The sequence below is a fragment of the Sphingobacterium sp. UBA5789 genome, assembly GCF_002418355.1.
In the GTDB taxonomy this organism is placed as follows: domain Bacteria; phylum Bacteroidota; class Bacteroidia; order Sphingobacteriales; family Sphingobacteriaceae; genus Sphingobacterium.
The window spans coordinates 335,602-393,272 of the sequence record NZ_DIDX01000004.1 but is presented as its reverse complement, the minus strand read 5'-3'; the positions used below and the strand labels follow the sequence as shown (position 1 = coordinate 393,272).

At 39.2% G+C, this 57,671-nt stretch carries 58 protein-coding genes (2 of these 58 only partly in view); 27 read left to right on the top strand and 31 right to left on the bottom strand.

Annotated elements, in window-relative coordinates; all coding sequences use genetic code 11:
- The 3 genes from B4B65_RS10930 to B4B65_RS10920 form a co-directional block, all read left to right on the top strand.
- Positions 1–707: the 3' portion of a CofH family radical SAM protein gene (locus B4B65_RS10930; RefSeq protein WP_293915658.1), read on the top strand. 418 nt of this gene lie to the left of the window's left edge; only the last 707 of its 1,125 coding nucleotides appear in the window; its start codon lies beyond the left edge, outside the window; its stop codon occupies positions 705–707.
- Between the two features lie 15 nt (positions 708–722).
- Positions 723–1,283: an SMC-Scp complex subunit ScpB gene (gene scpB, locus B4B65_RS10925; RefSeq protein ID WP_201679073.1), complete on the top strand. Its 561-nt coding sequence runs from the start codon at positions 723–725 to the stop codon at positions 1,281–1,283.
- A gap of 196 nt (positions 1,284–1,479) precedes the next feature.
- Positions 1,480–1,623 (top strand): hypothetical protein, encoded by a 144-nt coding sequence (locus B4B65_RS10920; RefSeq protein ID WP_198137101.1) that lies wholly within the window; start codon positions 1,480–1,482, stop codon positions 1,621–1,623.
- Between the two features lie 120 nt (positions 1,624–1,743).
- On the opposite strand, the gene B4B65_RS10915 is transcribed toward B4B65_RS10920, so the two are convergent.
- The 6 genes from B4B65_RS10915 to B4B65_RS10890 all read right to left on the bottom strand — a co-directional run bounded on the left by B4B65_RS10915 (position 1,744) and on the right by B4B65_RS10890 (position 6,701).
- Complete coding sequence (locus B4B65_RS10915) at positions 1,744–2,076, bottom strand: helix-turn-helix domain-containing protein (RefSeq protein WP_003002937.1); 333 nt, start codon at positions 2,074–2,076, stop codon at positions 1,744–1,746.
- A gap of 80 nt (positions 2,077–2,156) precedes the next feature.
- A complete protein-coding gene (locus B4B65_RS10910; RefSeq protein WP_293915657.1) occupies positions 2,157–3,527 on the bottom strand; it encodes a UDP-N-acetylmuramate--L-alanine ligase in 1,371 nt (456 codons plus the stop codon).
- Positions 3,528–3,533: 6 nt separating this feature from the next.
- Positions 3,534–4,373, bottom strand: a complete 840-nt coding sequence (prmA, locus tag B4B65_RS10905) for a 50S ribosomal protein L11 methyltransferase (RefSeq protein ID WP_293915656.1) — start codon at positions 4,371–4,373, stop codon at positions 3,534–3,536.
- A gap of 6 nt (positions 4,374–4,379) precedes the next feature.
- Positions 4,380–5,147 carry a triose-phosphate isomerase gene (gene tpiA / locus B4B65_RS10900; protein WP_293915655.1) on the bottom strand — a complete coding sequence of 256 codons (768 nt, stop codon included), beginning with the start codon at positions 5,145–5,147 and terminating at the stop codon, positions 4,380–4,382.
- 16 nt (positions 5,148–5,163) lie between these two features.
- Positions 5,164–6,372, bottom strand: a complete 1,209-nt coding sequence (locus tag B4B65_RS10895; RefSeq protein WP_293915654.1) for a putative sugar nucleotidyl transferase — start codon at positions 6,370–6,372, stop codon at positions 5,164–5,166.
- Positions 6,373–6,452: 80 nt separating this feature from the next.
- A complete protein-coding gene (locus B4B65_RS10890; RefSeq protein ID WP_002995694.1) occupies positions 6,453–6,701 on the bottom strand; it encodes a type B 50S ribosomal protein L31 in 249 nt (82 codons plus the stop codon).
- Between the two features lie 225 nt (positions 6,702–6,926).
- Here B4B65_RS10890 and B4B65_RS10885 point away from each other — a divergent pair, with 225 nt between their 5' ends.
- Positions 6,927–7,265 carry a DUF2853 family protein gene (locus B4B65_RS10885; protein ID WP_002995698.1) on the top strand — a complete coding sequence of 113 codons (339 nt, stop codon included), beginning with the start codon at positions 6,927–6,929 and terminating at the stop codon, positions 7,263–7,265.
- 17 nt (positions 7,266–7,282) lie between these two features.
- Here the strand turns inward: B4B65_RS10885 and B4B65_RS10880 are convergent, their stop codons facing one another.
- Together B4B65_RS10880 and B4B65_RS10875 are read right to left on the bottom strand one after the other, a co-directional pair.
- Positions 7,283–7,933: a carbohydrate-binding family 9-like protein gene (locus tag B4B65_RS10880; RefSeq protein ID WP_293915653.1), complete on the bottom strand. Its 651-nt coding sequence runs from the start codon at positions 7,931–7,933 to the stop codon at positions 7,283–7,285.
- Positions 7,934–7,998: 65 nt separating this feature from the next.
- Complete coding sequence (locus tag B4B65_RS10875; RefSeq protein ID WP_201679067.1) at positions 7,999–9,120, bottom strand: phosphotransferase enzyme family protein; 1,122 nt, start codon at positions 9,118–9,120, stop codon at positions 7,999–8,001.
- Positions 9,121–9,378: 258 nt separating this feature from the next.
- On the opposite strand from B4B65_RS10875, the gene B4B65_RS10870 reads away from it, so the two are divergent.
- The 7 genes from B4B65_RS10870 to B4B65_RS10840 all read left to right on the top strand — a co-directional run bounded on the left by B4B65_RS10870 (position 9,379) and on the right by B4B65_RS10840 (position 16,861).
- A complete protein-coding gene (locus B4B65_RS10870) occupies positions 9,379–10,722 on the top strand; it encodes a Gfo/Idh/MocA family protein (RefSeq protein ID WP_201679066.1) in 1,344 nt (447 codons plus the stop codon).
- Between the two features lie 195 nt (positions 10,723–10,917).
- The gene (locus B4B65_RS10865; protein WP_293915652.1) at positions 10,918–11,793 is read left to right on the top strand and encodes a carbon-nitrogen hydrolase; all 876 of its coding nucleotides are present in this window, start codon (positions 10,918–10,920) and stop codon (positions 11,791–11,793) included.
- A gap of 71 nt (positions 11,794–11,864) precedes the next feature.
- Complete coding sequence (gene blaSPI, locus B4B65_RS10860; protein WP_293915651.1) at positions 11,865–12,584, top strand: SPI family subclass B1 metallo-beta-lactamase; 720 nt, start codon at positions 11,865–11,867, stop codon at positions 12,582–12,584.
- Between the two features lie 6 nt (positions 12,585–12,590).
- Complete coding sequence (locus B4B65_RS10855; RefSeq protein WP_293915650.1) at positions 12,591–13,649, top strand: agmatine deiminase family protein; 1,059 nt, start codon at positions 12,591–12,593, stop codon at positions 13,647–13,649.
- Positions 13,650–13,682: 33 nt separating this feature from the next.
- Positions 13,683–14,879, top strand: coding sequence for a porin (locus B4B65_RS10850; RefSeq protein ID WP_293915649.1), 1,197 nt, complete (start codon positions 13,683–13,685; stop codon positions 14,877–14,879).
- Positions 14,880–15,034: 155 nt separating this feature from the next.
- On the top strand, positions 15,035–16,147 hold the full coding sequence (lpxB, locus tag B4B65_RS10845; RefSeq protein ID WP_293915648.1) for a lipid-A-disaccharide synthase: 1,113 nt from the start codon (positions 15,035–15,037) through the stop codon (positions 16,145–16,147).
- 69 nt (positions 16,148–16,216) lie between these two features.
- A complete protein-coding gene (locus B4B65_RS10840; RefSeq protein WP_293915647.1) occupies positions 16,217–16,861 on the top strand; it encodes a hypothetical protein in 645 nt (214 codons plus the stop codon).
- 32 nt (positions 16,862–16,893) lie between these two features.
- On the opposite strand, the gene B4B65_RS10835 is transcribed toward B4B65_RS10840, so the two are convergent.
- The 7 genes from B4B65_RS10835 to B4B65_RS10805 all read right to left on the bottom strand — a co-directional run bounded on the left by B4B65_RS10835 (position 16,894) and on the right by B4B65_RS10805 (position 22,225).
- Entirely contained in the window at positions 16,894–17,358 is a 465-nt protein-coding gene (locus tag B4B65_RS10835) for an Hsp20/alpha crystallin family protein (RefSeq protein WP_293915646.1), read from the bottom strand.
- A gap of 18 nt (positions 17,359–17,376) precedes the next feature.
- Positions 17,377–17,667, bottom strand: a complete 291-nt coding sequence (locus B4B65_RS10830; protein ID WP_293915645.1) for a hypothetical protein — start codon at positions 17,665–17,667, stop codon at positions 17,377–17,379.
- A 159-nt stretch (positions 17,668–17,826) separates the two neighbouring features.
- Positions 17,827–18,162, bottom strand: coding sequence for a hypothetical protein (locus B4B65_RS10825; RefSeq protein ID WP_201679057.1), 336 nt, complete (start codon positions 18,160–18,162; stop codon positions 17,827–17,829).
- A gap of 6 nt (positions 18,163–18,168) precedes the next feature.
- Positions 18,169–18,720 carry an RNA polymerase sigma factor gene (locus B4B65_RS10820; RefSeq protein ID WP_236582111.1) on the bottom strand — a complete coding sequence of 184 codons (552 nt, stop codon included), beginning with the start codon at positions 18,718–18,720 and terminating at the stop codon, positions 18,169–18,171.
- Positions 18,721–19,062: 342 nt separating this feature from the next.
- Positions 19,063–20,142 carry a DUF3810 domain-containing protein gene (locus B4B65_RS10815; RefSeq protein ID WP_293915644.1) on the bottom strand — a complete coding sequence of 360 codons (1,080 nt, stop codon included), beginning with the start codon at positions 20,140–20,142 and terminating at the stop codon, positions 19,063–19,065.
- A 2-nt stretch (positions 20,143–20,144) separates the two neighbouring features.
- Complete coding sequence (locus B4B65_RS10810; protein WP_293915643.1) at positions 20,145–21,203, bottom strand: nucleoid-associated protein; 1,059 nt, start codon at positions 21,201–21,203, stop codon at positions 20,145–20,147.
- A gap of 17 nt (positions 21,204–21,220) precedes the next feature.
- The gene (locus B4B65_RS10805) at positions 21,221–22,225 is read right to left on the bottom strand and encodes a histone deacetylase family protein (protein ID WP_293915642.1); all 1,005 of its coding nucleotides are present in this window, start codon (positions 22,223–22,225) and stop codon (positions 21,221–21,223) included.
- 39 nt (positions 22,226–22,264) lie between these two features.
- Between B4B65_RS10805 and B4B65_RS10800 the strand changes: the two genes are divergently transcribed.
- Both B4B65_RS10800 and B4B65_RS10795 read left to right on the top strand, forming a co-directional pair.
- Complete coding sequence (locus B4B65_RS10800) at positions 22,265–22,915, top strand: YceH family protein (RefSeq protein WP_293915641.1); 651 nt, start codon at positions 22,265–22,267, stop codon at positions 22,913–22,915.
- 11 nt (positions 22,916–22,926) lie between these two features.
- Positions 22,927–23,961, top strand: coding sequence for a WD40/YVTN/BNR-like repeat-containing protein (locus B4B65_RS10795; protein WP_293915640.1), 1,035 nt, complete (start codon positions 22,927–22,929; stop codon positions 23,959–23,961).
- 464 nt (positions 23,962–24,425) lie between these two features.
- Here the strand turns inward: B4B65_RS10795 and B4B65_RS10790 are convergent, their stop codons facing one another.
- The 3 genes from B4B65_RS10790 to B4B65_RS10780 all read right to left on the bottom strand — a co-directional run bounded on the left by B4B65_RS10790 (position 24,426) and on the right by B4B65_RS10780 (position 30,040).
- Positions 24,426–27,827, bottom strand: a complete 3,402-nt coding sequence (locus B4B65_RS10790) for a DUF1080 domain-containing protein (RefSeq protein WP_293915639.1) — start codon at positions 27,825–27,827, stop codon at positions 24,426–24,428.
- Positions 27,828–27,851: 24 nt separating this feature from the next.
- Positions 27,852–29,120 carry a Gfo/Idh/MocA family oxidoreductase gene (locus tag B4B65_RS10785; RefSeq protein WP_201679050.1) on the bottom strand — a complete coding sequence of 423 codons (1,269 nt, stop codon included), beginning with the start codon at positions 29,118–29,120 and terminating at the stop codon, positions 27,852–27,854.
- A 158-nt stretch (positions 29,121–29,278) separates the two neighbouring features.
- Positions 29,279–30,040, bottom strand: coding sequence for a DeoR/GlpR family DNA-binding transcription regulator (locus tag B4B65_RS10780; protein WP_293915638.1), 762 nt, complete (start codon positions 30,038–30,040; stop codon positions 29,279–29,281).
- A gap of 179 nt (positions 30,041–30,219) precedes the next feature.
- Here B4B65_RS10780 and B4B65_RS10775 point away from each other — a divergent pair, with 179 nt between their 5' ends.
- Genes B4B65_RS10775 through B4B65_RS10760 form a run of 4 tightly spaced genes read left to right on the top strand, consistent with a single transcriptional unit; the run spans position 30,220 to position 35,021 of the window.
- Complete coding sequence (locus B4B65_RS10775) at positions 30,220–31,788, top strand: glycerol-3-phosphate dehydrogenase/oxidase (RefSeq protein WP_293915637.1); 1,569 nt, start codon at positions 30,220–30,222, stop codon at positions 31,786–31,788.
- 25 nt (positions 31,789–31,813) lie between these two features.
- Positions 31,814–33,313 (top strand): glycerol kinase GlpK, encoded by a 1,500-nt coding sequence (glpK, locus tag B4B65_RS10770; RefSeq protein WP_293915636.1) that lies wholly within the window; start codon positions 31,814–31,816, stop codon positions 33,311–33,313.
- Between the two features lie 33 nt (positions 33,314–33,346).
- Complete coding sequence (locus B4B65_RS10765) at positions 33,347–34,072, top strand: MIP/aquaporin family protein (protein WP_201679046.1); 726 nt, start codon at positions 33,347–33,349, stop codon at positions 34,070–34,072.
- Positions 34,073–34,103: 31 nt separating this feature from the next.
- Positions 34,104–35,021 (top strand): glycerophosphodiester phosphodiesterase family protein, encoded by a 918-nt coding sequence (locus B4B65_RS10760; protein ID WP_293915635.1) that lies wholly within the window; start codon positions 34,104–34,106, stop codon positions 35,019–35,021.
- 38 nt (positions 35,022–35,059) lie between these two features.
- On the opposite strand, the gene B4B65_RS10755 is transcribed toward B4B65_RS10760, so the two are convergent.
- The gene (locus B4B65_RS10755) at positions 35,060–36,274 is read right to left on the bottom strand and encodes an NAD(P)/FAD-dependent oxidoreductase (protein WP_293915634.1); all 1,215 of its coding nucleotides are present in this window, start codon (positions 36,272–36,274) and stop codon (positions 35,060–35,062) included.
- A 110-nt stretch (positions 36,275–36,384) separates the two neighbouring features.
- Here B4B65_RS10755 and B4B65_RS10750 point away from each other — a divergent pair, with 110 nt between their 5' ends.
- On the top strand, positions 36,385–36,531 hold the full coding sequence (locus B4B65_RS10750) for a hypothetical protein (protein ID WP_002995760.1): 147 nt from the start codon (positions 36,385–36,387) through the stop codon (positions 36,529–36,531).
- Here the strand turns inward: B4B65_RS10750 and B4B65_RS10745 are convergent.
- On the bottom strand, positions 36,509–37,378 hold the full coding sequence (locus B4B65_RS10745) for a mechanosensitive ion channel family protein (protein ID WP_236582097.1): 870 nt from the start codon (positions 37,376–37,378) through the stop codon (positions 36,509–36,511). The two genes, B4B65_RS10750 and B4B65_RS10745, sit on opposite strands and share 23 nt — an antisense overlap.
- A 109-nt stretch (positions 37,379–37,487) precedes the next feature.
- Here B4B65_RS10745 and B4B65_RS10740 point away from each other — a divergent pair, with 109 nt between their 5' ends.
- Both B4B65_RS10740 and B4B65_RS10735 read left to right on the top strand, forming a co-directional pair.
- On the top strand, positions 37,488–38,666 hold the full coding sequence (locus B4B65_RS10740; RefSeq protein ID WP_293915633.1) for a cysteine desulfurase family protein: 1,179 nt from the start codon (positions 37,488–37,490) through the stop codon (positions 38,664–38,666).
- Between the two features lie 86 nt (positions 38,667–38,752).
- Positions 38,753–39,079, top strand: a complete 327-nt coding sequence (locus B4B65_RS10735; protein WP_037460037.1) for a HesB/IscA family protein — start codon at positions 38,753–38,755, stop codon at positions 39,077–39,079.
- Positions 39,080–39,134: 55 nt separating this feature from the next.
- Here the strand turns inward: B4B65_RS10735 and B4B65_RS10730 are convergent, their stop codons facing one another.
- The 4 genes from B4B65_RS10730 to B4B65_RS10715 form a co-directional block, all read right to left on the bottom strand.
- Positions 39,135–39,578 (bottom strand): SRPBCC domain-containing protein, encoded by a 444-nt coding sequence (locus tag B4B65_RS10730; RefSeq protein WP_293915632.1) that lies wholly within the window; start codon positions 39,576–39,578, stop codon positions 39,135–39,137.
- Between the two features lie 80 nt (positions 39,579–39,658).
- Positions 39,659–40,222: a Crp/Fnr family transcriptional regulator gene (locus B4B65_RS10725; RefSeq protein WP_201679040.1), complete on the bottom strand. Its 564-nt coding sequence runs from the start codon at positions 40,220–40,222 to the stop codon at positions 39,659–39,661.
- 77 nt (positions 40,223–40,299) lie between these two features.
- Positions 40,300–41,637, bottom strand: coding sequence for a sensor histidine kinase (locus B4B65_RS10720; RefSeq protein WP_293915631.1), 1,338 nt, complete (start codon positions 41,635–41,637; stop codon positions 40,300–40,302).
- Positions 41,634–42,983 (bottom strand): sigma-54-dependent transcriptional regulator, encoded by a 1,350-nt coding sequence (locus B4B65_RS10715; protein WP_293915630.1) that lies wholly within the window; start codon positions 42,981–42,983, stop codon positions 41,634–41,636. Before B4B65_RS10715 ends, B4B65_RS10720 begins: the two co-directional genes overlap by 4 nt.
- Before the next feature lie 162 nt (positions 42,984–43,145).
- Between B4B65_RS10715 and B4B65_RS10710 the strand changes: the two genes are divergently transcribed.
- The 5 genes from B4B65_RS10710 (at position 43,146) to B4B65_RS10690 (ending at position 50,366) form a co-directional block, all read left to right on the top strand.
- On the top strand, positions 43,146–44,384 hold the full coding sequence (locus tag B4B65_RS10710) for an efflux RND transporter periplasmic adaptor subunit (RefSeq protein ID WP_293915629.1): 1,239 nt from the start codon (positions 43,146–43,148) through the stop codon (positions 44,382–44,384).
- 11 nt (positions 44,385–44,395) lie between these two features.
- Complete coding sequence (locus tag B4B65_RS10705; protein ID WP_293915628.1) at positions 44,396–45,097, top strand: ABC transporter ATP-binding protein; 702 nt, start codon at positions 44,396–44,398, stop codon at positions 45,095–45,097.
- Positions 45,098–45,139: 42 nt separating this feature from the next.
- Entirely contained in the window at positions 45,140–47,554 is a 2,415-nt protein-coding gene (locus B4B65_RS10700) for an ABC transporter permease (RefSeq protein WP_293915627.1), read from the top strand.
- On the top strand, positions 47,547–48,863 hold the full coding sequence (locus tag B4B65_RS10695; protein WP_293915626.1) for a TolC family protein: 1,317 nt from the start codon (positions 47,547–47,549) through the stop codon (positions 48,861–48,863). Before B4B65_RS10700 ends, B4B65_RS10695 begins: the two co-directional genes overlap by 8 nt.
- A 198-nt stretch (positions 48,864–49,061) precedes the next feature.
- Positions 49,062–50,366 (top strand): DEAD/DEAH box helicase, encoded by a 1,305-nt coding sequence (locus B4B65_RS10690; protein ID WP_409590272.1) that lies wholly within the window; start codon positions 49,062–49,064, stop codon positions 50,364–50,366.
- Positions 50,367–50,388: 22 nt separating this feature from the next.
- Here B4B65_RS10690 and coaD read toward each other — a convergent pair whose 3' ends face one another.
- From coaD to B4B65_RS10675, 3 genes are read right to left on the bottom strand one after another with little or no spacing between them, the layout of a single operon-like run.
- Positions 50,389–50,868, bottom strand: coding sequence for a pantetheine-phosphate adenylyltransferase (gene coaD / locus B4B65_RS10685; RefSeq protein ID WP_293915624.1), 480 nt, complete (start codon positions 50,866–50,868; stop codon positions 50,389–50,391).
- Between the two features lie 2 nt (positions 50,869–50,870).
- Complete coding sequence (gene rsmD / locus B4B65_RS10680; protein ID WP_293915623.1) at positions 50,871–51,416, bottom strand: 16S rRNA (guanine(966)-N(2))-methyltransferase RsmD; 546 nt, start codon at positions 51,414–51,416, stop codon at positions 50,871–50,873.
- A 1-nt stretch (position 51,417) separates the two neighbouring features.
- Positions 51,418–52,200, bottom strand: coding sequence for a DUF3822 family protein (locus B4B65_RS10675; protein WP_293915622.1), 783 nt, complete (start codon positions 52,198–52,200; stop codon positions 51,418–51,420).
- Positions 52,201–52,294: 94 nt separating this feature from the next.
- Here B4B65_RS10675 and B4B65_RS10670 point away from each other — a divergent pair, with 94 nt between their 5' ends.
- Positions 52,295–53,716: an ATP-dependent DNA helicase gene (locus tag B4B65_RS10670; protein WP_293915621.1), complete on the top strand. Its 1,422-nt coding sequence runs from the start codon at positions 52,295–52,297 to the stop codon at positions 53,714–53,716.
- A 3-nt stretch (positions 53,717–53,719) separates the two neighbouring features.
- A complete protein-coding gene (locus tag B4B65_RS10665; RefSeq protein ID WP_293915620.1) occupies positions 53,720–54,286 on the top strand; it encodes a hypothetical protein in 567 nt (188 codons plus the stop codon).
- Here B4B65_RS10665 and B4B65_RS10660 read toward each other — a convergent pair.
- The 4 genes from B4B65_RS10660 to B4B65_RS10645 form a co-directional block, all read right to left on the bottom strand.
- A complete protein-coding gene (locus tag B4B65_RS10660; RefSeq protein WP_201679027.1) occupies positions 54,270–54,986 on the bottom strand; it encodes a hypothetical protein in 717 nt (238 codons plus the stop codon). The genes B4B65_RS10665 and B4B65_RS10660 overlap by 17 nt on opposite strands.
- A 26-nt stretch (positions 54,987–55,012) precedes the next feature.
- A complete protein-coding gene (gene ruvB / locus B4B65_RS10655; RefSeq protein ID WP_002995807.1) occupies positions 55,013–56,035 on the bottom strand; it encodes a Holliday junction branch migration DNA helicase RuvB in 1,023 nt (340 codons plus the stop codon).
- Positions 56,036–56,065: 30 nt separating this feature from the next.
- Positions 56,066–56,797 carry a polyprenol monophosphomannose synthase gene (locus B4B65_RS10650; protein ID WP_201679026.1) on the bottom strand — a complete coding sequence of 244 codons (732 nt, stop codon included), beginning with the start codon at positions 56,795–56,797 and terminating at the stop codon, positions 56,066–56,068.
- Between the two features lie 235 nt (positions 56,798–57,032).
- On the bottom strand, positions 57,033–57,671 hold the final stretch of the coding sequence (locus B4B65_RS10645) for a peptide MFS transporter (protein ID WP_293915619.1). It continues 852 nt past the right edge of the window; 639 of the gene's 1,491 nt are visible here — the last part of the coding sequence; its start codon lies beyond the right edge, outside the window; the stop codon is at positions 57,033–57,035.

The window sequence follows — 57,671 nt, the reverse complement described above, 5'->3', positions numbered from 1 at the left end:
GTCCTCCCGAAATTGCACATATTGCAAAACTGGAAGGAATGACTCACATTGATGTACTGAGACATCTCAAAGAATCCGGACTGGATTCTCTACCAGGTGCCGGAGCTGAAATATTAAATGACCGTGTCAGAAGGCTGATTTCTAAAGGTAAGTGCGGAGGTAAAGAATGGCTGGATGTCATGAGAGCCGCGCATCAGCTTAATCTGCCAACATCTGCCACTATGATGTTTGGACATATTGAAACCATAGAAGAGCGTTTTGAACATTTGGTTTGGATACGTGAAGTTCAATCTGAAAAGCCTCAGGATGCATATGGCTTTATTGCCTTTATTCCATGGCCTTTTCAGGATGATGGTACTCTTCTGAAACGACTGAGGGGAATCACAAATGATGTGACAGGTGAAGAATACATCCGTATGATTGCACTTAGCCGGATCATGCTTCCCAATATCAAAAATATACAGGCTTCCTGGCTGACTGTCGGTAAACGTACTGCAGAATTGTGTCTTCACGCCGGAGCGAATGATTTCGGTTCTATTATGATTGAAGAAAATGTAGTTTCTGCAGCTGGTGCTCCTCACCGCTTTACTTCCAAATCCATTCAGGATGCTATTCGTGAAGCAGGTTTTGAACCTCAATTGAGAACGCAGACCTACCAATTCAGAGATTTACCTGAGCATATGGAAGAACAGGTAATCAATTATTAAAAAATAAAAAGTATAGTGAAGGACGTATTACTCCATATAGAAGCTATTGTATTTGCTTCTGAAGAAGGCATCACACTTAATGAGTTAAAACAAGTGGTGGAAGATGCTTTAGCTATCAGCATATCGAAGGATGAAATATCTGATCTGGTTGATCGTATCAAAACAAAATATCAACAAGAAGATTATATTCTCGAATTAAAACTTATTAATAACGCTTATCAGTTTCTGACCAAACCCATTTATCATGAATCGGTTAATCAGTTGCAATCTCATAAAGAGAAGAAAAAATTAAGTCAGTCGGCTCTGGAAACTTTAGCTATTATAGCCTATCGTCAACCCATCACAAAATTAGAAGTCGAACAAATCAGAGGAGTCAATTGCGATTACTCTATTCAGCGTTTGCTGGAAAAAAATCTCATCCAGATTACCGGAAAATCCGAAACCATCGGAAAACCATTATTGTATGGTACCAGTACCCAATTCATGAATCATTTTGGCATCAACAGTACAAAGGATCTCCCTCAACTGAAAGACATTGTCAATGAAGAAAACACCATTGGAGAAATTGCGGAATAGCACTTTCTCCAATGCTAATCTTTTGAATCCTACACAGCTCTTCAGACAAATCACAACAGCTTCTTTTTCAGTAAATTAATTTTAAAATTATTTTAAAAAAAAGTTTTTAGTTATGAATTTGTTAGCTAATTTTACTGTGTAAAAACAACAATAAACAAAGCAAAAAAGGGACATGACTATGATGCAAGAGACAGCAATGGAAGTTCTAGAAGATGACGTAATTCTTTCGTTCAACGGACCTGAGGATGATTCAGATGACGACTTTGATGAAGATTTTAATCTTGATGAAATCGATTCAATTGGCGAGTTTGATGATTTTGATGAGGATGAAGATTTCTAATTAAGTAGATTACTCTTTACCTATTAAGCATCAAATTTCCAGAAAGAATCGGATAGCTTCAGAAAGAAAAAGAAAAAGGTCGATATACATCGACCTTCTTTTTTTCATGGTAAGAGAAGCTTACAGTTTTTTATGTAATTGCTCATAAAGGTCAATCACTTTCTTTTGCAGTTCAATGACCTCCGTTTCTCTTACTTGTAGTTTTTTACTCATATCGGCTAACTCATTCGCATATTGCTTATCTTCTTCAGAATCTGAGGTAGACAAAAGTTGAACTACACTTAAACTAAAAAGCTTAGAGATTTGGTTCAACCTTGACAGATTTACATCTGTAATACCAGTTTCGATTTTAGAAAAAGCAGGGATTGAGATGTCCAATCTTTTCGCTACATCTTCTTGACTCCAACCTTTTTGGTGTCTAAGTAATCTGATTTTTTTTCCTAATGCATTCATGGGTGTGTTGTGATGTTTTTTTATATAGTATAACCAAAGTTAGTTAAAAAATATTAACATTTGATAAAAAAATACACAAATTAATCATTTTTAAAAAATTTATCAGCAAAACTAACCATATTAACCCCGCTGTAATTGCCAGAACTCATAAATAAAAGATTATAGCCCTTCGACTTAAAATCTTCCAAAAAGTAGTTCAAATTCGACAAATCCAAAACAACTTTGATGGAGTTATTTCCAAAATAATCACGGATATCTTGCTCTAAATGATCAATATTTTTATTTTTCTCTTTAAAGGAATCTTTATTGATAAACACCACAGGGATATCAGCTTCATCCATTGCACCCCTGTAATTTGCTAAAAATTCCTTATTCAAACTATCATAAGCGCTCAATTCAATGACGGCAACAAGTTCTTTTTGAGGAAACTGTTCTTTAACCGCATGAATGCTCCATCTCAATTTAGCCGGAGTATGTGCAAAATCCTGATAAACTACACTGCCATCCTGCCCAGCCACAAATTCCAGGTAACGGATAGAACTTTTAAAGCTCTTAATAGCTTCAAAAAATTCCTGTTTCTTGACCCCTAGCCATTCACATACTGTATAAGCTCCGGCGATATTGGATAAATTATGCTTCCCGAACACCTGAAGTGGGATTTGTTCATCACCATAATGGAGATAAGTTATACCCTTATTGATGGTGTACTCAGGAGATTTATATCCGTGTCTGTTTATTTTACAAACCATTGTCTCCCCTACCAGAGACTGTAAGACCTTATCCTCTTTGTTGTACACCAAAGTTCCTTTTAATACGATCGTATCGATAAATATGCGAAACTGATCATAATAGTCTTCCTGTGAAATAACAGATTTAAAGTTATCCCATTCTACATTACTTATTAAAGCAATATTCGGATGATAAAGGTGAAATTTAGATCTGTGATCTAATGTTGACGCATAATATTCATCGCCTTCGATAATAATGACAGGATTATCCGTAGTGAGATTCACCAGTCTGTCGAAGCCTTCCAACTGAGCACCTACAAGGTAATCAAAAGAGCGTCCTAAGGTTTTCAATACATGCATAATCATACTGGTAATAGTTGTTTTACCATATGATCCGGCGATCACCACACGCGTCTTCTGTTTACTTTGTTCATAAACAAATTCCGGGAAAGAATAAATCTTAAGATCCAGTTCCTGTGCTTTGAGCAACTCAGGATTGTCAGCTTCGGCATGCATCCCTAATATCACAGCATCAATATCCGAGGTGATCTTCTCCGGAAACCAGCCTATCTCTAGGGGAAGTAAATGCGCTTCCAAAAGACGCGTCCTGGAAGGCTCTACTATCTGATCGTCCGAACCACTGATCTGATGCCCCTGATTGGCTAATGAAATAGCCAGATTATGCATGATACTCCCGCCTATTGCAATAAAATGAATACGCATTATGAATTATGCTTTAGTGAATTTTGCTGAACACCAACCATCCAGCACTTTCTTCATAACAAATGAAAATCCCAGTTGTTTAGCCTTATCAGACAAAATAGCCAAATCCTCACCATCATAAAAGCCGCTAATATACAATTCTCCTTTATCTTTTAAAGAAGCTGCATATTGTTCAAATTGCTCTAAAAGTATATTTCTATTGATATTAGCCAGTATAGTATCAAATAAACGGTCTTTCAGCACTTCATAAGAACCCACTTGAGATTCAATATTACTGACGTTATTCAATATTTTATTTTCTTCAACGCTATCTATACAAATGGGATCATAATCGACAGCAAAAACATGCGTCGCCCCTCGAAATGAAGCAAGTATAGCTAAAATTCCGGTGCCACATCCCATATCCAGAACCTGTTTTCCCTGAAAATCATTCTCCAGAATAAAGGAAAGCATCATGGAAGTTGTCTGATGATGACCTGTTCCAAAAGACATTTTAGGATCTATAATGATTTCATACGGATATTGTTCCTTATGTTCGTGGAATGTCGCACGTACATAGCATTGATCATCTACAACTATGGGATTGAAGTTGCTTTCCCATAGTTTATTCCAGTTTTGTTCTTCCAGATCATTTATGACATACTGAACATCTAATCCTTCAGGCGCATGCAGCAGAACAGTCTCCAGTTGCTGGAGATCAAGATTTGCAGAAGGAATATATCCTGCAAATCCTGATTCAGTATCTTCGAATGTATCGAAGCCTATTTCAGCCAGTTCAGCAATAAGAAGATCCTGTTGCCATTCCTCTGCGGAATTACAGGTGAAGATTACTTCGCTGTACTTCATCTTGTATTACGAATTGAATACTTTAACGATATCTGTAAAATCTCTCGATTTTAAAGAAGCTCCACCGATCAATCCACCGTCAATATCTTTCTGACTGAATAAGTCCGGTGCATTTGAAGGGTTGCAGCTTCCTCCGTAAAGGATTGTCGTGTTATCTGCAAGCTGCTGATCATAGTGATTAGCCAGCGTTTCACGGATAAAAGCATGTACCTCTTGTGCTTGTTCTGGAGAGGCAGTCAATCCTGTTCCGATTGCCCATACAGGCTCATAGGCCAATACAACCTGTGCGAATTGTTCTGCTGACAAATGGAAAAGTCCTTTTTCTAACTGCGTCTTTATAATATCAAAGAATTTACCCGATTCACGTTCATCTTTAGTTTCACCGATACAGAAGATAGGTTTCAACCCGTGTTTTAAAGCAATATTAACTTTCTCTGCCAATAACTCATCCGTTTCGCCAAAATAAGCTCTTCTTTCAGAATGTCCCAAAATAACGTATTCTGCACCTACAGATTTCACCTGAGCAGCAGAAATCTCTCCTGTATATGCGCCAGATTCTGCCTGATGAATATTTTGAGCACCGACAGACACATTTACAGCTGTATGAGCCAGTTGACCCAGACTGTAAAGGTGGATCGCAGGGCTGCAAACCACTACTTCCTGCTGTCCGATCACTTCATCTTTAACCATATTTACAATCTCAGAAAATAAACTTACTCCACTTTGGTAGTCCAGATTCATTTTCCAATTTCCTGCTACGATTTTTTTACGCATGTTAATTTATTTTTATTTAGAATTGATATTTTAATCTATTATTTTGTGTCAACGTATATACATGTTTTAGCAGATCCACCTCATCATCATGATAGGGTTCTGCTTTCATCACTTTCATATCACGGAGCATTTCCTCAAATTTATCCCAGCGATATTCTTCGGTTAGGCTATCTGTACACCAGCTAAAATCAGGTATAAATTTAGGAGAATATCCCGGTCTTGCATATTGAACGCCCACTCCTACTACTGTACCCGTATTGAAGGAGGTGTTAATCCCACTCATTGCATAATCTCCCATAATCAACCCACACTTTCTGAGGCCAGTCTGACGGCTATTATCCAGCGCATAATCATATATGCTTACAGGCTTCCAGTTATTCTTCAGATTTGAATTACTGGTACCAGCTCCGAGGTTACATCCATTCCCTATTACAGCACAGCCCAGATATCCGTCATGACCTTTGGCGGAATACGCCCCCATTACCAGTGTACCAAGCTCGCCTCCTACTGTACTGTGAATACCTATCGATACATTTCCATAAATCCGGGTACCCATCTTAACCCTTGCCTGTTGTCCGATCGCTACATTCCCTCTCAAATGACTTCCCTCGCTGATTTCAGCACCTTTAGCCAGATAAATAGGCCCTTCAGTTGTATTGAAAGAGCAACATTCTGCAAATACTCCTTCTTCAATAAATATACGGTCTCCTATCAGTTGATTTGTACCGGACAAAGACTCTGAGCTTCTTCCTTGCGTCAATAATGCATAATCAAATTGAAGTTGTGCACTATTGTGTCTGAATATATCTTCCGGATACCGGATATAAGATATATCATAAAGGAAGTCTACAGCACGCAAATTATCGAAGTGATCCCTGGCCCATATGCTGTCAATATCTGTTGATTTAATCCGAAATGCAACCCATTCTTCTTTATGACAGAGGATTTCTCCCTCCCTTAACTGATGTATAGCAGCTATGAGTGCTTCTGAAGGGCAGACATTCGCTTTCAAAACAACAACTTCTTCTGTTGTAATCAAAGTCGGAAATCGTACAGCAAGATACGGCTCAGTATAATAACTGCTCTTACAGTTGAAAATCTTACTCCATTTATCTGCTAATGATAATATTCCGATATGCAAGTCCCCAACCGGCCTGGTGTATACCAAAGGCAGGAGATGATCTCTCCAGGAAGCTCTATCAAATAGAATAATATCAACAGCCATAGAAAATATAAAAGTACACAAAAAAATCCCGATAAAGATTACCGGGATTAATATAATACTCTTTTAAGTAAAAGCAACAATTACTTTTTGTTGTAACGGCTACGGAATTTGTCAATACGTCCTGCTGTATCAACCAATTTCATTTTACCTGTATAAAACGGGTGTGAAGTGTGAGAAATCTCTAACTTAATCAAAGGATACTCATTTCCGTCTTCCCATTGGATTGTTTCTTTTGTATCTACACAAGATTTAGTTATAAAAGCGTAGTCATTTGACATGTCTTTAAAAACAACTAATCTGTAGTTTGATGGATGCAAATCTTTTTTCATTTTTTATCTATGATTACGTATATTCAACAATTGAGGTGCAAAGATAATTATAGTATTTTTTAAATGCAACAATTTTCGCATCAAATATCAAAGATTTTAAACTTCTTTCCTACTCTAACGGCAAAAATAAATTTCTTAAAACATTTATCTCTTCTCCAATGTTTGATATTCAGTTTGCTATAGCAAATTAAGTATCGGATTATCACAACTAAATTTTTAATCGTTATGAGTAAATTAGATGAAAAAGTAGCTGCATATGTTGCAGAAGCAAAAAAACTAAATCTTGGACTGGACGAATCGCTGATTCATGCTGTTGCAAAAGGCCTTGGTCCATCCATTTACAAAGCTGATGCAGAAACAGTAGCGGCATCAGACAAAGAAGAATTAGCCAGACTTAAGAACAATTTTCTAATCAAAAAATTAGGCTTGAAAGACAGTCCGGAATTAGATGCAGCCATTTCAGAAGTCATCGAAAAACTCGGAAAATCTAACAAAAACAAGTACAGAGTCCATGTCTATGCACTTCTTGCTAAAAAATTCAAAAAAGAATCTCTTTACAAATAAGCTGCTTCAGTCCGTATTTATTCAAAGCTAATCTCTCCGAAAAATTCCGGTAAATGAAAATTCGGAGTTGGAAAATCAATACGGTTCCAGGAAACAAAATGTGGGGCTGGGAGACCATCTCCACATTTATAAAAATTTGCATGTACAGATTTTCCTTTCAGTGAATCTGCTGACGCCAAAGTTCCGGCTGAAGTAAACAATGTAAATGGAATTTCCAGAATAGTATTCCATAGCTTTTGCCCTTTTATACTACTTACCTCTGTATAGGTATTAATCTGCTGTATCTGCTCTGCCGTCAATCTGTTTCGGGAATCTTTATCAGCTGTACCATAACCGACAAGTCCCGTACCGAGCGGATTCATTTCTATATTATAATAGTGAACCTTTTGGTCAAATGAGATAAAAAACTCTACACAACTGTCTTCCCAAACAGCTTCATTGGGACGAATATACTGGGCCTTGATATAATCTTCTCTAACCTTATAATGAATAAATATAGATTCGGAAGTATAGACGATCTGAAAGTGTACTTGGGGTTGATTAGGATAGTCCTTATTCCACGTTGCCTCAGCAATCGGGTGAACAGTAGCGTCTTTAAATATTTCCTGCAGGCCTGAGTAAGTATTGGTCTGCTTTTGCTCTACATATTTTACTGTAAGTTTTTTCATTGGGTCATAAAATTAAAAAAGCATAACAGTAGTTGTTATGCTTAGGGTTCTAATTTACTATTTTTTTAGGCATTAACAGCACTTGATAAGATTTCTTTTAATTTATCCTCGTGCAGTTCCAGTTCTTTAACCAGTTTAAGTTGTGATTTCGTGCGAACCAGATTATGCTCTGTGTAATGAATCTTGTAATAATGATCTCCTTCCAGATAATCAGTCAGGAAACGAACGGCCTGCATATAAGGCAATAAAAATACTCCCGGTAATAAGGAATTCTTTTCATAGTCTGTTAAAAAGACCTTTGCTTCACTCATATATCCATTTGCATAAGCTTCAAAAAGCGGAATATTAAGGGTTACTCTACTCAGATCTTCTTCATCTTCTGCTCCCGAATTGATAATTGTGCGGATGGCATCACCAAAATCATAGGCTACAAAGCCGGGCATTACGGTATCCAGATCAATAACACATTGTGCCTGATCATCCTGATCTAACAATACGTTATTGAATTTTGTGTCATTATGAGTAATCCGCAGAGGCAATTTATTTGCTTTTCCCCAGTCCAGAATAGTTTTCATTCTATCTTCCAGTGAAAAGATATAATCTAATAAATCCTGTACTTCTCCAACTCGGGAGACCTGATCTGAAGAAATCGCATTCCGGAGATTGGTAAGTCTGAATTCTACATTATGGAAATTGGGAAGTATTTCCACTAACTTGTTGGCATCCAGATCAGAGAGTTGTTTTTGAAAATGACCGAATGCCTTTCCTCCTTCATAAGCCTGCACTGTTGTTTCGACCACGTCATAACTCTTCGTATGATCTAACAGAATAAACATACGCCAGTAATCTCCTTCCTCATCGTTATAATAAGCCAGGCCATTTCGTGTAGGGATCAACGTAAGTACTCTTTTATCAATTTCAGACTTCTCCAGTCCTTTACTTCTATAATCTTCTTTTAACCGTTCTATGACCAGCCGGATATTCTCCATCAATCCATCTACATCCTGAAAAATATGATGATTTATGCGCTGTAACAAATACTTCGTTGTAGATGTAGTCACAACTTTAAAGGTATCATTGATATGCCCGGACCCAAATGGCGCTACATCTAATACTTCTCCGTCTATTGCGAATTGATTGGCTATATATAAGTTTCTATCTATGTTAACAGAATTCAAATCTGACATAATGTTTATTAAAAATGAGCAGTTTATTATTGATTAGTTTGGCTAATATCAATATAAATTATCTAAATAATAAAAAAATTTAAACTCAATCGTTTGCATAAAATTTAAGAAATTGAACAAACGATTGCACAAAAGTTTTTAGAAATCAATATATATATTTGTTGAGTGAAGTGGTTATAAACCTTTTAAATACGCCCTTGACACATTATAAATTCGATTAAATTAAGATATCAAACTTTAATCGGTTAACAAACAGTTATGGATAGAAGAAATTTTATTAGAACTACAGCTGCTGCCTCAGCTGGTTTAGGGATCATGTCAAGCACAGATTTATTTGCTCAGGATGGTAAAGTAAGACTAGCTTTTATTGGTGTAGGTCTGAGAGGACGTAACCATGTAGCGATTGCTTTAAATAGAGATGATGTAGAGATAGTCGCTATTTGTGATACACAAGAAGAGTCGTTGACACAATGTCGCAAGCAATTTGACAAGAAAGGTGCAAAACTTCCTAAAGAATACACAGGAACAATTGATGCCTACAAAAAAATGCTGGATAACGAAAAGCTGGATGCTGTTATTATTGCGACTCCATGGGAATTCCACAAAAACCAGGCTATAGATGCGATGAAAGCAGGTCTGTATGTAGGTTGTGAGGTAATAGCCGGTCTGACTGTAAAAGATCACTGGGATGTTGTAAAAGCGTCTGAGCAGACTGGAAAGCCTTATATGACATTAGAAAATGTGGCTTATCGTCGTGATGTATTAGCAGTATTAAATATGCACCGTCAAGGTCTTTTCGGTGAGATTCTGCACTTAGAAGGTGGTTATCAGCACGATTTAAGAGAAGTACTCTTCAATGATGGCAAAAGCTATTATGGAAAAGGAGTTGAATTTGGCCCTAAAGCTATTTCAGAAGCTCAATGGAGAACCAAATATAATGTAGAACAAGACGGTGACCTGTACCCTACTCACGGATTAGGCCCTATTATGCATTTTGCTGATATCAATGCCGGAAACAGATTTACACATATCACTTCTTATTCCAGTAAAGCAAGAGGATTGGCTGCTTACGTAGAGAAAATGTCTCCGGGTCATCCAAATGCTAAATTGAATTATAAAAATGGTGACATCACACAAACGATGTTACAGTGTGCAAATGGAGAAACAATGTTGTTGACACATGACACACACTTGCCTAGACCTTATTCTATAGGATTCCGTGTACAAGGTACAAAAGGAATCTGGATGGATGTAGCTAATGGTATCCACATCGAAGGTCAATCTAAGCCTCATGCATGGGATCCTGCAGCAGACTGGGTAAAAAAATACGACCATCCAATCTGGAAAAAATACGAAGAAGTAGCAAACGGATCCGGTCACGGAGGTATGGACTGGTTTGTATTTAACGGATTTATACAGGCTGTAAAACAAAAACGCCAGACTCCTATTGATGTATACGATTCTGTAACAATGAGTGCAGTATTCCCGTTATCAACAGAATCTATCAAAGCAGGAAATAAGACATTGGAATTTCCGGATTTCACAAGTGGAAAATGGAAAACCAAAAAGAATACCTTTATGTTGGATGATAGCGGTTTCTAAACCGTTATCTCCTTATCTTAAACAAGAAAGGGTTCCTGANNGGAACCCTTTCTTGTTTAAGGCGATTTACACTCTAAAAGTGTACACAAACACAATAAAGTTAAGAGACTGTAAACAAGTTAATTAAAATTTCAAACACCTATATTCCGATCGATATTGCTATCTTTGTATGTTTAACAATTTTGATAAATAGAAATGAGCAAAGTTAAAGTAGGAATTGTACAGATGTCCTGTGAAAAAGACAAACAGGCCAACCTGGACAAAGCTATTGTTAAAGTAAGAGAAGCTGCAGCTAAAGGCGCACAAATCGTTTGTTTACAAGAACTTTTCACATCCCTTTATTTCTGTGATGTTGAAGATTATGATAATTTTGATTTAGCAGAATCTATTCCGGGACCTTCTACGGATGCATTATCTGTTGTGGCTAAAGAATTAGGTGTGGTTATTATTGCGTCCCTTTTTGAAAAACGTACACAAGGGCTTTACCACAATACAACAGCCATCCTGGATGCCGATGGAAGTTATTTAGGTAAATACCGCAAAATGCATATTCCGGATGATCCGGCATTCTACGAAAAGTTTTATTTTACTCCCGGAGATCTGGGATATAAAGTTTTTTCTACCAAATTTGGAAAAATCGGTATTCTTATCTGTTGGGATCAGTGGTATCCTGAAGCATCCCGCATTACAGCATTGATGGGTGCAGAGATCTTATTTTACCCTACTGCTATCGGATGGGCTACAGATCAGGATGAAGAGACAAACACCGACCAATACAATGCATGGCAAACAATCCAGCGTTCACATGCGGTAGCGAATGGCGTACCTGTAGTTAGCGTAAACCGGGTTGGTTTTGAGCAGGATGGTGCTATGAAATTCTGGGGAGGCAGCTTTGCGGCCAATGCTCAGGGTAAATTGCTTTATCTGGCATCCCATGATCAGGAAGAAGTAGAAGTTGTCGAACTGGATCTCAATCAGTCGGACTACTTCCGTAAACACTGGCCTTTTCTTCGTGACAGACGAATTGACTCCTATCAACCGATTACAAAGCGCTTCATTGACGAAGACTAACATTACTTTTACAGACTTCTGTTCTGAATCAGAAGTCTGTAAAATTCATATTTATTAAATCACACAGAACAATGAGGTTCAGCAAATCCATACTTCTGATTCTATTACTGCTTACAATGGCTCATTCCGGATTTAGTCAGGAACCAGGCCTTAAGATTGAAAAGTTGACGAAAGACTTCTATATATATACCACATATGTAGAGTACAGTGGCGTAAAAACATCGGCTAACGCTCTGTATATGCTTTCTAAAGACGGTGTTATACTCTTTGATACACCCTGGGATCCGGATCAGTACCAACCGTTACTGGATTCTATACGCAACAGGCATCAGCAGGAAGTTATTGCAGTATATGCAACACATTCACATGAAGACAGAGCAGGAGGATTTGGTTTTTTTAATAAAAAAGGAATACCGACATATGCTACTGCAGCTACTAATACTATTCTGAAAGCCGATCATAAACCGGAAGCGACACATCTTGCAGAGCTGGACAAGACTATTCATATCGGAGGAAAGGAATTCATAATCAAATATTTTGGTGAGGGACATACTTCAGATAACGTAGTAGTATGGTTTCCAAAAGAAAAAATATTGGACGGCGGATGTCTCATAAAAAGCAGTGAAGCCAAAAATTTAGGATTTGTAGGTGAGGCAAATGTCCATGAATGGCCAAAAACCATCCGTAAAATTCAACAGACTTATAAAAAGATTAACTGGGTTATACCGGGACACGACGGTTGGAAACAACAGGGTCATCTCGAAAATACACTTAAATTATTAACACAATAGAACATCGTGAATTCAACTATAGATTTATCATCTACACCCAAAGCATTGGGTTTTTCATTTCCTGCAGAATGGGCACCGCAAGAAGCTATGTGGCTCAGCTGGCCTCATAAAGAAGAATCATGGCCGGGTAAACTGGAAACGGTATATGCTCCCTATTCACAATTTATCAAAGCTGTTGCCGAATCTCAAAAAGTACGGATTAATGTGGCTGATGAGGAAATGAAACAGTTTGCCTGGAATCATCTGAACGATGCAGAAGCAAATCTGGATAATATTGAATTTTATTTTAACCCAACCAACGATGCCTGGTGCCGCGATCACGGACCTGCATTCGTATTGAACCAGGATTCCGGAGAAAAAGCAGTAGTAGATTGGGGATATAATGCCTGGGGAGGTAAATACCCTCCTTTTGATCTGGATGACGTCGTGCCGACAAAAATTGCTCAACACTTCGGGCACCGTCTTTTTACCCCTCCTATTGTAATGGAAGGTGGTTCTGTAGAATTTAATGGTGCCGGTACGGTACTGACAACTACAGCATGTCTGTTGAATGAGAATCGCAATCCACACCTGACAAAAGAACAGATCGAGCAATATCTGCTTGAGTTTTATGGTCAGGATCAGGTATTATGGCTTGGGGACGGTATTGTAGGTGACGATACAGACGGACATATTGACGATATCACACGTTTCATAAATGAAAACACCGTAGTCACTGTAGTGGAATCAAATCCATTAGACGAAAACTACCTGTTACTACAGGAGAATCTGGAGACATTACGTACTTTCAGATTGAAAAACGGTGAACCACTGAATATTATCGCCTTACCTATGCCCTCTCCTGTTATTCATGAAGACACCAGGCTTCCGGCTTCATATGCAAATTTTTACATTGCCAATGAAGTTGTCGTAGTTCCTGTTTTTAATGATGTCAATGATGAGAAAGCATTAGCTATTTTGCAGGAATGTTTTCCTACCCGAAAAGTCATTGGTATCAATTCAGTAGACATTATCTGGGGGTTAGGTAGTTTCCATTGTCTGAGCCAGCAAGAACCTCTGTTATAGATTTACGTTTTTACTAACCTCCGCTTAAATAATATGAGAAAAACAGGATTCAGAGCTTTGTTGACCATTGGGATAGCATTATTATGCACCCATGTAAATGCTCAGGAACGAGACGATAGAGCTACTATTCTAAATTTTAAAGGAATACAGTTCACGAGTAAAGATTCACTTTTTTATACCAATTTCAGGTTTCGGATGCAGAATCGAGTCAAGTATACGAATACACTTGATGGTGAAAAAAATGATGAGTGGGAAGCACGTGTTAGACGGCTCCGCATGCGTGTAGACGGCTATATCTACACACCTAAGATCAGTTACTCTGTTCAATTGGCGTTCACGCGTGGAGATCAGGATTTTGATGATTCCGGAATTCCGAATATTGTTCGTGATGCGGTGATTTTCTATAATTTCAGTGACGATTTCTATATCGGATTTGGTCAGAATAAACTTCCGGGTAACCGTCAGCGGGTGAATTCTTCCGGTCAGTTACAATTTGCAGAACGTTCCATTGTCAATGCAAACTTTTCAATAGACCGGGATTTTGGTATTTCTGCAAATCTTTCCAAGAAAATCGGCAATATGCCTTTCAATCTGAAAGCAGAAATCTCCACCGGAGAAGGTCGAGCTGTAAATACGACAGACAATGGTCTTGCCTATACGGGACGTGTAGAATTCCTCCCGTTTGGTCAGTTTACAAATTCAGGTGATTACTCTGAAGGTGATCTGGAAAGAGAAGAAACACCTAAATTATCTATAGGAGGCGGCTATAGTTTTAATAATAAAACTACCAGACTGAGCGGACAGACCGGCGCATTTGTAAAGGATGCAAAGGATCTGACTACATTGTTTGCTGATGCAATATTTAAGTATAATGGATTTGCTTATCAGGTAGAATATATGAAACGGAATGTAGATAATCCTTTCAATCAGGATCTGGAAGGAAAAGAAGTATATGTTTACAAAGGATATGGTATAAATCAGCAGATCAGCTATTTATTCAGCAAGGGATATGAGATCGCAGGAAGATATACGTTTGTAGACCCACACAAAGATATTCGCCCAAAAGAGGAACGTACAGAAATTCTGGAAGCCGGACTTACAAAATATATGAAGGCACACCGCCTGAAGTTTCAACTGAATGGTAACTATCTGGTCAAAGATGGTTATTACAATAATCTGATGGATGATAATAAATGGGGATTTACGTTTCAGGTCGAATTGGGGATCTGATCAAATGTGATATAGCATTAATTCGTAAGGGCTGCTTCTGGCAGCCTTTACTATTTGCAGTAAAATACAAAAAAACATATGTAAATCTCATCAGTTTTGCATCATAAGAGTATTAATACTTATCTTTAAAATCAAATCAGGAAAGCGAGTTTTACATGAGATACTACCTTATTGCCGGAGAAACTTCAGGAGATTTACACGGTGCAAATTTGATTGAAGCACTGAAAAAAGAAGACAGTCAGGCTGAATTCCGGATAGTCGGCGGAAATCAGATGCAGACTGCTACAGGTCAATCGGCTCTGATTCACACTTCTGAAATGGCATTCATGGGATTTGTAGAAGTTATCAAAAATCTAAGCACTATTTCCAGAAACCTGAAAACAGTAAAAAAAGATCTTTTGGCTTATCGTCCGGATACTGTTATTCTTATTGATTTCCCTGGTTTTAATCTCAAAATAGCCGAGTTTGCAAAAAAACATGGCATCAAAGTATGCTATTACATTTCTCCCAAGATATGGGCCTGGAATCAGAAAAGAGTGTATAAGATTCGTCGTGTAGTAGACCACATGTTTTGTATTCTTCCTTTCGAAGTAGACTTTTATAAAAAATTCAACATGAAAGTGGATTACGTTGGAAATCCTCTTTTAGATGCAATAGACAAGTATCGTTTTAATCCGAATTTCAAAAAAGACAACGATCTCAATGAACGTAATATCATCGCTTTGCTTCCCGGAAGCCGTAAAATGGAGATAGAACGCATATTACCGGAAATGGTAAGGTTGTATTTTCTGTTTCCGGCACATCAGTTTGTAATAGCTGGTGCGCCAAATTTCGACAAAGCCTATTACGAACAATACACTCAGGACCTTCCTATAAAAGTTGTTTTTGATCAGACTTATGATCTTCTGCGCAATTCGGAAGCTGCTGTAGTAACAAGCGGAACGGCAACATTGGAAACCGGAATTCTTAAAGTACCTCAGGTTGTCGTATACAAAGCCAATGCTTTAAGTGTGAAAATTGCCCGGTTGGTAATTAAAGTGAAATTCATTTCCCTTGTAAATCTTATCAATGATTATCTGTCGGTAATAGAGCTGATTCAGGAAGACTGTACAGATTTTGAAATTGCCAATGAACTGGCTTTACTGATCAATGATAAAGAACACAGAGCCAGTGTAATGGAGAATTATGAGGTATTAGCCTCTAAGTTAGGAACTCCGGGTGCCTCTGAAAAAACAGCAAAGTTGATTGTTAAGTATCTAACTGAATGATACTTTTAAACTTTTTCATATATCGATTGTCTTACTTATAGTTTTTAAGTTTTTTAATCACTGATCAATATGAAAAAATATATTATTGCACTATTTGCTTCTTTAGCCGTAATGTTTACGGTTCAGGCGCAATCGCAACCGTCAACTGAGCACATCTCGAAACTTGAGATTGGTAAAAAGGGCAAGAAGACTTTTAACAACCGTGATTCCAGTATGGTTATCCATATCGACACATTAATTATGGGAGATCGTGCTTCCCTCATGTTTTATGGCAAGAAAGATGTGACTTTGGTTGTAAAATATGCTGAAATCGGCAATCAGGCTTCTATATCGGGTACTGATGGAAAAAATAACGGAACCAACTTTGATATACAGGCTAATATTCAAAAATTAGGTTCTTTATATATCATCGCAAAAGGTGATGATGCCTTTAACGGAACCAAAACTTTTCCTAACGGAAATGGCGGAAATGTAAAGATCAGTCTGGATAAAGGTAGTATAAAGCCACAACAGACAGATAAAAAAGCAAAAGCGTATCTTTTTGTAGATGTAGAACCGGGAGGACGTTCGGTTAATCCAAATTCAGATCTGAGAAATATATACAGTCGAATAAAAATGGCTCCAAGCGGATTAAGAGGTCTTCCTCAGGGACAGATTTATTCAGGAAGTCCGGGTACTACCGGAAAAATAGAAATTATTAGTATAGAACAATAAAGAGGCGGAAAATTCCGCCTCTTTATTGTTTACTAACCTACTCGTATCTCCTGAGGAGGTGTAATATTTTCCAGATCCTTGGGAAGGATAACAGTCAGAATACCGTCCTCATAACTTGCAGATATTCTGGAAGTAGCAACCTGATTATTTAACTGAAAGGAACGTTCGAAAGCACCTGCAGAAAATTCCTGATACATATAAGTGACAGGCGTCTCTTCTTCAGAAGGATCGTAGCTTACCGTAAGCACACTATCCTTTACCGCTACTTTGAACCGATCTTTTTGATAACCTGCTGCATAGAGTTGAAGGGTAAAGAATTCTTCGTTTTCTGAGATATTAGCAGGAATATTATTTTTTCTATCCGAACATGCACTGGCAAAAGGATGTTCACCATTCATAAACTCGTCTCTTAATCTGCCGAATTTTTGCTCAAATTTATTCTTGAAATGTCCGTACTTTGCGGAATGATCTGATGTATTATTAGTTTTATAGAACATTGTAATATTTATTTAAAATTAACGAATGGGGATAATAGCATAGTTTGGGCGCTCAGTGGCCGAATACTGCGGACGGATTGCAGAAGCACTCATTTCGTAGTAAGCCGGAGCGATACCTTTTCTTCGTTCATTGCGGATCATAGCTGCCTGACGTTTTTTAAAGCGTGAGGCAATAAACATTCCTGCACCTGCCAGCAATGTACCTACCAGCAATAATTTAAAGATCAATCCCACAACCAGCGCAAGTAAACCGGCTAAAAGTGTCAAACCAATCAATCTTGGTAATATAAACCGAATTTTATTTTTCATGATTTTTTTATTTTAATTATTTAATTCAAAGGCCTTTTGATAGAAGACGGGTAACATGTTATTATACTTTAATCTTTTTTAGATTTTTTTCGTAAAGGCAAAAAAAATCCCAAACAGCTGGTGTTTGGGATTCATAGTTATCGTATAGAATTCATAAGATTAGCAATCATGCCATCTTCTGGAAAAGCGTTGCTTCCATTCTTCCTTAAATTTTTCCTTATCCTCGGGTGAAAGTTGTTCCAGTTTTGATCGCAGATGCGAACGGTCACAGGCCTTCCCTTTTCCTTTAAACCTGAATCCTCCAAAAAGAATTTTGGATAAGACCAATATTCCGAAGGCCTGCCAGTAACTGATTGCTTTTACCCCTATTATTTCAGGTAAAAGGGTATTCCAAAGTAACTGAACCACCCAGACCAGCAGAAAAACCATCCCGATAATAAAAGGAATCATAAAAAGAATTTTTCCTTTTTTTTCGTTTCTAAATCTGTTATTCATATCTTCTTAATATTTAAGTTCTTCGTAAAGCATATTTAAGCGCAGACGAAGATGTTTTACCGCATACCCTTTGCGACTAATAATCGTTTTAATATTTTCTCCCTGCTGATCCGCAATTTGTTGTAATGTCATATCCTCTATTTCATTAAGCACAAATACATCTCTTTGTTTCTCGGGCAGTTCATCCAGCGCTTTCATCAGCTCCTCCCAAAACACTTCCTTGAACATCTTCAGCTCTGCATTATTGGAGTCGTCAGCTAATAATATCTCTTTGATCTTCAGCTCTCCTTCATCATCCATATAGGTATGATCTTCTATGGCATCTGTCTTTTTCTTGCGGTACAGATCTGTAATCTTATTACGCGTAATAGAATATAACCATGCACTCACATTTTCCAGCTGATCGATATTAGACAAGCGACTGGTCTGATACCAGACTTCCTGCAGAATATCTTCGGCATCTTCCACTTTCTTCACTTTTCCCTTTATAAAACGAAGCAATTGGGCGCCATAGTTACGAACGACCTCCGGAAGTGAAGAAGATTGTTTATCAGACATTTGTAAGGTATGAGTGTAGTCCATAGATCAAATGACGATCGACACACCCTTTTACTTTATACATATTGAAAATAAATGTAAAAATATTTTTGATTTATCATGCTCTCTTAGTCTGATTTATTAGTTACTTCTTCTTCAGCATGCAGTTGTGATACTATAAGCACGCCAGGAAACTGTTAAAAAACCTTAAAATAACGCATGAATTATACTATCCTTCCAGCGCCTGGCGTTATATCTGTACTTTTCATAAGTTTAGGTTAATAATTGGTTAGTAACGAAACGCTTCAGGCTCCCCGCTTGAAGCGTTTTTATGATTAAACGGTTCACAGCACTGGTTATTTGTTATCTGCATCCTTTCTTTTGGAGTTCATAGGCGAGTACAAGACGCGTCATCCGGTTGTATCTCGCTATCCCTTCAGCCTGATTGTTGTGTTGCAGATACTGATTGTAAAACAAGGCCATGAGATCGTTGGTCCAGCCCATATATGTTTTCCAGAAGACACGCTCTTCCTCTAGGTCACTTTCGATCTTGTCTGATAATCTTTTACGGTATGATTCAAATAACCCTCTGTCTATACCACGAAGCTCACGGAGCATATATGTCACGCATTGTAAATAGGCGGAGTATCTGTAAAATTCATTTGGATGATGCTGCAAGCGCACAAAAGCAATAAAATTAGCTTCATCTTCAAAACCTATCCCCTGCTGATGAGCCAGTTCGTGAACATAAGTAAATGGTTTGGCAACTTCTGGCATAGCTGTATTAACATGCGCTTCATGCGTAAAAGGATTAAAGTATCCCGATACACCTACGTACGAAACCAGTTGGCTGTTTAACGGAGATTTCGCGCGTACATTGGACACGGATAAGAAGGACCGGAATGTGGTATCATTCTGTACTGTTGCAACCATATCTTCCTCTATTTGCTGCCCTTTTCCTTTCCATACTTTCGGATTGACGTTTTCCCGAAGCGTGTTGGTTGTATCGATAAAGCGATCCAGTACTTCCAGGTAATCCGCCAGTTTCAGACTGTCGACACGTATATCTGCATTGCGGGAGACGGACTGTCTGTAATAGTTCATTCCCCAGCTTAGATAAAAAAAGACATATAAAACCAATCCCAGATTGATGAGCTTTGAAAAACGGAGCAAAGCAGGATAAAATTTCCTTTTGAATAATAAACAGACTGTCTGTACAGACATAAACGCTAGGAAACCGATCGCTGTACAATAAAAAACATCTCCGATGCTAAAAGGTATATATCCGAAAAAAGTGCCCGGAATAAAGGAAAATACCGGATACCATCCTCTTGAAAAGATCATTTCTACAGCACATGTATTACTCTGCCATAGCGTAAACACTATAATCAGAACAATCAATATCAGCGATATAATCCCGGATCTTTTCAGTTGGCTTTTCATTATTAGCTTTCGTTTTCGAAATAAACTTTATAGTAGTTCATTCCTTTCTCTTCATCAAAACCTTTTTCCAGATATTCTCTCTTTCCATGAACGTAAATATGAAAATTCTTATCGAGTTTCAATACACTTTTGTAAGAAGCTTCCATTTTCTTAACGGCCTTGTCCGCAATATCAAAATTACTCTGAAAAGGAGTCTCAAATTCGTCTTCAAATTCTCCACGATATTCTTTAAACAGAGAAATCGCCTGAGGATTTCCTAATACCTGTTCTTCAAATTCTTCCTGTACAAACTCTTCCTTTTCCTTAAAATAATTCATCGAACGGTTCAGCAGATCTATTTTATCTGCCTTCTCCATTTCAAATACATCTTCCAGTTTTTCATTTACAAAGTTTTTATACACTTTCAGGTAGTTTCCAGTTTGATTAAAGTTATCGTTACGGATTCGAAGTTTCAGAAATTCATCTTTCCAATAAACCGCTTCCTGCTGTTTGTTTGTCTGATCCACAACCAATACCTTGTAACCTTCGCCTTCCTCCACATCGATAATCAGCACACCTTTGTCCAACTTGTTGATATTGATGGCCTCTGCTTCATAATCCAGCTTAAATGCTCCCTGTTCAGGGTATACTTTAAGGTATGTTTCCTTATTTTCGGATTTAAAGATACCTATTGCCTGATGGTCTTCTCCTTCCATCTGTACATTTTTCAGGTGAACAACATACAATTCACCCGCTTTAATCTTGGGATGACCTGACACCTCATACAAATGCTTGCTGACTTGCTGAGAAAGTTCGTGAAAAGGTAGTTTATCCTCAAAAAACTGCTTTGTAAAATGATATACCTCATTGAGTTCCAGATCCTCATTAGGATGAAAAAAACGATGAACCTCATTCAGCTTAGCGAACGGAGACAGAAAATACTGCATCAGCAACTGTGGCATCACTTCATCTTCGCCCAGATTAACGGGTTCATCAGAAAGAATATAAAATTCATCCTGCGCTTTATTTCCTACGCGGTGAATGGATAATTTTTCGAAAGTGGCATCTTGGTGAAAAAACATATATTGCGATTCTATTTTTAAAAATTATACAGCTCTATTGCTGTTCTGTATGTCTGTATGTGGGCATTTACTATATCCCGGATATGTTCGGAATATCCGCCTCCCATACTGATCTGAACGGGTACATTAAATTGCTTGCATAAAGAAAGGACGATATAGTCCCTTTCTTTACATCCTTCCGGTGAAAGCTTCAGTTTACCTAGCTTATCTGTAGCCAAAACATCAACTCCTGCCTGATAAAATACAAAATCAGGTTCAACTTTCTGAAACAGATCCGGTAATACTGTTCCTAGCTGCGACAAATAATCTTCATCTGTAATCCCGTCTTCCAAACTAATATCGAGATGAGATTGTTCTTTTATAAATGGAAAATTCTTTGCTCCATGCATGGAAAATGTAAATACATCTTTATTACCTCTAAATATATTGGCTGTTCCGTTTCCCTGATGTACATCAAGATCAATGATCAATATTTTACGTGATTTCTTTTCTGCGAGTAAATATGCTGCTGCTACAGCCTGATCATTCAACAAACAAAACCCTTCACCATATGCATAACCAGCGTGATGTGTACCTCCGGCGACATTAAAGGCAACCCCATGCTGCATGGCCAAAAGTGCAGTACGGATAGTACCATCAACAATAAGCCGTTCGCGCTGAATAAGACTATCTGTCAATGGAAACCCGATTCTCCTGATCATACGTGCATCCAGTGTAAGCTCGAAAAGATCCTGTACATAAGATTTGTCATGTGCGAGACAGGCAATTTCTTTTGAAACCAATTCAGGTTCAAAAAAACTATCCCCAGATACAAGCCCTTCATGTATCAACTGCATGGGGATCAATTCATACTTCAGCATAGGAAACCGGTGGCCTTCCCTCAGCGGATGAATATAAGCGTTATGAAAAGCTATTTTGAGCAAAACAAAGTTTTCTATTTGATGACGAAGATACAAAAATGTTGCGGCACGCCTGCCTCGAAATCCTATCGAAATATTGGATTTACTAATAAAATTTAACATATTTACAGACTGACCTGCGTCAGTTTTTAACTTAACTTCATGGAAAATAAATCTTTACCTCAATTATCTGCAGAAGAACTAAGGGTCTTGGGTTCTTTACTGGAAAAATCCAAAACCACACCTGAATATTATCCTATGACACTCAATGGATTACAGACTGCATGTAATCAAAAAACGTCCCGCAAACCAGTGGTTAGTTATGATGAAGCGACTATTATTGCAGCATTAGATGCTCTGAAAAAGAGAGGATTAGTTTCCACAGTTGTTGGTGGTGGTAGCAGAGTAACCAAATATAAGCACAATCTCGCGATTCAGTTTCCTTTGATTCCTTCCGATCTGGCTGTACTGTGCTTATTAATTTTGAGAGGACCACTCACTGCCGGAGAGATCAATAGTAATTCGGGCCGGTTGCATGAATTTGAGGGACTGGAGGATGTACAGGAACATCTGAATAAGCTCAGTGAAGGCGAAATAGAATATGTGAAGCAATTACCTAAACGCCCCGGGCAGAAAGAAGTTCGCTATGTGCATCTGTTAGGTGAAGTAAATGAGGAAGATTATGATGAGCCTGTAAGCAACGGAGGGCAGCAGAGTCAGGTAAAGGAACTTGAAAACAGGGTTCTTGTATTAGAAGAACAACTGCAGCAACTTCGGGCAGAATTTGACAGTTTGATGCAGGAACTGCGTTAATTCGGATGTGTATGAAAAAGCTCCTCTTCTTATTATTCGTATTTCCTACTCTCTTGTTTGCTCAAAACAAGCAATACAGTATTATTCCTTTAGTTCAGGATGTAAAAAGCAGTTTTAGAGGATTAGCTGTAGTATCGGACCAGATTCTCTGGATTAGTGGCAGTAATGGAACTGTTGGAAGATCTTTAGATGGCGGAAAATCCTGGGATTGGGTCAATCCGGCAGGATTCGAATCATACGATTTCAGAGATATTCAGGCTTTTAATGCGAAAGAGGCGGTTATTGTTAATGCTGGTTCTCCTGCAGTGATATTGCGAACCCGTGATGGTGGAAAAAACTGGTTACGTACATATGAGAATACTCATCCGGACATCTTTTTGGATGGAATGGATTTTTGGGATACGAAAAGAGGAATCGCATTTGGAGATCCTATTGATGGCAAACTTCAATTATTGTATTCCTCCGATCAAGGAAAGAGCTGGAATGATATATCTGCTCATCTCAAGTATTTGATAAGACCCGGAGAAGCCAGCTTTGCTGCCAGCGGAAGCACGATCTGTACCCAGCCGAATGGTAAAGTATGGATCGCAACAGGCGGATCAGTATCCCATATTTATTTTTCCGGAGATTATGGTCAACATTGGGAACAGTATGCTTGTCCCATTATACAGGGTAAAAATACGACTGGTGTTTTTTCTATAGCTTTTATTGATCATATGACAGGTGTCGTTGCAGGTGGTGATTACGCTCAGGATAAAGAAAACCAAAATAACATATTGCTGACCTCTGACGGTGGAAAAAACTGGAAAGCACCAGCAAAACCTGTTTCCGGGTTCAGATCTTCGGTTGTATATGTGAATAAACAGACGTTATTTGCAACAGGAACTTCAGGAACAGACGTATCTCATGATGGAGGAAATACCTGGACTAAAATTGCTGATTCAAGTTTTAATGTAATCGGAAAATCAAAATCCGGGAATAAAATCTACCTTACAGGAAGTAAGGGAAATGTTGCAGTACTGCAAATACAATCCTCTCTGAAATAGAGGTTAACGTGTTACTACAAAACCATTCCATACAATTGATGTGGACAGCAACTGACGCTGTAGCATGTTTCAATTCCACACAGAAACCCATCTCTAGCGCAAGCATTAGTGTAATGTTGCTTGTGCTTTAGCAGAGATACAAACATTTTCCCTACAGTTGGTTTGGACAGCAACTGACGCTGTAGCATGTTTCAATTCCACACAGAAACCCATCACTAGCGCAAGCATTAGTGTAACGGTGCTTGTGCTTTAGCAGAGATACAAACATTCCATACAGTTAGTAAAAAACCAACTGATCCCCATCTCTAGCGCAAGCATTAGTGTAGCGGTGCTTGTGCTTTAGCAGAGATACAAACATCTCATACAGTTAGTAAAATACAACTGATACACAAAATTTTATAAATAAAAAAAGTCCGAGTTTCTTACGAAAGACGGACTTTTATGTGTCACTGAAAAAGTAACCGTTACAATTTTTTCACTCTGATATTACGGAAAAACACTTCTGATCCGTGTCCTAAGAAAGCAATATGTCCGGATTTACGTTGCAATCCCGGGTGGTTCTTACCATCAAGCGTACCATTTTTAGACGCTTCAGCAATATCACCTTCAAGAATGACCGTTCCGTTGACCGTTACCTTGATTTTATTTCCCTGTAAGCGGATTTCTTCCGTATTCCATTCTCCTACCGGTTTCAATGCACCTCTTTTAGCCGTAATGACACCGTATACGGATCCATGATACTGGTAAGGTTTTAAACTTTTGTAGACGTCAGCATCATTATCCAGAATCTGAATTTCCATACCTGCATAAGCTGCATCTCCTTCTACCGGCGCACGTAGACCTACTCCATTATTCGCTCCGGGAGTCAGTTTAAATTCAAATCGATAGACAACATCGCTGTATTCATCTTTGGTATACAGGTTACCTCCAAATTTGGCATTTGGGTAAACAACCAGATAGCCTTCTTCATTGATACCGTATCCATCGGAAGGAATCCAGTTGTCCAGATTTGTACCATCGAACAACATATCAAATCCTTCACTCTTCTCCTGTGTGCTAAGTTCAGAAACCTGCTTTCTAGGCAATTCTTTAATAAAGATATCACGGTAATATACTTTAGTACCATGTGCCTGCAATTCGATCTGCTCTGTAGGGAATAAAGATTGATTACGATCCCAATAGTTTTCCAAAGGTACATTGTCAGTCACCAGTACCCCATTCAGGTATACAGTCACTTTATCATCTACCATTTTTATTTTAAAAGTGTTCCATTCTCCAAGTGGGTTATCCGCTACGACTAATGGATCTTTTGCATTTTTTTGGTTGTTATACAGACCGCCGGAACCGACCTGTGCTCCCACATTGGTACGTGATATATCCCAGATTTGTACTTGCGGAGTGCCTCTCAGGTAAACACCGGCATCTCCTTCTTTACCATCCTTATCTAACTTCCAGTCCACCAACATCTCTATATCTCCATATTGTTTGATCGTAGCGATGTTATCTCCTTTTCCGTTGAAGATCAGTTCTCCATTATTAGCCTGCCATCCTGCACGCATTTTTTCGTCCGCTTTCTTTTGCTCAGCCGCCAATGTTTTAGCGTCCATTTTACTGCGTTTGATCGGATCTGCGACAAGACCTTTCCAGCCACTCAGATCATTTCCGTTGAATACAGATACAAACCCTTCTTTATTCGGCATTTCAGCCAACTGACGAAGTACTGCTTCTTTCAGATAGGAGCTTTCACTTCCGGACAGATTACCGATAACTTTATTCAATATATTCCGAACATCTTCTCCTACATATTCTTTATGATCAAATGCGATATTCATAGCAGTATTGGATGCAGCTCCGGCTAAAGCCGGATTGACCATCTGCTTGCTTGCAAAGATCATAGCCTGATAAGTACCCGCTCCCTGAAGCGAACTTAGCACCTGATTACGTTGTGCATCTGTACGTGCAATAGCAAAGGCATCTTTCAGATGCAACGTTTTCTGATCCGGAGTCAGAGAAGAACTGTTCACCAGACGAATCAGTCCTTTGAATATAGTATCAAAGTTGCCTTCTGCTTTTTCCGTTCTGGAAAGCGCAACAAGAGCCGGAAGTGCTTCCGCAGATTTCCATGATGCTAATGCAGAGATGGCCTGTGTTTTTACTTCAGGAATACCTGCGTCTGTGAAATTCTTAACAGCATTTAAAGATTCTGTCCCTCCCAATCCTGCAAATACAGGAAAATACATACCCGCTGAAGGTGATGCTGAAACGGTCACATTAGATGCTAATTTTGCTGTTATAGCATCTTTATCTTTGCTGGACTGAATCGCATTGATTGTTGCCTTTTGCAAGTATGTAACTTCATTTTTATTTGCCGTTGAGTATAAAGCATACAAATCATTCAGATCATCTTCCGACGCAACTATAGGTAATGCCTGATAGGCCGCCATGCGAACCTTCTCATCCGTGCTCTTTGCTAACGGCAGGACTGCTTTTGATGATTTAGCATTCGGTCTTTTTGCCAGAATGCCTAATAATGCTATCTGTGTCTTGGCATCCGCTGTTGCTAACGATTCATTTACAATATCAATAGCTTTTGCTTCTTTAGAAGCCAGAATCAGTTTTTGGATAGCGCTTGTCAGTGCCTCATCTGCATCTTTAAGCTGACTGATCAGCAGTGGGGTTACATTATTTCTGGATAGTGCATCAAGTGCCTCCAGTCCGGAAATACGGGCGTCACCTGTAGTATTGTTAAGAACAATTTTCTGAAGAGCAGACACGTCTGAAGCAGATCCCTTTTGTGCCAGAAAATCCAGGATACTTTCCTGAACACCTGGTGTAGCACTTTTTAAGGCTGCGATCAGTTTTTTGGTATCTCCGCTGTTTCCATATTCCCCTAGCAGTTGCAGGGCTACATTACGGTATGCGGCATCTTCACTGGTCGCTGCAGATAATAAAGCTTTTTTCTGTTTGGAAGCATTGATATTTGTAAGGATGCTTAACGCTGCAATTTTTGTTTCAGGTGCATTATTCACTCCTGCTCCTGCAAATAATGCTGCTGCAAACTTTTCAGCCTGTGCAGATTTCTTATTCTTCAAGAGTGTTTCCGCATAATCAACCGCCAGTCCAGTGATATCATTTGGCTCGTATTGATATTTTACGATTGCCAGCTGAGTTGCAAATACAGATGCTGATTTCTCGCCGCCAATTTTGCTAAGTGCTGTGAAAGCTGCTTTTTGAAATTTAGGAGCCGAAGTTGACTGAATAAGTTCAATAATTTTTGCTTCTGCATCAGCCGATCTGAGATCTCCCAGAGCAGTGACAATAGCGATCTTCTTAGTTTCAGAATCCGCATCTGTCAACGATGTTAATAAAGCTTTACGTGCATCATCTGTATTAATAGCGACCAGTGCACGGGAAGCTTTCCCTACCAGATAATCATCTTTAAGATAAGCTGTTAACGGAGCTACGGCTTCATTTTTACCTGACTGTTGCAATAATTTGATTACATATCCTTTATTGTCTTTGTCCGTTAATTTATCCAGAGCTGCAATTAATCCTTTTGCAAATGTTTCGCGTTTAGCTTCCATTCCGGATTGCATCACGTAAAAAGAATAAGAGTTACTTGCAAATTCAATTGTAGCGTTATTTCCACCCTGAGGCTGGAGCTTAGATAAGAGCTCAGCTATGTCATCAGAAGAGAAATTTTCCAACTCTTTCATGGCAGCCAGAAATTTTGCCTTTTCCTCTGCAGGCTGTTGTGCAAGTACATCTGCTATTTTGGTAGCAGTCGTCCTGTTGGAAGGCAATTGAGCATGTGCAGCTACTTGTAAAATCAAGAGTGCAGATAATATATTAAATGTTTTTTTCATTGGTTTGTGCTGTTGGAATGTAAATTAAATAGTCCACGGACCTCTCATCGGTTGATGGATCAAACGATTAGCGCCTTCATCATTAATAAACACCTGTTTGTCAGAATCGAATTTCAACGAACGGTTGAGTCTCAATGCAATCAGCCCAAGATTGACTAATGTACATGAACGATATCCATTCTCCTCATTCAGCGCAAATTTCTGTCTTGTTCTCACAGACTCCAGGAAGTTTGTAATCTGTGGTGCAGGTTCCGGATATTGCGAAAGTTTTCTTTCCAGATCCGGAATATCCGACACAAATCCTTTATATAATTTACCCTTAGGTCCTTCAATATAAGCTAATCCCTCGTCTTTGCCCTCTCCGTCTAATATAATCTGACAACCATCAGCATAGGTATAGGTAATACGTCTCCAGGTACCTACTGCATCATTGTGTTGTTGCGGAGCATCTACTTCAACTGACACCGGACTTTCTTCATCTTTTCCTAAGAAATACTGGACAGGATCCAGATAGTGTTGCCCCATATCGCCCAGACCTCCTCCATCATAATCCCAGTATCCGCGGAATGTGAGGTGAGTACGATGTGTACTGTAAGGCTTGTACGGTGCCGGCCCTAACCACATATCATAATCCAGTTCTGCAGGTACTTGTTCCACAGGCAAATTCTGCTTACCAATCCAGAAGAACTTCCAGTCAAAACCAGTATGTTTACTGATGGTCACTTTAAGCGGCCACCCCAACATTCCGGTATCAACCAGTTTTTTGATCTTTCTGACCGGCACCTGCATACCGTAGAAATTGTCTTCAAACCTAAACCAGGTATTTAGACGAAATATATTACCATGCTGTTTTACAGCTTCTTTAACCTTCTGCCCCTCACCTATAGTTCTGGTCATTGGTTTTTCACACCATATATCTTTTCCGGCGCGGGCAGCTTCTACAGCCATCAATCCGTGCCAATGCGGAGGGGTAGCAATATGGACAATATCCACTTCGGGAGATTTAATCAGCTCTCTGAAATCGTGGTATTCACGTACACCACCGCCTAATGTTTTCTGAGCGATAGCCAAATGACGGGTATCAACATCACAGATAGCGACGGTTTTTGTACCGGCATAAGCAAAATGTCCGCGTCCCATTGATCCCACGCCAATGACACCTTTGGTCAGGTGATCGCTTGGTGCAAGATAACCTTGTCCTCCTAAAACAAAACGTGGCACAATTGTAAAAGCAGCAGCTCCTATAATTGACTTTTTGAGAAACTCACGTCTTGAATTTTCTTGTTTTTTCATATTGTTGAATGTAAGTTTTAGGTATTGATTATACTCTCATAAAAATGGAGTTGTTATCAGGCAACTCCAATTTCTAAAGATATTAAAATAATCTTACATACATTTTAGCAATCTCAAAATCATATGTAAAATTTTTATGGTATTAGATAGCAGACATATTAAACGACAATAACTTTAATCCCCAGGGATTCCAGTTTTTCTACATAACGGGGATTAACATAATTATCTGTTATCAGAATATCGATTTGGTTGATCTCCGCTATTTTACCGAAGCTCTTACGTCCAAACTTACTGGAATCCACCAATACGATTACCTTTTGAGCCGATTCCATCATAACCCGGTTCAGCCGAGCTTCCTGCGCATTGGTAGTGGTAATTCCGAAATCCATATCAATTCCATCGACACCAAGAAAAAGTTTAGAACAAAAGAAGTCCTTTAAAATCGTTTCAGCATAAGCGCCTGTAACCGACATTGAAGTTTTTCTCATGGTGCCTCCAAGCTGTATAATTTCCACATTCTGATGCTGGATAAGCTGCTGTGCAACATTAAGTGCAGATGTTACCACAGTAAGCAGCCCCAGAGGTTCGATTTCTTTTGCCATGGCCTGCATAGTCGTCCCGGAAGCAATGATAATAGAATCATTGGGTTCTACAAATGAAGCAGCCGTTTTACCTATTTTCGATTTCTCGAGTGTATGTAATTTTTCCTTTTCGAAAACAGGACGATCTGTGGTATACGGATTCTGCCGGGTAGCACCACCGTGAACCCGAAATAACAGCGAACTGTCTTCTAAAAATTTTAGATCCTTTCGAATAGTAACGGTCGAAACCCCTAGCTCTTCACAAAGTTCGGAAACCGTAATATTACCAATCTGTTTAAGTTTTTCTAAGATTAAATGGTGTCTTTCAACGCTATTCATAATAGGTTTTAATTCAAATTTCACTAAGGTAAAAACTTTTCATTTAGGAGAGAAATAAAAATTTAACAATAATTTCGTTTGTTTTCTTTTAGTTTCGTTTGATTATTTATTATGTTTGTTTCAGGATCGTACAAACAGGAGATCATAACAACTGTTATATATTGTAAAATCAATTCTATATGAAATTTGACAGAAATGAAGGCATAAACAACCTTTATCAAACCCAACAATGGGATATTGCCATTATCGGTGGCGGAGCTACCGGTCTGGGGATTGCAGCAGATGCAGCCTCCAGAGGTTATAAAACAATCTTATTAGAAAAATATGATTTTGCGAAAGCCACGTCCAGCCGCAGTACTAAATTGGTGCATGGAGGCGTACGCTATCTGGCTAACGGTGATGTCAAATTGGTTTATTCGGCCCTGCACGAAAGAGGGCTTATTTTTAGAAATGCCCCACATGTAGCCCGAATACAAAGTTTTATTATTCCTTGCTATTCGTGGTTTAGTAAATTAAAATACCTGATTGGTTTAAAACTATACGACTGGATGGCAGGCAGCCTGCGTATAGGGAAGTCTGTATATCTGAATAAAACCGAAGTGCTCTCTAAATTACCTACTGTCAAAGCTTCTGCACTTCAGGGTGGAATACAATATTTTGACGGTCAGTTTGACGATGCACGTCTTGCCCTCAATCTGGGGCAAACGGCAGCCGAGTACGGCGCTACGATCATCAACTATGCTGATGTGATCCATATTGATAAAAATGAGACCGGGAAAGTAAGCGGATTGACGTTTGTCGATCAGGAAACTGGGCAGTCGCATACTATTCAGGCAAAATCCATTATAAATGCAACCGGAATATTCGTCGATGATATCCTGAAACTGGAAGAGCCAAAACACAAAAATCTGGTCAGACCCAGCCAGGGAACACATATTGTCGTTGATAAAAAGTTTCTCGGTAAATCGGATGCACTCATGATTCCCGAAACGAGCGATGGCCGTGTATTATTTGGCGTGCCCTGGCATGGACATGTACTACTGGGAACTACGGATACGCCTTTGGATCAGCATCAGATCGAACCACGCCCTTTGGAAGAAGAGATTAAGTTTATATTAGATACGGCTTACAATTACATGGAGCATGCTCCTACCCGCTCGGATATATTAAGTGTATTTGCCGGATTGAGACCTTTGGCCGCTCCACAGGGTGACGATGTCAATAGTACAAAAGAAATATCCCGGGATCATAAACTCATCAGTAATGCTTCGGGACTGGTCACTATTACAGGAGGAAAATGGACTACCTATCGTAAAATGGCAGAAGAAACCATCAATCTTGCGATCAAAGTCGCTGCTTTAGAACCAAAAGTCTGTATGACAAAAACCCTGAAAATACATGGCTATGCTCAAAATGAAGAACAGGGTCACTGGAAATTTTATGGCAGCGACGCAGAGGGTATACGTGCTTTGGCAGCAAGTTCTCCGGAACTGGCAGCTGTTTTGCACCCCAAATTTGAACATATTGCAGCGGAGGTGGTATGGGCTGTACGTCATGAAATGGCAAGGAATGTAGAAGATGTACTGGCCAGACGTATGCGGATATTATTTCTCGATGCAAAAGCATCTTTGGATATGGCTCCTCAAGTTGCTAAATTGATGGCCCAAACGCTCGGAAAAGATGAGCTTTGGATCAATGAGCAGCTTGAAAATTACAGACAGTTAGTGAAAAACTATATTATAAATTAAATTGTACATATAACCATAATAAACCATGCAAAATAAGGAATACATCGTTGCATTAGATCAGGGAACAACCAGTTCCAGAGCTATCATTTTTAATCAATCGGGGGAGATTGAAGGTGTAGCTCAGCGAGAATTTAAACAACATTACCCGCAATCAGGATGGGTAGAACATGATCCTCAGGACATCTGGTCTACACAGTTTTCAGTACTTACAGAGGCCCTTACCAAATCGAAGATCAATTCTTCAAAAATAAAAGGAATCGGAATCACTAATCAGCGTGAAACAACAGTAATATGGGATAGAAAAACGGGGGTTCCTATCTATAATGCTATTGTATGGCAAGACAGAAGAACAGCAGAATATTGCCGTTCTATCAGTGATAAAGGACATGGACCGCTGATCCAGAAAAAAACCGGCTTACTGATCGATGCTTATTTTTCAGCTTCAAAGATCAACTGGATACTGGATAATGTAAAAGGTGCCCGCAAAAAAGCAGAAAAAGGTGAACTTGCGTTTGGGACAATTGATACCTGGCTGATCTGGAATCTTACCAACGGAGAAACACATGTTACGGATGTTACCAATGCTTCCCGGACGATGATCTTCAATATTCAGACGATGGCATGGGATGATGAATTACTGGACATTTTTGATATTCCGAAGTCTATTCTTCCGGAAGTTAAAAGCTCTTCTGAAATCTATGCCGAAACTTCTAATGAAATACTCTCTCATCAAATCCCTATCGCAGGTATTGCAGGTGATCAGCAGGCGGCATTGTTTGGACAGATGTGTACAGCCAAAGGTATGGTGAAAAACACATATGGTACAGGCTGCTTTATGCTGATGAATATTGGCAAGAAGCCTGTTATTTCGAAGAATAAGCTGGTTACTACAGTCGCATGGCAGATTGGAAAAGAAGTAACTTACGCATTGGAAGGAAGTATTTTCATAGGCGGTGCGATTGTGCAGTGGCTGCGTGACGAACTGGGTATTATCAAAAAATCTGCTGATGTAGAAAAGCTTGCTGCCTCTGTTGAAGATTCTAATGGGGTATATTTAGTACCTGCATTTGCAGGCCTGGGTGCACCTATATGGAATCCTGATGCAAGAGGAACTATTGTCGGGCTTTCGAGAGGAGCAAATGCAGCCCATATTGCCAGAGCAGCGTTAGAAAGCATTGCTTTTCAGACCGTAGATATTTTACGAGCTATGGAATCAGATGCAGGTTTAAAGATCAAAGAGTTACGTGTTGACGGAGGTGCTACGCAAAATAATCTGCTGATGCAATTTCAATCTGACATTCTAAGTTCGACTACGGTACGCCCTGAAATTACGGAAACAACGGCATTGGGAGCCGCTTATCTGGCGGGTCTTGCTGTGGGATTCTGGAAAGACATTGAAGAAATCTCAAAACAATGGAAAGAAAACAAAAAGTTTGAGCCCAATAAGAAAACTAAAACCAAAGAGCTACTTGAGGAATGGCACCGTGCTGTAAATGCAACGGTCTATTGGGCGGAAAACAAATAATGATAACCTTTATAAACCAAATCATATAAAATTATGACACCATTTGTAGCTGAACTTATAGGAACAGCAGTATTGATCCTTCTCGGAGGAGGCGTTGTGGCGAATGTAGTATTAAACAAAACAAAAGGAAACAATTCAGGATGGATCGTCATAACTACAGCATGGGGACTGGCGGTCTTTTGTGGAGTAGTTATAGCCGGTCCTTATAGCGGAGCACACCTTAGCCCTGCTGTTACTGTAGCAAATATGGCTCTGGGAAAGATGACTTTTGCTGCAGGTATGGAATATATTGCAGCACAGTTTGCGGGAGCTATGTCAGGAGCATTTCTGGTCTGGCTGATGTACAAAGACCATTTTGATGCGACAGAAGATGCCGGAGCAAAACAAGCTGTATTTTGCACAGCTCCTGCTATCCGTAATATTCCGGTCAATCTGATCAGCGAGATTGTGGGTACTTTTGTGCTGATATTTACGATCTTTCACTTTACAGATGCTAAATTACCAGATAACTCCCCTGTAGGACTTGGTTCTATCGGAGCATTGCCGGTAGCCTTTGTCGTCTGGGTCATCGGTCTGGCACTGGGCGGTACTACCGGATATGCGATCAATCCGGCTCGTGACCTCGGCCCGCGTATCATGCATGCTCTTCTTCCGATCAAAAACAAAGCAGGCTTTGATGCAGGTTATGCCTGGGTACCGGTGATCGGCCCGGTGATTGGCAGTTTGCTCGCTGTAGGGCTTTATTTAGTATTAAATTAAGAAAGACTATTTTTGTATAAAATAGATGAACATGAAATTTTATTCTTTTGCATTGTGTGGACTGGCTTTAACTTTAGGATTTTCATCTTGTAGTATGTTAAACAAAAAAAATCAACTGGTGAACGACAAATTTCCTGATTTCTCTGCAGAAGCACACAGAGGTGGCAGGGGCTTATATCCGGAGAATACCATTGAGGCGATGAAGATGACCATTGAAAATATGCCTCATATTACAACTTTAGAGATGGATTGTCACATCACGGCAGACAAAAAAGTAGTTGTTACACATGATGACTATTTAAATCCCAAATATATCCGCTATGCAGATGGAAGAGATATCCCTGCTGACAAAAAGGATCTGAAAATCTTTAAATTTGATTATAACGAACTCAAAACCTACGATACAGGTTCTAAACCGTACAGCGATTTTCCGGATCAGTTAAAATTGAAAACGCATATTCCATTACTATCCGAACTTGTAGATGCAGCAGAAGCCCAGGCTAAATTGCACCGAAAAAGCCCGATGTTTTATAATATCGAAACCAAGAGCTCTCCAAAAGGTGATAATATCCTGCATCCGCAACCTTCTACTTTTGTGGATCTGATGGTAGAAGTAATTATGAACAAAGGCATAGGTTCCAGAACGATTATCCAATCATTTGATAAACGTACGATACAATATCTCCATAAGATGTATCCGCAACTGAAATCTTCCTATCTGATAGACGGCAAGAACAAGCAGTCTGTTGATGAGTTAATCAACGATTTGGGTTTTACTCCTTTTATCATCAGTCCGAACTATTCCCTTGTTACAAAGGAATTTGTTGCGGATTGCCATGCCAAAGGCATAAAGGTGATTCCCTGGACAGCTAATACAAAGGAGGAGATCAAACGTCTGAAAAAATTAAAAGTGGACGGCATAATCAGTGATTATCCAAACTTACTTTAAAAAAGAAAAGGAACTTCGTGTTCCTTTTTCTTTTTTATTTATTCAGAGAGTCTTTCAAAACCAAAGGTATCCGATCTGTCATCTTTTTTCCCTTCTAACGTATTTCGGATAATCTGAGCAGCAATCATACTGAAGGTAATACCATTACCTCCGTATCCTAATGCATACAGCATCCTTTTCTTACCCGGCCATGCTCCGATAAAAGGTAATCCGTCTTTCGTCGAAGAAAATGTACCACACCAGGCCATGCTGACTTCAAACTTAATTTCAGGAAACATTTTCTTTAGTTTGTAGGATAGTTTCCGGACTTTCTTACGCAGCAACAAATCCCGCACCTTCGGATTACGAAATGGTTCATCCTCCCCTCCCATCATAATCCGGTTGTCTGCAGTAGACCGCATATAAAAATAGGGAGACTTCGTTTCCCATATCAGACTCTTTTCCTTCCAGAACTGTTCTTCTTCAATAGGGTTAGTTACTAATGCATAAGTAGAGTTAAGATGCATCACCTCTTTTGGTAAAAATTGACCGGCCTCAAATCCCGCAGCAATAATTACATATTTACAGGAAATAACAAATCCGTCTTTAGTTTTCAGGTCATACCCTCCCTTCTTCTCCTCATACCGGACAATCTCTACCGGACTATAGATATCCAGCTCTTTTTTGCTGTAATGATAATTTAATATACCAGTCGCAGCTGCATAGGCATCCATCTGGGCAGACTGATCATTATAAAGCGCTCCAAATCCATCTATTCCGTATGTCTTCATGAGCTGCTCTTCATCCAGATAAGATACCGGCAAACCATATTTACTGCGGGTTTCATACTCCTCCCCAATCATTCTCCGGCCATTTCTGTTACTGGCCAGAAATACGGTAGAAACCCGCTTGAAGTCTGCTTTTACCTTTAGCTGTTGCAAAACATTCTCCAGATCAGTGATGGATTGCAAACTGGATTGGTAAGCCTGTACAGCTTTCTTTTCACCTACATCCTTGATCATTTGGCTCAAAGGCACATCTATCTCATATTGCAACTGCGCAGTGCTGGCGGCTGTACTCCCCGTAGCAACGGTTCTTTTATCAAAAATCGCACACTTAATCCCAGCCTCGCACAATTCATGAGCGACCAGTGATCCTGTAATTCCTGATCCAATAATAGCAACATCTATTTTTAGGTTTTCCTGAAGGGGTTTATTGTAATCATAAAGGGCATTTTTTATTATCCAAAAAGGTAATCCAGAATATAAATCCATATAGTATAATTTATATCAAAAAACAAAACCGGCAAACAAAAGTTTCGTAGAATCCTTTTAAATAAAAAAGGACCGTCTGTAATACGGTCCTGATATATACTTTTGTACTTATGCGTAAATCTATTTTCAGACTATTGGCAAAGATCAATAAGGTGATTCTTCCAAAATTGAGTAAGAAAGATCCAACCAAGTTGACCAAATTTCAACAAGCTATTTTAGCTTATCGCTATTTTATTACGACTCGCGCTTTGGATTAGTCGTCATCGTCAGCTTATCATTTACAATATGAAGCTCCGTCTGTGGAAAAGGAATACTGATTCCATGTTTATCCAGTGCATTCTTAATGAGTTCCTGATTTTCATTATTTGCCGGCCAGAAATTTTCTTTCTTTGCCCATGCACGAATAGTGAGGTTGACAGAACTGTCAGCCAGCTCACTCACAAAGATCTCAGGAGCGGGCGTTTCCAGAATACGGTCATCTGATTTGAGTACTTCCAGAATAATATCCTTAGCCGTTTTAATATTTGCATCGTAAGATATACCGATCACATATTCCAATCTTCTGTTGACAATCTTAGTATAGTTTTTTATCACAGAATTGGCCAGTGTACCATTCGGACTAAACATCCGTATTCCATCGGCACCGATTAAAGTAGTATAGAGCAAATCTATGCGCTCCACAGTACCTGCAGAACCATTGGCACTGGAGACATAATCTCCTACTTCAAATGGTCTGAACATTAAGATCAATACTCCTCCTGCAAAATTAGAAAGACTTCCCTGCAGTGCCATACCTACAGCCAGACCAAAAGCGGATAATGCAGCGATAAAAGATGTAGTCTGAATACCCATTGTGCTGGCTGCAGTAAGAATAAGCAAAGCATACAGGACAAATTTTAACATGCTGGATATAAATGCCCGTATAGATACATCTATATTGCGTCTTTCAAAACGCTTGTTCATGATATTGATCAGAAATTTGATCAGATACCGGCCAAAGAATAATATTCCCAGACCTACCGCAATACTTGGTATACTGACAATGACAACATCTATCAGTTTTTCTAATCCACCTTCAAATCTGCTAATATTTACTGTTTCCATACAATTGTTAAAATTTGAATATATTTGATTTTTCATTCCAAAGGTAGGAAGAATTGATTTTTTGCACTGTATTTTCTTTAATTTTTAAGAGTCTTTAACATTCATTTCTATGATTTATTTAGATAATAATGCTACTACAGCACTCCACCCGGATGTATTGGATGAAATGATGCCCTACCTCACAGAATCCTACGGAAATGCATCGAGTATACAGCATAAATCAGGCAGGATTGCTTCTGCAGCAGTAGTAAAAGCCAGACAGCAGATAGCGAATAGTCTTCATGCCAGTGAGAAGGAAATTTTCTTCAATTCAGGGGCTACAGAAGCCATCAATACCGTTATAAAAGGTGTATTTTCACTCTACTCAGGCAAAGGAAAGCATATTATTACTTCAGCTACCGAACATAAAGCGGTGCTGACATGCTGTGAATATCTGCAGAAAAAGGGTGCAGAGATAACATTTGTCCCTACAGACAGCAATGGTATGATTGATATACCTGTATTGAGAGATCTGATCCGGCCGGATACCATTTTAGTAGCTTTAATGGCTGCGAATAATGAAAGTGGTGTTATTCATCCCATAGATGAAATTGCCTCAATTACCAAAGAGAAGAATACATTGTTTTTTTGTGATGCGACTCAGTACGTAGGCAAAATGCCCCTTAATCTGGAAAAGAGTATGATCGACATTCTTTGTTTCAGTGCGCATAAGTTTCATGGCCCCAAAGGTGTAGGCGCCTTATATATCCGCAGAAAATCGAAGCCAACACAAATAGAGACGCTGATACACGGAGGTAAACAGGAACATGGATTTCGTGGCGGAACCTATAATGTTCCAGCGATCGTTGGAATGGGTAAAGCCCTCGAACTGGCCGTTTCTGATTTCACGCATCAACAAAAGATATCAGGCTTAAGAAATTTGTTGGAGAGTACGATCCTTAAAGAAGTACCGGATACGGAAGTTATAGCTTCAGCAGTCTCCCGTATTGCCAATACTTCTAATATTACATTCAAGCATACCAAAGCTACTGAGATCATGAGCCGGCTTAATGATATCGCCCTATCTGCAGGCTCGGCCTGTGTATCAGGCGACCGGGATCCTTCACATGTACTCAAAGCTATGCATCGCAGCGATGAGGAAGCTTTTTGCAGCCTGCGATTTAGCCTGAGCAGATTTACAACCGAAGAGGAAATAAAAGAAACGGTTACGAAACTCCGTACTGTGGTAGGGCAGATCCGGGAGCAATCCCCTGTATGGCAACTGTACAAGGATGGACTTTTGGATTGATTTTTGACAAAATACTAACAGACAACAGATTGCTTATTTTCAAAAAAATAGCGTAATTTGTAAGAAAAGCAGAAAACATGGAAAGCATGATCACCATTACAGATAAAGCGAAAGAACGTATCCAATCCATTATGAAGACGGAACAGTACGACGATAGTTATTTTGTTAGGGTTGCCGTAGAGAGTGGAGGTTGCTCAGGTCTTTCATACAAACTCGATTTTGATAACGAAGAAAAAAAAGGAGACCAGTTCTCTGAAGATAAAGGGATAAAAATCTGTCTGGATATTAAATCGTATTTGTATCTGGCTGGTACCGAACTTGATTATTCAGACGGTCTAAACGGTAAAGGATTTGAATTTCATAATCCTAATGCCAGCAGGACTTGTGCCTGTGGGGAAAGTTTCTCCGTATAACACAACAAAAGATAATAAAAAGGTCTTCTTTATGCTAAAGAAGACCTTTTTTATGCTATTTATTTTCGTTTTCGCAAATCTCTTTCAACTTTAGATTCATTTGTTCAAATCCTCGTCTGGTATTGTTATCCAGTGTTTTTTGAAATAACGGAACAAGTAAACCTTTGAAAATCTCACTTTGTACAAAGGTGGTCGTACCATCTCCATTGTCAATCAGTTCAAATGCATGCTCCCCATCGAATAATCCCGGTATTAAAAGCCTGCCTATCCAACTCAGCTTTTTGTTTTCCTCATAAACTAAAACCTTAGGTTTGAAGATCATACTTCCGGAGTTTGGCGGTTGTATGTGTACACGTATTTTTTTCCCGACCCGGAAGTCACCATCCAGCGATTTTATAAAAGGATTCCACTCCGGATACTGTGCAAAATTCGTAAAAACGGACCAGATCTTTAGTGGTGTGGCCTGTATACGAATATGTGTAATTATTTCTTTAGCCATGATTATATTTCCAAATAATACAACAAAGATCCGTTAGCTACAGCAGATTGCTCTTGATAAAAATCAAGAATTTGTCATCCCTATTTTTTTCGAATGCGGCTGAATGTTTCTGGCGTCATTCCTAACATGGATGCGATATACTGCAATGGAACCTGATTAAAAAGCTCTTTGTTGTGCTCGAAGAAATAATGATAACGCTCTTCACTACTCATAGACAAATGGCAGAATATTCTTTCTTCCATCTTTGTAAAACATTTCACTATAAACGTTTTTTCAAATTCATTCCATTTGGAAAGCATAGTGCCGGCTTTTTTATAATCTTCTTTGCTTATGGAGTACAGCACCGTGTCTGAAAGAGCCTGAATATTCCACCGGGAAACATCATCATACATAAACCCTGTCAGATCTGTTACAAAAGAACCAGCGGTTGAAATCCATTGTGTAACTTCTTTTTTGTCGGTATGAACAAAGATCCGCAGCATACCTGACTCAATAAAAGAGAGCTTATTTACCCGCTGTCCTTTCTGGACAAAAAAATCATCCTTCCTTAAGCGTTCTTTTTGAAAAAGAGTACTTATTTTTTCGATTTCAACATCCGATACGATGCCAAAATAAGACTTTATATGCTGTGCTAATACGGCCATTTAATTGCTTTATGCTAAAAATTCTTTGGAAAAATTTCTATTTCAATGTACACATTACTTTTGTGACTTTGTTAAATTTATTTCTCTGTTAAAGGCAAAGCAAGGACAAATGTATTACGATCAGCCTTGACCTGATAAAACAAATATCCTCCATGGGCTTCGACAATACTTTTGGATAATGTGAGTCCTATACCTCCTCCATCTTTTCGGGTTGTATAAAAGGGCAGAAATATGCGGGGCACAATTTCAGGATCTATTATTCTGCCGGAATCCGAAAATTCTATATAAGTACGTGTATTCAAACTGTAAACCCGTACCCATATATCCTTAATATCATGACTTTCTACTGCATACATGCTATTCGTAAAGAGATTGATCATTACCTGCTCCATTTGAATTGCATCTGCAAATATGCGGATATCGTGACCGTCTTCATAATGCAAATTGATTCCCTTCTGCTGTAGTATTCCCATATATCCTCGCAGGCAATTCCGTATCAGCGTATCTACAGCTATCCATTCAGGTTGAGGTGTAGGTAACATAGTCAGACGTCTGTAGCGTTCCACAAATTTTTGCAGATGATAGCTCCTGTTGAGAATGGTATCCACACTCATCTGTACATCTTCTTTATCTTCTACACTAAGAGATTCCTGTTCCAGGATCTCACTGACGTTTCCAGCCAGCGAATGTATCGGAGTCAGTGAATTCATCAATTCATGTGCTATCACTTTCATAATAGACAACCAGGCTTCATTTTCTGTAGAATCTATGACACGCTGTATAGAATCCAGTAAAATGATGTAATATTGCTGATCAGCTACTTTGCTCGCCGATGTCTGAATAACGAAAGTCTGCTTTTCTTCTTTATTGATCTGAATATCTATAGTAGACTTATATTCTGCAAATTTCTTATCTTCTATCGCCTCATAAAATTGGGGTACAAAAGATTTAAACTGATGCCAGTATGTAATCCCGGGTATACCAAAATACTTGCGCAGGTATTCATTCATATTCAGTACCGTCCAACTGTCTTTACTTTTCTTCAAAATCAAAACCCCTGACTCCAGACTATTAAGTAAATGCTCATAAATAAATGCCTGTGAATGAAGATCAAATGAGGCCTTTTTATTCTTCTCATACAATTGGATAAGCTGATTCAGCACTACATTTTCCTTTTGTTCTTCAAAACTCAAAGTGTAATCATCATACAACATGGCTTGTACAATACTATCAAACTTACTGTAATAGCGTTTGATAAAAACCCGGGTCTCAAAAACAAGAATCAGTAAAAATATAACTATACTTGCCAGTACATACCACAGACTATGGAGACCGCAATATATAGCTACGGCAATGAGTATGGCTAATATGAATGTACGGATCACTATCCCGATAACCAGCTTATTCGTACTCATACATTTGGATTTGGGATACTATATTTTTCTAATTTACGATACAAGGCTCCTCTCGAGACGCCGAGTTCATGAGCAGCTTTACTGATATTGCCTGCGTATTTGTGTAAGCTGTCAATTATCAGATTACGCTCGACATCGCTTATTGTCGTTTCTTCTTTACTTTTCACTAAAGCCAGTGCTCCTTCAAATCCCATATGTTCAAGAGTAAGCTCCTGCTGATCTGCTAATATCACCGCACGCTCTATCCGATTCTGAAGTTCCCGTATATTACCCCTCCATTCATATTGTTCCAATTGTCTCAGCGTAGTGTCCCCGATATGCAACATCTCCATATCATATTTTTCGCTCATATGCTTCAAAAAGAACTGCAGCATATACGGTATATCTTCGCTCCGTTCCCGTAATGCCGGCAGATACAGCGATACGGTATGTATACGATAATACAGATCTTCCCGAAAAACTTTTTCCTTTACTGCCGATTCCAGGTCGATATTAGTTGCAGTGATAATGCGCACATCCAGCTGTCTTACTTTGGATTCCCCTAATCTGGTTACACTTTTACTTTGTATGACCTGCAATAATTTTGACTGCAGATGCAGCGGAATATTACCAATCTCATCCAGAAAGACAGTGCCACCATCGGCTTGTTCAAATCTACCGGCCGTATCCTTACCTGCATCAGTAAATGCTCCCTTTGCATAACCGAACAATTCACTTTCAAACAGATTTTCATTCAACGAACCCAGATCCACATGTACAAAAGGATGATCTCTTCTGGCAGATTGTTTATGAATATACTCCGCCAATACATACTTTCCTGTTCCGTTCTCTCCCTGTATCAGTACGGTAGCATCTGTCTTTGCAACCCGTTCTGCCATTTGATATACTTTTAGAATCTCAGGTGAATTCCCTTGAAAAAATACTGGTGCTGACGGAGCAGCAATCTTTTTAGCTTTACGCAGCTGTTGTACAGCAGATTTCACTATATCTATCAGCTTTTCATTATCCCATGGCTTCAGCACATAATCTATCGCTCCCAACTTAATACCCTCTACAGCTGTTTCCACATTGGCAAAGGAAGTCATAAGTATGATTCTGACTTGCGGGAAATGTTCCTGAACTTCTTTTAGCCTGTAGATTCCTTCTCTTCCGTTTTCATACCCCATTCGGTAGTTCATATCCAGCAAGACGACATCGGCTTCACAGTCCCGGATTTTATCCAGTAACTGCCTGGGATCAGACAATACATTTACCTTTTCAAAATATCGTTTCAGTAACAGTCTGGAGGCGATCAATACCTCCTCCTGATCATCAACCACTAAAACAGAAGCTTCAACTTTTTTCATTTCACACAGCTAATTGTTCACTACCGGACAAACAAGTGTCCAAAACCGAACACTCAAACCTATAACATTAAAAATTACAACTGATAATCAACTAATTACATTTAAAACAAGCAGATGGCACAGATATTATTGCAGCATTAACAACTACATAATTCAAGAATAATGGATATAGCAATCCCTCGTAAAAATAGAAAAAAACAATACATTGCCCTATCAATTTTAGGTTTTTTAGTGATTATCGCTATCGGTATCTACCTCGCTACACGGCCTTCATCTTTGAATATAAAAAAGGATGAAATACAGATAAAAGCAGTTAAGTACGATAGTTTTGAAGACTTTGTTGTATTTCAGGCGCAGGTGGATCCACTACACGCGATGTTAATCAACATTGTTGAGGGAGGAGCTGTACAGGAGTTATACATAGAAAACGGTGCGATGGTAACTCAGGGGATGCCATTGGCGAGACTGTACAACCCGAATACAGAATTCAATTTTCTGTCGCAGGAGACCGCTATTATTGAACAAATGAATAATCTCAATGTACAAAAGCTATCATTGCGAAATCAGGAACTGGAGCTTTCGAAAGAACTTATCACTATTGATCATGATTATAATGATACCAAACTGCAATATGATATGAATCAGAAGCTTTATTCAAATAAAGTATTAGCAAAAAACGAATGGGAACAAACACAGGAGAAACACAGATATCAGGAAGAACGAAAAAATCTGATTCAAAAAAATATATCCAGAGAAAAAGAAATTAATCAGTTGCAAATCGCTCAGATCAATCAGGCTTTACAGGCCATGCACAAGAGTTTAGAAACCCTAAGACAAAATAAGAAGAATTTTCTGGTCTTAGCCCCTGTTAGCGGCCGTCTCAGTTCTTTCGATGCTGTACTCGGCCAGACTTATCAGGCAGGTACAAGTATAGGTAAAGTAGATGTTATGAAAGGATATAAACTCACGGCTATGATTGACGAATTCTATCTGGAAAAAATCAATTCAGGTCAGACCGGAAATATCGAGATGAAAGGAAAATCTATTCCGGTACGCGTTTCAAAGATTCTTCCGGAAGTCAAGTATGGTCAGTTTAAATTAGAACTGGACTTTACAGATAAACAGCCCGATGGACTTCAGCAGGGATTGTCCTTCGGTGTCAAGCTTATATTGTCCGGAAAAGAAAAAAAACTTGTCATTCCTAAAGGCACTTTTAATAATGTCAGTCAGGGGAAATGGATATTTGTCGTAGAGGGAAATAAAGCAACCAGACGTCCGATAGAACTAGGAAGAGAGAATCCTTATTATTATGAAGTTATCTCCGGGCTCAAAGAGGGTGACCGAATCATTACCTCTGGCTATGATGATTATAAAAATATACAACAATTAAATCTAAATTAATACATATCAACATGATACACATTAAAGACTTATCCAAGGTATTTACGACTGAAGAAATACAGACCAAGGCACTCCATAATATTAATCTGACAATTAATGAAGGTGAATTTATTTCCATTATGGGACCTTCTGGCTGTGGTAAATCCACTTTACTGAATATTGTTGGTCTGCTGGATAATATCAGCAGCGGAAGTTATCAGCTGCTGGGTGAAGAAATTGCAAAGCTCTCTGAATCGGGAAGATCTAAAGTACGCAAAGCTAACATTGGTTTTATCTTCCAAAATTTTAATCTGATTGATGAATTAAGTGTTTTTGACAACATTGAACTTCCATTGATCTATAATAAAGTACCACCTGCAGAGCGTAAACATCGTATCCATGAGATCGCTGAAAAACTCAATATTTCACACCGGCTGCAACATCATCCACAGCAACTTTCAGGAGGACAGCAACAGCGTGTGGCTGTAGCCCGGGCTTTGATCAATAATCCCAAGATTATCCTTGCTGATGAGCCCACAGGAAATCTGGACAGCAGCAACGGAAATGAGGTAATGGAATTGCTGACGCGCTTACATGCCGGAGGAGCAACCATACTCATGGTGACGCACTCTGCTCATGATGCTGCTTTTTCTCAGAAGATCATCACTATGAAAGACGGTGAGATTCTGAGTGAGAAAATCAATCAGAAGACAGTCGATATTTTTACCAGATAAGACGCCTGTTCAAGTATTTACCAAACTAAAATATGCTCGATTATGATAAAAAACTGGTTTAAAATATTTATTTACAATGCCACACACAATAAGGTATTCACGATTCTGACGCTTATCGGTCTCACACTCGGAGTGACTGGAGTAATCCTGTCCCTCCTGTACTGGAATGATGAGCATGCCTACAATAAGTGGAATCCGGAGAAAGATAAGATCTTCGAGGTCATGACCAGAATCAGTGAAGATATGATGTGGAACAGCAGTCCCGGCCCTCTTGTCCCCATCCTCATGGAAAAATCAAATGAAATAGAAAGCTACTGCCAATACAGAGCCTATTACTTTGATCAATACTTTAAGGTCAATGGTAAAACGGAAATACTGACCAGAACTATAAACACGCAAGGTTCATTTTTTGAGTTTTTCCCTTTTGAAATCATAAAAGGATCTGTCCGCCAGTTTTCCTCTTCGCAAAATACGATGGCTCTGGAAGAATCTGAAGCAAAACGATTATTTGGTTCAGCCAATCCCATTGATCAGATTATCACAACAGATAATAATGAAAGTTACGTGGTTACTGCTGTATACCGTATCCCCGGAAAATCATCTATTTCGCCAAATGCAGTTTATACAGCAATGGAGAAAGATATCAAAAGAAAAGCTGATTCCTGGGGGGACTTTGAGTTTACAGTATTGCTGAAACTCAAGGATGCGTCAAAAAGAGATCTGGTCAAAAAACAGATTGATGAGATCTACCTGAATGAGCGGGCTGTCAAGTATGCGAAGGAAGCCGGTATTTCTTTAAAAGAGTTTCTAACCAAGTATGGTTCAATTACAGTATCGCTTCAATCCCTGTCAGAAAGCAGACTGATATCAAAAAGAACAGGTTTTCCGGAAGGAAGTGGAAATCTTCTTTTCCTGAAAATCAATGTTGGTATTTCCATATTGGTACTCCTCCTTTCGATCTTTAATTATGTCAATCTCACTGTGGCATATGCGATCAAGCGTGCAAAAGAAATTGGCGTGCGTAAAGTAGTAGGTGCTGACAAAAAACATATCATACTGCAATTTCTTTTCGAAACCTGTATCACTTCTGTCATTAGTATTATTCTCGCTGCAGGAATTACGGAAGTGCTTTTGCCATCCTATAATTCTCTGCTGGATAAGACGATGACGCTCAACCTTCTGGATTTCCTTCCTCATATGTTGCTGCTGTTTCTGATCCTGTTGATCTTTGCAGGTTTGATTCCGGCCATCTACGTAGCTAAATTTGATGTATTAAAAGTGCTTAAAGGAAATTATTCGAGAAGTAAATCCGGCACCTGGTTCAGAAATGGCATTCTAAGTCTGCAATTTACCATAGCCACCTTCTTCTTAATATCCGGGTTAATGGTACACAAACAGGTGAATTATATGATAGACAAAGATCTGGGCTTCAACAGCGATCAGGTACTGACTATATCATTTATAAAACAGTATCCTGAAAATCAAAAGTTCAATAACTATGAAAGGATAAAGCAGCAATTGCTAAAAATAAAAGACGTACAGGATGTCAATATCAGTTCCTTCACTCTGGGAGGAGGAGCCAATTCAAGTTCGAGTCTGGAATATAAAGACATCTCTATACAGGGACAAAATATGGCTCTGGATTTCGGCTACCTCGAAATGTTAAAGATAAATACGATTAGTGGGCGGTCTTTTGATAAAAATCTGGGCTCAGATTCTACCGGATCTGTTATGCTTAATCAGACAGCAGCAGATATGCTCAAGGAAAAAGATATAGTCGGTAAAGAAGTCCGTTTTATGGGAAAAACTTTTAAAGTAATTGGTATAGTCAATGACTTTAACCTAAAAGGTCTTCAACAAAAAATAGAAGCGATGACATTTTTCCATTTAAAGGCTTTTCCGTGGATGGAAGGAAATATTACTAATATTTCAGTCAAAATAAGTCCTGAACATATGGAAAAGACAATCTCGGAGATTGAAAAGTACTGGAAAACCAATGTCGATGATCTGCATCCATTCAGCTATGAGTTTGTAGATAAAAGATTTGCACGTACATATGAAAATGTTGTTAAACAAAGAAATCTGTTTGCTGTGATGAACATTGTCGTTATTCTGATCGCATTATTCGGATTGTTTGCGTTGACCTCCTATTCTATTGAAAGAAGATTTAAAGAGATCGCCATACGTAAAGTAATGGGTGCAGAGACCAAAGATCTGCTCCTGTTTCTGACCCGCCAGTATATCTGGATATCCGGAGTCGGATTTATACTTGCACTCTTGCCAAGCTATTATTTTATCAATACCTGGCTTAACAATTTTGCCTATCGCATTGCTATCAGCTGGCAGACCTTCCTTATAGCTATCGTCCTAATGCTGATCCTTACCTTAACCGTTGTCTTGTCCAAAGCATACAGAGCTACACGACTGGATATCCTGAATGTGTTGAAATATGAATAAAAGTATTGTTTGTTTAGTATTAATGATGCTGGGCTTCCCTTTATCGGGGAGCACCCAGCAACTTTATACACTACAGGAGTGTATGGTGCTGGGTATGGAGAACCACCTGGATGTAAAGATCCAGAACCTTCAGATAAAAGCATTCCGTTCAGCCGAAATACATACGGCATCCCGTTTTCTGCCCGATATTTCTGCCCGGATCAACCATTTCTATAATTTTGGTTCTACCATCAACCCGCAAACTAATGCTCGGGAAAGTGCCAATATACAATCGGATAATATTTCCGTAGATGCCGGAATTAACCTTTTCAACTTTGAGGACTTAAATAAGTCCCGCATAAGCAGGCTACAAACAGCTATCGCACAGGCAGATAAGGCAGTGATTGATCAGGAATTTGCATCCTTACAGATTCAGCGTTATACAGAGGCATTGGCCGCCCAGGAATTGAAAAAAGTCATTACGCATCAGCTCGTCAATTCCAAAGAACAACTGGATCGTATTGAAAAGGAAGTGGCAGACGGTGCCAAACCGGAAAGCGATATCTATGATATACAAGTCATCTATACACAGGAACAAAAACTGCTGAAACAAGCCGAGCAGGATGAGCAGAATAAGAAAGCCATATTGGCTCAGTTGATTAACAAAGATGATATTTCTGCAACTCATATGATTCTTATACAAGATACTCCCTCATATGATCATTCTGTCGGATCGGCTATATTGGAGAATAACCCTTCTGTTGTAAAAGAACAGTTAACACAGCTAAAATTACAACAGGAATACAGGCAACTCCTGCATCAATATCTACCCTCAGTGAGATTAAATTATTCTTACGGTACATTTTATGCCACCGCAATCGATCAGATATTTGATACATCATTCAGATTCGGGAGCCAGCTGAAAGATAACAGGAGTCAGTATCTCGGACTGAATCTATCCATACCTATCTTTTCCAAAGGAGATGCGAAACGATTAAGAACCAGAAAGAATATTGATATTCTTCAGCAACAGGAAGTCGTTACAAAAAAAGAAACAGAATTAAAAAATGAATTGCAAAATCAATCCAGAAAACAACAGCAATTTGCAGAACTGGAAGCAACATTAGAGGAAGCATCAGTATATGCCGGTAAAGCATATGAAACCACCAAAGTGAAGTATGAATATGGAAAAGCAGATATCTCGGCTTACAAGGCTGCAAAGAACCAATTACTAATGGCTCAATATGATGTATTAAATAATGCGCTATCGGAATGGATGACGGGGAAACTAATCCAAAATCTGGTATCTGATCAATATATAAAAAGATAGGTCTCCAACCGGGGAGATTGAAGACCTATACTAACCAATTATTAACCTAAATTATGAAAGACCAAATATACCCCGATTTGACCTTATTGTCCAAATTACACGAAGGCTTTAACATAGTTTTAACAGATTTCAGACATATTCCTGACATTATTGTCTTTTCAGCCCTTTAAATCGCTATTTTATCAGTATTTTTGTTACATGCAGATTGAAGCGATATTAAGTAGAATGAACATCTCATCCTTAAATGAGATGCAAAGTGAGGTTGTAAATTCCTTAAAATTAAAACAGGATATTATTTTATTGTCCCCTACCGGAACCGGTAAAACACTGGCATTTCTGCTTGCTGCTTCTTATTCCTTTGATACGACTAAAAAAGGTCCGCAATGTCTTGTTTTAGCTCCTACACGTGAACTCGCCCAGCAAATTGAATCGGTCTCCAAAAAAGTGTTTCATGGTAAACGTGTAGTTTGTTGTTATGGTGGTCATTCAACCCGTGAAGAGCGTACAGCACTCAAACACGCTCCGGATATCATAATCGGTACACCAGGACGTATAGCCTATCATTTACGTAATGAAAACCTGGATACAGCACAGTTGCACAGCCTGATACTGGATGAATTTGACAAGTCACTGGAATTTGGCTTTCAGGAGGATATGTCCTTTATCATTGAACAACTTCCCGTGCTGAAACAGCGTATACTCACATCTGCAACACAGATGGAAGAGATTCCATCTTTCACAGGTATCTCAGATGCAATTACTATCGACTATCTGGACAACAGTGATGCGGCTCCGGATCTGACCATAAAAAAGGTAATCTGCAGACCGAAGGAAAAATTGAGAACATTGTTTAACCTGATTTGTCAGATCGGGAATAAACGTATGCTTATCTTCTGCAATCACAGAGACGCAGTAGATCATATTTCCGAACTGCTGATGGACCGCGAGCTGATCCATGACGCTTTTCACGGAGGAATGGAGCAGGCTGACAGAGAACTCACGCTTCTGAAATTCAGAAATGGCACTTCACAGATTCTGATCACTACAGATCTGGCAGCCAGAGGTCTGGATATTCCGGAGATTGATTCTATTATTCATTATCAGCTTCCTTATAAAGAAGATGCTTTTGTACATCGTAACGGCCGTACCGCACGTATGAAAGCTGCCGGAAATGTATATGTGATCCTGACAACCGATGAAAACTACGCTTATCTTCCGCAAGAAATGGAAGAAGAGATTGTCACAGAAGATCACCCTATGCCTCACAATTCTCCTTTCATGACCTTGCATATAAATGCCGGTAAAAAGGATAAAATAAATAAGATTGATATTGTGGGTTATCTGCTTAAGATTCCGGAAATAGAAAAAGACGATGTAGGAATCATAGAAGTCAAAGAAACAATGGCTTATGTCGCTATAAGGAGATCAAAAGCTACCTTTGCCATGAAACAGTCTCAGGTAACGAAGATGAAGAATAAAAAAGTAAAGATCACCCGATCTTAAAACCATCCGGCTAAAGAGCAGATTATCTGCTCTTGTTTTCCATATATGCAATGACGGCGTCTGGTACCATCGAGCTGATATCTCCTTTGTGAAGCGTTACATCACGGACAATAGTAGAGGATATATGTCCCAGACCACTTGTACTCATCAGAAATATAGTATCAATTTCCGGGGCAAGGTGCTTGTTATTCTGGGCGATAGCATATTCAAACTCAAAGTCATTGGTGTTACGCAGACCGCGTAAAATATAGTTCGCCCCTACCTGCTTGCAGTAATCGACTGTAAGACCTTTGTAAGTCGTTACTTCTACCCGATCGCTGACCTCTGCAAACACCTCTTGAAGTATAGCCACACGGTCATCAGTAGACAGCAGCCCCTGTTTGGTACTATTTGTACCTACTGCTACAATAATCCTGTCAAACAATTCCAACGCACGCAGTACAATATCCTGATGCGCTAAAGTAACGGGATCAAAAGATCCTGGAAAAACAGCTACTTTCATACTTATTCCGGTTTTTGTTTACTATAAAATCCAAAAGATGAGTAACCATATTTGCGTATTTCCAGCAGATACGGTGAATCATCCAGTCGCCGTGTGGAAGGAAATTCCACAACCAACAACCCATTATCTCTCAATAGATTACCCTCAATAATCAAATGTGGAAGTTGAGGTAACTGTGGTATATCATAGGGAGGATCTGCAAAGATAAGATCAAATTGTTTTTTGCAGGAAGTGATGAATTTGAAAACATCAGCACGCTTTGCCTGTATGGTTTCCATTTTCATCTTTTTGGCCGTATCCTGAATATATTGTACGCATTTGAAGTGCAGATCTACAGATTGTACCGACAGCGCACCTCTGGAAGCCAGCTCAAAGCTGATATTGCCTGTACCTGCAAATAAATCCAGACATTCGATTTCGTCAAAATCGAGACGATTCTGTAAAATATTAAACAACGCTTCCTTTGCAATATCTGTAGTAGGCCGGACAGGAAGATTGTTTGGTGGATTCAGACGGATACCTCCCCATGCGCCCCCGATAATTCTCATACTAATATTCGAATAATGTGTTTAACCCCTGCAGCTGCTGTTGTACCTGTTCATCGGATGAACTGATTTTGATCTTTGCAGTCAATGTTTCTACTCTTTCTGCAAGCTGAGCCACTCTCTCCCGATAATCCTCTTCCGGTATTTCTCCGGATATCAATAGTTTCTGCACTTTATCTTTGATATGAAAACTGCTGAAAATACGTAAGAGGTAATACGTCAGATCTTCAACGCTATATACTTCAAATGTGTTATACAACTGAAATTGTCCGTTGAGAAATACAAATATATCTGCCACCTGATCTCCAAAATGTACACCAATCACCTCACCCTGTAACGGAATATGTTGTTGAGCCTGATCCAATATCACCTGAAATTCCGGTATAAACTGTGCTTCCGGAAAAAGTGACTTCCAGCGGTTGTACAGGATGGCATCAAACTGATATACTGCGGTAACTCCACCCAGATTCAATTTCTGATGAAGGGTATTTCCCTGTTGCTCATCCATCAGAAATTGAGTATAATCTTCCAGTGCTTCCTCCTTAAACAGTTCGTTAGGAACAAATACAAGACTCTGGTGGGGTACTACTATCTTTACCCGGACAAAGGGCAGACTCAGCAATTGTAAAGCTGAGGGTTCCGGCTGTTCACTTTCATATTCCATCATCACCTGAACAGTTCCTTTTTCATCCGACACAAGAATAGTATCCGTATGAAATCCGGTTTTGACCAGAAGTGTATAATGGGGCAAATATTGAATATTAAATTGATCTGAAGTATAATTCATGTGCAAAGCTACCTTTCGAAACGGTATAGATTACTATATCTAACAAAATTAGCTTTTACAATTGATATGACAAACCTTTTAGATAACTTTGATTGTGCATATCCAAGATTTACTGATACAAAATTTTCATTGGCCACCTACTCCACAGCAAAAAACAGCATTTTCGCTGTTGGATGAATTTCTGAGTACTTTTGACCGTCAACAGGTCTTTATTCTGAGAGGTTATGCAGGTACAGGTAAAACAGCCATTATCAGTTCCGTTGTAAAAACACTTCCTCAGCTTCGTAAGAAAAGCGTGTTACTGGCTCCTACGGGACGGGCAGCTAAAGTCATGAGTTATTATTCAGGGAGAAAAGCATTTACCATACACAAAAAGATCTACCGCAAAAAGACATCCATTGCCTTCAACATGGATTTTGGGTTAGCAGAAAATTTACATGAAGACACTTTATTTATTGTAGATGAAGCATCTATGATATCCAACGAATCTGTCAATATATTTTCCAAAAGTCTGCTTCATGATCTGATCCGCTATGTACAGGCAGGCAAAAACTGCAGTCTGCTGTTTGTAGGAGATACCGCTCAGCTTCCTCCAGTAGGTTTGTTGCAGAGCCCTGCTTTGGATGCTGAATATCTCCGGGATGAATTTTATCTTCATACTTTTGGTTTTGAGCTTACAGATGTAGTAAGGCAGGCAAAATCATCCGGCATTCTGTTTAATGCCACCAAAATAAGACAGGAGATCAAAATAGAAGAAGAAAAAAATGACTACCCTTTTCCGCAGTTCATTACGAAAGGATTCGGCGACATTTTTCAGATGACAGGCGAAAAACTAGTGGAAGGCCTGCATTATGCCTACGATAAATTTGGTTTGGAAAACACCTTGGTTGTATGCAGGTCCAATAAATCTGCAAATCTGTATAATCAGAATATACGAAACCGGATTCTATTCCGTGATGAAGAGCTGACCGGAGGTGATCTGATCATGGTCGTCCGAAATAATTACTACTGGCTTACAGAGAATAACGAACAGAATAACTCCGGATTTATAGCCAATGGAGATATGGCCGAAGTCAGAAAAGTCGGAAACATCCATGAGCAGCACGGATTTCGTTTCGCAGATGTTACCCTGGAATTTTCAGCCAGTGAAGAAGAGGATCCTGTCACCTGCCGGGTTATTCTGGATAGTCTGTATTCGGACTCTCCAAATATGCCTTATGAACAGCAACAGCAGCTCTATGAAGCAATAGCCAGGGATTACGAAGATATCTTCTCCAAAAAAGACCGCATGGAAGCTATCAAAAAAGATCCTTACTATAATGCCTTACAGATCAAGTTTGCCTATGCGATCACCTGCCATAAAGCACAAGGCGGACAATGGGAAGCCGTGTTTGTCGATCAAGGGTATATGAATGATGATATGCTAACAACGGAATTTCTACGCTGGCTCTATACGGCACTGACACGTGCTACAAAAGAATTATTTTTGGTAAATTTCAATGAAAAATTCTTTTAACCCATGTCAGAGAAGGATAATATAGAGCTTCAAAAACAAATAAAACGATTTCTGGATGTATTGAAAAGGAACAAACAGGAACATCTTTCTCCTGTTCAATCCGGAAATATAGATAGCAGAGCATTATTTAATCTTTGTTTTGATCATTACGAAAGCAATCTCCCTTTACATGCCTCCTGGCTACTGGAAAAATATCTGAAGGCAGAGCGGCTTCAGCTACAACTCCTGCACTCGGATATAATTAGCCGGCTGAATGAAGTTCGTATCGAAGGCAGTCAGCGTATTTTTGGAAATATTATAATCTGTATTTTAGATAAGAGAAGTAATATCCGGCTGAATTCACATCAGGAGGAAATGATTATAGAAACAATTTTCAACTGGATGATTACTCCTGATAAGGCAGTAGCCGTAGTGGCCAATTGTTTTGAAATTTTATATTATCTGAGCAACAAACATAGCTGGGTTAAAGAAGAGCTTGTTGCTCAGATTGAATACTTTCTCAAAGACGGACCTCCCTCTATACAATCCAGAGGAAGAAAAATTTTGTCTCGTATCAGAAAGAATATCTGACACCTGCTGAATAGAAGGTATACATATCGTTATGCTGAGATTGTACAGGTACGAAACCATCCAGAGCATCATTTTGCCCCATGGAGAACTGAGCATTTAAAACCACGCTGAAGTATCTTCCTGTACGGTTGTTGAAGTTGTACTTGTTTACAGGTATAGCAAAACCGGCATTTGCAACGGGAAATAAAAAGGTATTCGTGGTTTTTCCCTGATTATTAGAGACTGTACCATCCGCTTCTATCAACTCTTTAAAATCGCTTTGAATTCCACCGAATCCCACTCCCAGATAGAAAGAGTTCAACAGAATCTCTGTAGGAGCTGAATATGCAGAAAGTCTTTTATCAGAAAACTGAAACGGAAAAACAGTGACATTTACAAATCCTGCATAATAACCGTTATTAACCCTTCTTTTATTTAACGTATCTGCTGTAGCAGCAGCTTTCAAAGATCCTATCTGTCCTTCCAGTCCGACGAGAATACCTTTATAAATACGGTAATCTGCTTTCAGGTAAAATGCAACAGACATACCGGATTTTGGCAGGTCGCCGTACAGCACAGTTGGTCCTGCTCCGGCAGTAATGTGAAATTTATCGTTAGCTTTCTTTGCTCCTCCGATTACAGGAGGACAATCCAGCTGCGCGAAGCTGGCAACAGGAGCACAAAAAATAATCGTAAGCAGGAATATGATATGTCCTTTCATATGGTATAGAGTGTGTATGTGCAAATCTAAAATAGTGTATTACCTCTTGAATGATGGATACGTCCCAAATGTTTAAATGCCGCTTCCGTACATTCTCTCCCCCTGGAAGTACGCATCAGATATCCTTCCTGAATCAGGAATGGTTCATATACTTCTTCTATCGTCCCCTCATCTTCTCCCACTGCGGTAGCGATGGTCTTCAGCCCTACCGGTCCACCTTTAAATTTATCAATGATCGTTGTCAGAATCCGGTTATCCATCTCATCTAACCCATTTTCATCTACATTTAAAGCATTCAGTGCATATTGTGCTATCGCACGATCTATGGAACCGTTTCCTTTAATCTGTGCAAAATCGCGTGTACGGCGAAGCAGCGCATTGGCTATACGTGGAGTACCACGGCTACGGCGTGCGATTTCATATGCTCCTTCATCTGAAATAGGCGTATTAAGAATCGTGGCTGAACGCAACACAATAGTTGTCAGCAATTTTGCGTCGTAATATTGTAACCTTGAATTGATCCCGAAGCGGGCTCTTAAAGGAGCGGTCAGCAGTCCAGAACGCGTAGTGGCGCCTACAAGGGTAAACGGATTCAGCGAGATCTGCACCGAACGTGCATTAGGCCCCGTTTCCAGCATAATATCGATTTTAAAATCCTCCATAGCTGAATACAGATATTCTTCTACCAGCGGACTGAGACGATGTATCTCATCGATAAACAGAATATCACCTTCTTCCAGATTGGTTAGCAGACCAGCCAGATCACCTGGTTTATCCAATACCGGGCCTGAAGTGATCTTGATACCCACTCCCATCTCATTGGCAATAATATTGGATAATGTCGTCTTCCCTAATCCCGGAGGGCCATGTAATAACACATGATCTAATGCCTCTCCCCGTAATTTGGCAGCTCTGACAAAGATTGACAGATTTTCAAGTATTTTTTCCTGACCTGTGAAATCTTCAAACGTCTGGGGTCTGAGCACACGCTCCAGATCACGATCCGCAGGATTCAGATGTTCAGGATTGGGGTCAAGATATTCGTTCATATGTACAATATATAACTTTACGTGCTATTTCTAATTATATTTTTTGAACCAACTGGCTATTTTTAGCTGAATCACACCAAAAAAGGCTTCTCTGAAGATTTTTGTACTCATCTTAGAAGTTCCTTCCGTTCTGTCGGTAAAAATAATAGGTACTTCTACTACATTAAATCCGTATTGCAATGCTGTGAATTTCATTTCTATCTGAAAAGCATATCCGACAAACTTAATTTTATCCAACGGAATCTTTTCAAGTACCCGGCGGCGAAAACAAACAAATCCTGCTGTTGCATCCTGAATCGTTATGCCTGTTATAAACCGGACATAGACGGAAGCAAAATAAGACATCAGCACCCTGCTCATCGGCCAGTTGACGACATTCACTCCCTTCACATAACGGGATCCGATAGACATGTCTGCTCCATCCATGCAACATTGTCTCAGCTTGAGTAAGTCATTAGGATTATGACTGAAATCTGCGTCCATCTCGAATATAAATTCATAGTGACGTCCCAAGCCCCATTTAAATCCATGAATATAAGCTGTTCCCAGACCTAATTTACCTTTCCGCTCTTCCATATGCAGATGATGCGGAAATTCCTGTTGTAATTTTCGCACAATGTCAGCCGTTCCGTCCGGAGATCCGTCATCTACGATCAGAATGTCAAATGCAATGGCTAAAGAAAAGACTTTACGAATGATCTTCTCAATATTTTCTTTCTCATTATAGGTCGGAATGATGACTAAGCTATCTGTCTGTTGCATAAAATAAATTGACGTAAAGGTAGTAATTATCCCTAAAGAATGACGAATATAATACCCCTCCAATTATGCTTTTATCCTATGCGGGACAACAGGGAAAGTTGATTACTGTATTTTCAAAAGCGTGACAGTTACTCATTACTGACTGAAAGAACCTATCTGTATATAAGATAGCTTAAATAAAAAAACGGATCTATTATTACCTAGATCCGTTTCCTTCATTTGTAAATGAAATACACTATTTTACGCCATTCATCAGCTTTTTGACTAAGGGAGAGATGACTATCAGAAGTACACCTGCTCCAAGAGCATAGATCCCAAGTTGTTTATAGCCATCTGTATATGCCAGAAGTTTATCCATTAAAGATGCTTTTTCATCAGGAGCTGTCATACCCGCTCCTAACAATCCGGCAAGATACTGTCCGTAGGCACTTGCCAAAAACCACAATCCCATCATCATCCCCCCAAGGCGTTTAGGAGATAATTTGGTAACCATAGACAAGCCTATCGGAGACAGACACAACTCTCCTAAAGTAACGGCAAGATAGGCTAATGTAAATACGCCCAGAGAAGTTTTTCCGCTGGCATCAGCAAAGAAGCGGGTCGCAAAGAAAATATAATAAGCGACTCCCAGTAATAAGAAGCCAAGCCCGAACTTTACAACAGTATTCGGTTCAACTTTCTTCTTAGACATCGCTAACCATACCAGACCTAACAACGGGCTGAAAGCAATTACGAAAAGAGAATTTGCGCCGTTATTCACCATATTAGGATCTATGCTGAAAAACAGAAGGTCACGATGTAAATTGTTATTTGCAAATAAGGCTAATGACCCTCCTGCCTGTTCAAAAATAGCGAAAAACAGGATGGAAAACAT

Excerpts from the sequence above, each read along its gene's own strand:
- B4B65_RS10920 (WP_198137101.1), top strand. The coding sequence starts at position 1,480 with ATGGAAGTTCTAGAAGATGACGTAATTCTTTCGTTCAACGGACCTGAG.
- B4B65_RS10915 (WP_003002937.1), bottom strand. The coding sequence starts at position 2,076 with ATGAATGCATTAGGAAAAAAAATCAGATTACTTAGACACCAAAAAGGT.
- B4B65_RS10910 (WP_293915657.1), bottom strand. The coding sequence starts at position 3,527 with ATGCGTATTCATTTTATTGCAATAGGCGGGAGTATCATGCATAATCTG.
- prmA (WP_293915656.1), bottom strand. The coding sequence starts at position 4,373 with ATGAAGTACAGCGAAGTAATCTTCACCTGTAATTCCGCAGAGGAATGG.
- tpiA (WP_293915655.1), bottom strand. The coding sequence starts at position 5,147 with ATGCGTAAAAAAATCGTAGCAGGAAATTGGAAAATGAATCTGGACTAC.
- B4B65_RS10895 (WP_293915654.1), bottom strand. The coding sequence starts at position 6,372 with ATGGCTGTTGATATTATTCTATTTGATAGAGCTTCCTGGAGAGATCAT.
- B4B65_RS10890 (WP_002995694.1), bottom strand. The coding sequence starts at position 6,701 with ATGAAAAAAGATTTGCATCCATCAAACTACAGATTAGTTGTTTTTAAA.
- B4B65_RS10885 (WP_002995698.1), top strand. The coding sequence starts at position 6,927 with ATGAGTAAATTAGATGAAAAAGTAGCTGCATATGTTGCAGAAGCAAAA.
- B4B65_RS10880 (WP_293915653.1), bottom strand. The coding sequence starts at position 7,933 with ATGAAAAAACTTACAGTAAAATATGTAGAGCAAAAGCAGACCAATACT.
- B4B65_RS10875 (WP_201679067.1), bottom strand. The coding sequence starts at position 9,120 with ATGTCAGATTTGAATTCTGTTAACATAGATAGAAACTTATATATAGCC.
- B4B65_RS10870 (WP_201679066.1), top strand. The coding sequence starts at position 9,379 with ATGGATAGAAGAAATTTTATTAGAACTACAGCTGCTGCCTCAGCTGGT.
- B4B65_RS10865 (WP_293915652.1), top strand. The coding sequence starts at position 10,918 with ATGAGCAAAGTTAAAGTAGGAATTGTACAGATGTCCTGTGAAAAAGAC.
- blaSPI (WP_293915651.1), top strand. The coding sequence starts at position 11,865 with ATGAGGTTCAGCAAATCCATACTTCTGATTCTATTACTGCTTACAATG.
- B4B65_RS10850 (WP_293915649.1), top strand. The coding sequence starts at position 13,683 with ATGAGAAAAACAGGATTCAGAGCTTTGTTGACCATTGGGATAGCATTA.
- lpxB (WP_293915648.1), top strand. The coding sequence starts at position 15,035 with ATGAGATACTACCTTATTGCCGGAGAAACTTCAGGAGATTTACACGGT.
- B4B65_RS10840 (WP_293915647.1), top strand. The coding sequence starts at position 16,217 with ATGAAAAAATATATTATTGCACTATTTGCTTCTTTAGCCGTAATGTTT.
- B4B65_RS10835 (WP_293915646.1), bottom strand. The coding sequence starts at position 17,358 with ATGTTCTATAAAACTAATAATACATCAGATCATTCCGCAAAGTACGGA.
- B4B65_RS10830 (WP_293915645.1), bottom strand. The coding sequence starts at position 17,667 with ATGAAAAATAAAATTCGGTTTATATTACCAAGATTGATTGGTTTGACA.
- B4B65_RS10825 (WP_201679057.1), bottom strand. The coding sequence starts at position 18,162 with ATGAATAACAGATTTAGAAACGAAAAAAAAGGAAAAATTCTTTTTATG.
- B4B65_RS10820 (WP_236582111.1), bottom strand. The coding sequence starts at position 18,720 with ATGTCTGATAAACAATCTTCTTCACTTCCGGAGGTCGTTCGTAACTAT.
- B4B65_RS10815 (WP_293915644.1), bottom strand. The coding sequence starts at position 20,142 with ATGAAAAGCCAACTGAAAAGATCCGGGATTATATCGCTGATATTGATT.
- B4B65_RS10810 (WP_293915643.1), bottom strand. The coding sequence starts at position 21,203 with ATGTTTTTTCACCAAGATGCCACTTTCGAAAAATTATCCATTCACCGC.
- B4B65_RS10805 (WP_293915642.1), bottom strand. The coding sequence starts at position 22,225 with ATGTTAAATTTTATTAGTAAATCCAATATTTCGATAGGATTTCGAGGC.
- B4B65_RS10800 (WP_293915641.1), top strand. The coding sequence starts at position 22,265 with ATGGAAAATAAATCTTTACCTCAATTATCTGCAGAAGAACTAAGGGTC.
- B4B65_RS10795 (WP_293915640.1), top strand. The coding sequence starts at position 22,927 with ATGAAAAAGCTCCTCTTCTTATTATTCGTATTTCCTACTCTCTTGTTT.
- B4B65_RS10790 (WP_293915639.1), bottom strand. The coding sequence starts at position 27,827 with ATGAAAAAAACATTTAATATATTATCTGCACTCTTGATTTTACAAGTA.
- B4B65_RS10785 (WP_201679050.1), bottom strand. The coding sequence starts at position 29,120 with ATGAAAAAACAAGAAAATTCAAGACGTGAGTTTCTCAAAAAGTCAATT.
- B4B65_RS10780 (WP_293915638.1), bottom strand. The coding sequence starts at position 30,040 with ATGAATAGCGTTGAAAGACACCATTTAATCTTAGAAAAACTTAAACAG.
- B4B65_RS10775 (WP_293915637.1), top strand. The coding sequence starts at position 30,220 with ATGAAATTTGACAGAAATGAAGGCATAAACAACCTTTATCAAACCCAA.
- glpK (WP_293915636.1), top strand. The coding sequence starts at position 31,814 with ATGCAAAATAAGGAATACATCGTTGCATTAGATCAGGGAACAACCAGT.
- B4B65_RS10765 (WP_201679046.1), top strand. The coding sequence starts at position 33,347 with ATGACACCATTTGTAGCTGAACTTATAGGAACAGCAGTATTGATCCTT.
- B4B65_RS10760 (WP_293915635.1), top strand. The coding sequence starts at position 34,104 with ATGAAATTTTATTCTTTTGCATTGTGTGGACTGGCTTTAACTTTAGGA.
- B4B65_RS10755 (WP_293915634.1), bottom strand. The coding sequence starts at position 36,274 with ATGGATTTATATTCTGGATTACCTTTTTGGATAATAAAAAATGCCCTT.
- B4B65_RS10750 (WP_002995760.1), top strand. The coding sequence starts at position 36,385 with ATGCGTAAATCTATTTTCAGACTATTGGCAAAGATCAATAAGGTGATT.
- B4B65_RS10745 (WP_236582097.1), bottom strand. The coding sequence starts at position 37,378 with ATGGAAACAGTAAATATTAGCAGATTTGAAGGTGGATTAGAAAAACTG.
- B4B65_RS10740 (WP_293915633.1), top strand. The coding sequence starts at position 37,488 with ATGATTTATTTAGATAATAATGCTACTACAGCACTCCACCCGGATGTA.
- B4B65_RS10735 (WP_037460037.1), top strand. The coding sequence starts at position 38,753 with ATGATCACCATTACAGATAAAGCGAAAGAACGTATCCAATCCATTATG.
- B4B65_RS10730 (WP_293915632.1), bottom strand. The coding sequence starts at position 39,578 with ATGGCTAAAGAAATAATTACACATATTCGTATACAGGCCACACCACTA.
- B4B65_RS10725 (WP_201679040.1), bottom strand. The coding sequence starts at position 40,222 with ATGGCCGTATTAGCACAGCATATAAAGTCTTATTTTGGCATCGTATCG.
- B4B65_RS10720 (WP_293915631.1), bottom strand. The coding sequence starts at position 41,637 with ATGAGTACGAATAAGCTGGTTATCGGGATAGTGATCCGTACATTCATA.
- B4B65_RS10715 (WP_293915630.1), bottom strand. The coding sequence starts at position 42,983 with ATGAAAAAAGTTGAAGCTTCTGTTTTAGTGGTTGATGATCAGGAGGAG.
- B4B65_RS10710 (WP_293915629.1), top strand. The coding sequence starts at position 43,146 with ATGGATATAGCAATCCCTCGTAAAAATAGAAAAAAACAATACATTGCC.
- B4B65_RS10705 (WP_293915628.1), top strand. The coding sequence starts at position 44,396 with ATGATACACATTAAAGACTTATCCAAGGTATTTACGACTGAAGAAATA.
- B4B65_RS10700 (WP_293915627.1), top strand. The coding sequence starts at position 45,140 with ATGATAAAAAACTGGTTTAAAATATTTATTTACAATGCCACACACAAT.
- B4B65_RS10695 (WP_293915626.1), top strand. The coding sequence starts at position 47,547 with ATGAATAAAAGTATTGTTTGTTTAGTATTAATGATGCTGGGCTTCCCT.
- B4B65_RS10690 (WP_409590272.1), top strand. The coding sequence starts at position 49,062 with ATGCAGATTGAAGCGATATTAAGTAGAATGAACATCTCATCCTTAAAT.
- coaD (WP_293915624.1), bottom strand. The coding sequence starts at position 50,868 with ATGAAAGTAGCTGTTTTTCCAGGATCTTTTGATCCCGTTACTTTAGCG.
- rsmD (WP_293915623.1), bottom strand. The coding sequence starts at position 51,416 with ATGAGAATTATCGGGGGCGCATGGGGAGGTATCCGTCTGAATCCACCA.
- B4B65_RS10675 (WP_293915622.1), bottom strand. The coding sequence starts at position 52,200 with ATGAATTATACTTCAGATCAATTTAATATTCAATATTTGCCCCATTAT.
- B4B65_RS10665 (WP_293915620.1), top strand. The coding sequence starts at position 53,720 with ATGTCAGAGAAGGATAATATAGAGCTTCAAAAACAAATAAAACGATTT.
- B4B65_RS10660 (WP_201679027.1), bottom strand. The coding sequence starts at position 54,986 with ATGAAAGGACATATCATATTCCTGCTTACGATTATTTTTTGTGCTCCT.
- ruvB (WP_002995807.1), bottom strand. The coding sequence starts at position 56,035 with ATGAACGAATATCTTGACCCCAATCCTGAACATCTGAATCCTGCGGAT.
- B4B65_RS10650 (WP_201679026.1), bottom strand. The coding sequence starts at position 56,797 with ATGCAACAGACAGATAGCTTAGTCATCATTCCGACCTATAATGAGAAA.